Origin of the sequence: Corynebacterium sp. HMSC066C02 (assembly GCF_001814945.1) — a bacterium.
Taxonomy (GTDB): Bacteria; Actinomycetota; Actinomycetes; order Mycobacteriales; family Mycobacteriaceae; genus Corynebacterium; species Corynebacterium aurimucosum.
The window spans coordinates 1-57,671 of record NZ_KV818433.1 but is presented as its reverse complement, the minus strand read 5'-3'; the positions used below and the strand labels follow the sequence as shown (position 1 = coordinate 57,671).

Sequence of the window (57,671 nt, the reverse complement as noted above, 5' to 3'; positions counted from 1 at the left end):
TCATGAACACCGGCTGCTTGGCCATGTTCACCAGCTGCAGGAGCATGACCATGTCACCGATGGAGAAGTGGCCCTCCAAGGTGCGCCAGAAAATCAGGCCATAGATGCCTAAGAAGATCAGCGCCATGGCCGCGCCGCGCGCGGTGTCCATGGAATGCCACCAGCGCGACTGCGGCTTCGTCGTATCCACCACCGTGCGGTAGTGCGAACCGAAGGAAGCTAGCTCGCGGGCCTCGGCGACGAAGGACTTGGTCACCTTCACCTGTCCGATGACCTCCGCGAAGCGCCCATTGGCCACGTCGATGTTCTCGTTCTTAATGGCCTCAAACTTTTGCCAGCGCTCCGAGGTCAGCGCGGTGAGCCACATATAGATGGGGAAGAGCGCAGCCAGCAGGATGGCCAGCGGCCAGTAGTACACCGCGGTGATGACTAGCACCGCCGCGGCCTGGATGAGCATGACGAAGAAGTTATTGGAGAAGGACTGCAGGAATTGCGTGATATTCGCAATCGAGCGGTCCAAGCGCGCAATGATGGTGCCGGTAACCTGGTTGTCGTAATAACCTTGCGGCACGGAGAGCAGCTTGGCAAAGTAGCGCGTCGAAAGAATCTGGCGCAGGCGTGCGACCATCACATCGCCGATATAGCCGCCGATATTCTTCACCACGTTGCCCAGCGCGTCCGCCACAAAGAGTGCTACGACCCACCACAGAATGGTGCGCAGTGGTCCGCCTGCGACGACGGTATCGGTGGCTTCGCGGAGGATGAAAGGTGTCAGCAGCGACAGAATCGCGGTGACTGACGCGGTGATAAGGACGCCAAGATAAAACGGCCACAGAGCGGAGGCGCTGCGGACGATGCGGAGAATAGAGTTCATCGCCGGCCGATGTTACGCCCTTAATAGGAATATCCAACCCGTCGACTAAGGTAGGGGAGAAACCGAAATCGTGATGGAAAAGGATCCGCGGTGAAGAAATACCTCCCCCTAGCGTGCGCCCCGCTGTGCCTGGCTGCCTTGTCAGGCTGCAGTATCCTCCAGCCGCCGGACGTGGGCCCGCAGGACAACATCGTGGTCTCCAGTTCGGAGCCGCCGACCTTTGAGGCCAAGGACGTGGACGCTCACGAGGTCACCTCCGACTTGGCAGCCCCCGTTAAGGACGAGGGCCTCAACGTGGAATTTGAGCTGCAGGGCCTGTACTCCGGCGGTGGCGGAACGGTGCTGACTGTGAAGATTCACAACCTCAACGAGGTGCCGATGCCTGTCGACGCCCTCCCGGAACCCACCCTCGAGCGTGCCGACGGCAACGGTGGCTGGGCCACCGTGGATTCGATCGATGTTGACCCCGCTGTCCACCCGGATGTGGCCGCGCCGGGCCTGGATCACCCGCTGGGCGCCGGTGCGTCCACCAACCTTCAATATGTCTATAACGTTGCCCCAGGCAACCTCTGGAACGCGCGCTTTAGCATTGGCAACGTGCGCTATGTAGGAGACCTCAATCTATGACGGAACTCGTCGTTCTAGCTTCGCCGGAGGGCACACCCGCCGGCACCGCTGACAAGGCCGCCGTACATACCGCGGATACCCCGCTCCATTTCGCCTTTTCTGCGTGGGTGGTGCGCGATGGCCAGCTGCTGCTGACCCGCCGCGCCCTGTCCAAGCTGACCTGGCCTGGCGTGTGGACCAATTCCTTCTGCGGGCACCCGGGCCCGGATGAGGAGACTGCCGCCGCCGTCGTCCGCCGCGGCCGCTTCGAGCTTGGCCTGAGCGGCACGCCGCGTTTGGTGCTCCCGGACTTTGCTTACCGTGCCGTGGATTCTTCCGGCGTGGTGGAGAATGAAATCTGCCCGGTCTATCTCTTCGAAACTGAAGATGATCCGGCGCCCAACCCCGACGAAGTCGATTCCTTCGCGTGGGCGCCAGTGCGCGACGTGCTCGCCGCCGTCGACGCCACGCCTTTCGCCTTTAGCCCGTGGATGGTGGAGGAGCTGACCCACGAACCGCTGCGCGCGGCCCTTTTGGCTTGACGCCCCCGGATCAGAGCAGACTGCCATCCTGGGCGAAGGCCGCCGAAATATAATCCAAGCTGGCGTAGGCCACCCGATGCTCGTCGTTGTCTAAGTTGTATTCCCAGATAGCGTGCTCGGGGCGGTAGGCCTCGAAGCCGGGCTTTCCGGTGCGCACGAATTCCCGCAACCACTCTGCCAGTGGTGATTCGCCAAAGAGCGGGCGCAGTTCCTCGCAGTGCAGGGCCGGGCCCGAGGAACGAGTGAATTCCATCATCCAGGTCTCACCCGGCGCCTTCTCCGCTACTTCTGCCGCCCAGCGACGGATGATGGAATCGCCCACCATCCGGCCCATCGGGCGCTCCTTGTCCATGTGCTGCGCTACCTGATACCAGGGTGTGAAACCGTTGCGGGGAAAGCCGAAGCGCGGCGCCGCATAGCGCAGGATGAGGCCGCGGAAAGGGGAGCGGTCGATCTTCTGCGTGGCCGGGATGTTGTAGAACTCGTCGCGGGTGCTGCCGAGGATGAGGGGGACGTCGGCAAGCTGCCCACACTCCAGTGGCGTGGGGCCCAGTGCCATATCGAGGCTGTACTTCTTGCGGAACTTGGCGTAGCCGGCGGCAAGCTCCTCCTGGCTCATGGCCGCAAGCGAGGAGCGTGTGATGGGCTTCTTCATCACCTGGCGCAGCGTGGCCTGGCGTTCCTCGAAGGTCTCCCGAGGGAAGCCCGGGGAGAGCGCTATTGCCCGGCGAAATGCCCCGCGGTAGTGGTCCCGCCGGCACAGCCACAGCACGGCGTTGGCGCCGGCGGACTGACCCAGGACGGTGACATTGGTGGGATCCCCGCCGAAGGATTCGATATTGCGCTGGATCCATTCCAAGCCCAGCTGCAGGTCCTCGATGGCGCGGTAGCGGTCGGGCTCATCATCACGGAAACGGGCAAGCCCCGGCAGGCCCACGCGGTAGCCCAGCTGCACGTGGACGATGCCTGCCTGTGCGGTCGGCGTGCCCTCTGCACGGGGATCCTCGTGGGAGCCGTGCTCGTAGCGGCCGCCGTGGATATAGACCAACGTGGGCGCCAGTGACGTGGTGCGGCTGCCGGGTGCGGGGGCGGTGATGGTGAGCGCGACCTTCTCCGGGTGCGGGGTGCGTGCATCCTGGTCACGGGGCGGGGCAGGTTCGGGGTTCTCGAAATCCCCCGGGATATGGGAGTACTCGATGGAGTGAAAGTGGGCCACGTCCTCATCGAGGTAGCCGGTGATGGTGCCCGCGGGGCAGGTGACGTCGAAAGGTGCACTGCTCATGGTGAACAGGCTACCCTGAGGGCATGGAATGGCTCGTGCAGGCGCCAGTGTGGGCGCAAATGGCGGTGCTTGCCGTCACCGCAGTGCCGGCCGCGACGGTCATGGGTTGGGTGCTGATGTGGGCAATCGACCGGGTGAATGCGTGGCTAGTGCCCGCGACTAGGATGAAGAAACATGACTCCCGATGATCACCGCGAAGGCCTGTGGGACCCCGAGCGCTCACAGCCTTCTCACCGCAAGCGCGCACTACCCAAATCCCGAGTGAGCGTGACCCTCTGGTTGATGATCACGCTCATCGTCGTGGTGGCCATCGTCGGCGTCGTCCTTTAGAGGGACGACGCTTTAGCGTTGGGTGCCCGGACGTTGGGCGGCCTGGGCGAGGCGCTGGTAGAGCTCCTGCTTCGGTAGATCCTCCAAGAGCACCGGCTTGCCGGCGGTATCGCACAGCGGGATGCACCAGTTCGGGTACTGATCTTTCGTCGTGCCCGGCTGGTTCTGTGCGCGCACGTCACCAACCATGTCCACCACGTTGGTGACCGTCAGCGCCGAGGGAGTTCCCGCAACATAACGATGCAGGGCGACGAGCACGTCCTCTTCGCTCTCGCGGTTCTCCAACATGCCATAGGCCTGCAGATTATCCTTGACCTTTTCTTGCCAGGCGCGGTCCTCGGCTACTTCTTCCGCCACGGGGCGGGTCAAAAGGCCTAGGCGGGCACGCAGCTCGATGTGGTCGCCGCGCAGGTAGGCGAGCGTCGGCGGCAGATCGTGCGTGCCCACCGAGGACATCGCCATGTGGCGGTACTGATCCTGCGGGCGCGGGGTGGGACCGTCCTCGGCGTGCTCAAACCAGATGATCGTGGTGCCCAGCACGCCCATATCGCGCAAGGCGTTTTGGACCCACGGTTCCAGGGTGCCCAGGTCCTCGCCCACGAGGACCGCACCGGCGCGCTCAGCCTCGAGTGCGAGGATGCCGAGCATGGCCTCCCAGTCATAGGTCACGTAGGTACCGTTGAGCGGGGTGGACTGGCGCGGGATCCAATACAGGCGGAACAGGCCCAGCACGTGGTCGACGCGCAGGCCACCAGCATTGCCCAGCATTGTGCGCAGCAAATCACGCCATGGCTCGTAGCCGGCTTCCGCCAGGCGGACCGGGTGCCACGGTGGCTGGGACCAGTCCTGGCCCTGCTGGTTATAGTCATCCGGCGGGGCGCCCACCGAGCATTGCGGGGCGAGGTATTCCGCCAGATTCACGGCATCGGCACCAGCGGGGTGGATACCTACGGCCATATCGGTGATGAGGCCGATGCTCATGCCGGCCTCGAGCGCGCGGCGCTGGGCGGCATCCAGCTGCTCATCGCAGAGGAATTGCAGCCAGGAGTAGAACTCGGCTAAGTCGTTGACGTCGAGGCTCAGCGCGTGGCGGCGTCCACTGTGGCGCGAGAGCTCAGTCTCTGCACACCACAGCGCGAAGTTGCGCAGGCCGCGGCCCTCGCGGCGCTGGTACTCGCTGAAGGCGGTGCGGCGCTCCGGGGTCATCCCCTTGCTGAAAAGCTCCTGCAGGACCTGCAGCTTGGCCTCGAAGATGGAATCACGGTCGATCTCTTCTGCCGACCGGTTGCGTTCGCGGAACTCGGCGGCGAGCTCGGCCACATCATCCTGAAGTTCTGGGCTGAGCAGCTTCAGCTCTGGGACATCTTCGATGCGAATATAGATCGGGTTGATGAAGCGCCGGGTGGTGGGCAGGTAGGGCGAATCCTCCACTGGCGGAATCGGCTCGCCCGCGTGCAGCGGGTTAATAAGGAGGAAGTCATAATCCGGTGCCAAGGTCTCCGCCAATTCGGCGAGGTCACCGAAGTCACCCATGCCCCAGGACTTCTCGGAGCGCACCGAATACAGCTGCGCCATCGCGCCCGCCGCGGGGCGGTCAAGGTAGCGATCCGCAGTGCTGAGGTGATTGGGCACCACGATGAGCGGGCACTCGTGCTCGCCGATGCCGGGCGAGGACAAGCGCAGCTTGTGGAAACCTAAGGGCAGGTCCCCGGGGACGTGGAAGCTGGCTTCGCCCCACACGGTTCCGGCGACGTCGGCAGCCGGGGCGTCGTTCGGATCCTGGTAGGTCGGCCGAGTCTCGCCGTTCTCCAGCTCGATGGTCACGGTGACGGGGTCGCCGTCGTGGACGTGGACGGCAAAGGACTTTTCGGCGCCTTCGCGGGCCACCACGCAGGGCGGCAGCGGGCGGGAGGCGCGTTCGAGGTAGTCCTCGAACAAGGCCTGGGTTAGCTCTTCATCGTCCGGACGGTCGGAGATAGAGACGCCGAGTGCGCGCAGCGTATAGGTAATTGTCTCCTCGCTGACGTACACGGGCTGTCCGTTCTGGGCGGTGTACTCGCAGGCCACGCCGTGGCGTTGGGCAAGTTCTTGAAGCAGATCACGGGTAGTCACGTCCCCCAATTGTGCCACGCCCTTCCTGCGCGCGGGAGAAATCCGGTTGGTAGAGTGGGCTGGAATTTAATTTTTGTGGGAAAGGACACAACTGTGACTTTGAATGAAGCGCATACGAAGGCGGAGTTCGAGATCAAGGACGGCGAAACCTGCCTTACCGCGATGATGGCTACGGCGCACGCCCGCCCACATGGCGTGCTGTTTACCCGCCCCGCGAACTATGAGTGGGTCAACGTGACCGCCAAAGAGTTCGTGGAAGAGGTCTACGCGGTGGCCAAGGGGCTCATTGCTTTCGGCGTGGAGCAGGGCGACCGCGTAGCTCTTATTTCGACCACCCGTTACGAGTGGTCCTTGCTGGACTACGCCATCTGGGCGGCCGGTGCTATCTCCGTTCCGGTGTACCCCTCTTCGTCGATGTCCCAAGTCCAGTGGATTATCGAGGATTCCGGTGCCATCCTCGCCATCACGGAAACCCGCGAGCACTCCGAGCTGGTCAAGCACCTGAAGCTGCAAGAGGATGGCACCCCACAGTTGCACGGCTCTCCTTCCCAGCTGCGCCGCATCCTAGAGATCAACTCTTCCGCCATCGATACTCTGAAGTTTGAGGGCCGCGATGTCAGTGACGATACCGTCGACCAGCGCATCGAGGCCACGGGCACCGATGACGTCGCCTCGTTGGTCTACACCTCCGGCACTACCGGGCGCCCCAAGGGCTGCATGCTGACCCACCGCAACTGGCTCGCGGAGGCCCGCGGCCTGCTGACCAACCCCATTGGCGCCATCGCCGTGCCGGGTTCCCACGTTCTGACCTTCCTGCCCTTGGCACACGTCTTTAGCCGCGCGGTGTCGCTGGCGGTCACTATCGGCGGTGCCTCCCAGAACCACTGGTCCGACTTCAGCACCATCACCATCGAATTCGCGCGCTCCCGCCCGAACCTGATCCTGGGCGTGCCGCGCGTCTTTGAGAAGGTACGCAACGGCGCTTCCGCCAAGGCTCACGGTTCTTCTGCAGTCAAGGGCGCCATTTTCGATCGCGCGGAGAAGGTCGCTATCGAGTACTCGAAGGCGCTGGATACTCCGGAGGGGCCTAACCGTGTCCTTAAGGCCAAGCACAAGGCTTTTGACAAGCTGGTCTACTCCGCTATTAGGCAGGCCATGGGCGGCGAAGTCAAGTACTGTATCTCCGGTGGTTCGGCCATCTCGCAGGATTTGCTGCACTGGTACCGCGGCATTGGCGTGACCATCTATGAGGGCTATGGCTTGACGGAGACCGCCGCGGCCGCCGCTGTCGACTTTGTCGATCAATCCATCGGTACCGTTGGTCCGCCACTGGGCGGAACGACGATGCGCATTAACGACGACGGCGAGATCATGATCAAGGGCGATATCGTCTTTAAGGGCTACTGGCAGAACGAGGAAGCCACCGAGAACGCCCTGCAGGACGGTTGGTACAACACCGGCGACCTGGGTGAGATTGATGAGGATGGCAAGCTCGTCATCACCGGCCGCAAGAAGGATCTCATCGTCACCGCTGGCGGCAAGAACGTCTCTCCTGGCCCGATGGAAGATATCCTGCGCTCCCACCCGCTGATTTCCCAAGCCATGGTGGTCGGTGACGGCAAGCCGTTCGTCGGCGTGTTGCTCACCCTGGATGAGGATGCGCTCAAGCGCTGGAAGGCTGATCACAACATCTCCGCGGCCAAGGGTATGCGTGAGGTTGCTGCCGATCCAGCACTGCGCGCGGATATTCAGGACGCCATTAACCAGGTCAACGCTACCGTTTCCCACGCGGAGGGTATTAAGAAGTTCGTCATCCTCGACCAGGACCTCACCGAGGAAAGTAACGAGCTCACCCCCACGATGAAGGTCAAGCGCTATGTCGTGGCGCAGCGCTACGCAGCGGATATCGAGCGCCTCTACGCCGGCAAGAAATAAGGCTGGATGGAGTCTGTGAATTCCTTCGGAGTGTCGCGCAGCCGAATGGGTGGATCTCTAATAGAGTCAGCGGGGTCAGAAAAACTCTAAACCTCAACTAGAGGTTCTCACGGAAAGGGCAGCCTATGCACAAGATCGCAGCCGAGCTGCGCCACCGTGAGCTGACCCAAGAAATCTATAACATCGGCGACGAAGTCGTTGACTACATCGAGCACCTCATCGAGGCCATCGAGGACTGGGACGATGAACTCGCCCTCGACTGTCTGGCCGAGCTGGGGGATATCGTCGAAGACGCCCGCGTGGATTCTGGGCGTTGTGTCGGCGAGCTCATCGGCTTGCGCCACGCGCTGGTCTCCGGCCTGAAGTCCGGCACCATCTCCGCTGCCTCCTCCGGTGACAATGATGTGGAGGAGCCGAAGCAGCTTACCGCCCGCGCGTTGGCTGAGGGCTTGCCCATCTCCGGCCCGCCCGTTGTGGTCTCGGAGCTCGCAGAAACCCTGCGTGGCCGCACCGCCGCAGTGGCCGCTTACCTGCGCGAGCTGGTCGAGTACGTGCTGGCGCAAACCGACGCCGTGGCTCGCAACCTCGATGTGGTCTCCCTGCCGAACCTGTATAAGCGCGCGGGCGAATCCTCCCTCATCGCCGTGCAGGCTTGGCGCCACACCGTCGTTGAGGCGCACCCCGCTTATGTGCGCACCATGCGCGGGCATAACCCGCCGCCTTTCTTGGAGGAGCGCGCGCGTATTGACGCCGTCGTTGCCCGCGTGCGCGCCAAGCGCCAGAAGAAGGCCGCCACGACCGCATAGTCGCCGCATCACAGACTTCCTTGTTGCCAACACACAAGGATTACCTAAGAAGAGCGCCGCCGAGATTCCCTCTCTCGGCGGCGCTCTTCGCTGCTAGTGTGGCACGAATAACTTTGCGTGCCACCGTCTAGCTTCGTGTGCCAGGGGCTTAGCGCGTCAGCGCTAGACCCCCGGGTTCTTGGTGGCCGGCGCGGCCTGGTCCAACTGCTCCGTAATCTGCGGCCACAGCTGGCCCATGATGTCATCCCAGGTGAGAATCCACACGGTCTTGTCTTTGGTGGGTTTGCCCACCATGACGAGCTGCTCGTTGCGGGCGCGCATCTGGTCCAGCGTCTTCTGTACGGTGGAGGATGAGCCCACCGCCAGTGCGGGGCGGGAGAAATCCAGCACCGGAGTTTCCGGGTCCGCGAGCAGGGTATCGCGCACGTGAACGATGCGCGGGATGCGCGAAGTACGCGGGTAGACCAGCACGCGCATGATGGACTTGCGCACCACGAGGTCATGAAGCTCGGCCACGGTGGCATCGGAGGATAGCGGCAGGATTTCCGAGCCGTGCTCGCGGGCCAACTGGGCCGCAGTGGCGGCTTCCAGTTCGATGACGCCGGTGATCTGGTTGGCGGAGTCATCGTCAAGCGTGCCCGTCAGGCGCGAGTGCTCGACCAAGTGGCGAAGGGTCTCCGCGTCATAGCCAGCCGCACCAGCGCGGTCGACGGGTTCCTCGCCGGTCATCGTCACCAGCTTGTTGGCCATCTTGTTGATCCAGAGCAGCAGCGGACGGAAGAGCCAGATGAAGCCGCGGGCAGGCACCGCGATGAGCTGCAAAGCAGTCTCGGGGTGGGCGATAGCCCACGATTTCGGAGCCATCTCACCGATGACCAGGTGCAGGAAGGTCACGACGAACAGCGCCAGCAGGAAGGAGATGACGTCAGCAACGCCCAGCGGCAGGCCAAGGGCCTCCAGTGGGGTCATCAGCAGGTGATGGACCCAAGGTTTGGTCACCGCACCGAGGACGAAGGTCGCGGCGGTAATGCCCAGCTGGGCGCCGGCCAGCATGACGGTCAGCTCATTCAGCGAGCGTAGGCCCGCACGCGAAGCCGCCGAGGATTCCGCAGTCTCCTCCAAGCGGTTGCGGCGCGCCCCCATGAGGGAAAACTCGATGACCACGAAGAACGCGGAAGCAGCAATGATGAGAATGGTGATGAGGAGGTTGAACCACCAGGTATCAGTCATTAGTCATCCTCTCCTTCCGGAAATTCCTCCACCAGCTCGAGTGCCAGGACAGAGGGTACGTGGCGGTCGATTTCTTCGACGCGCACGTTGAGCGTGCGGATGGGGGCTTCGTCACCGTCGACCCAATCTTCCGGTTCGGCCTCCAACTCGATGGAGAGTTCTTCGCCCTCGTCCGGCAACGTGCCGGAATGCGCGATGAGCAGACCGGCGACGGTTTCGAAATCGCCCTCCGGCAGGTCGTGGCCAATGGCGCGCTCGACCTCGTCGATGGGGGTGTCACCGTCGACGATCCAGTGCGTCTCGTCCTGCTCGGTGATTTCCTCGGTCTCTTCGAGGTCGTGTTCGTCGGTGACATCGCCGAGGATTTCCTCGGCCAAGTCCTCCATGGTCACGATCCCGACGAAGCCGCCGTATTCGTCGATGACGCAGGCGAGTTTCTCGTCGGCATCGCGAAGCTCCGTGACGACGTCGGGAAGCGGCATGAGCTCCGGCACCACCACGGGTTCCTTCATGATTTCACGAGCCGGGGTAGCCAATGGCAGCTCACTGCCCAGCACGTCGTAGAGGTGCACCACGCCGATGGGATTGTGCTCATCGTCGATGATGGGGTAGCGGGTGTGGTTCTCCGACATCATCTCGCGCACCTCACCAATGGTGGTCTCCGGCTCGATGACATCCACGCGCGAGCGCGGGATCATGGCGTGTTCCACGTCGTGCTCGGGAAAGTCGAGGAGACGGTCGAGGACCAGGTAGGTGTCCTCATCCAAGTCGCCAGCCTCGTGGGAGGCATCCACGATGGACTCTAGGTCATCGGTGGTGGCCGAAGAATCGACATCCTCCACCGGCTCAATACCGAAGACCTTGAGCAGGGCATTGGAGGAATACTCAAAGAAGTGGATGAGCCAGCCGAAGATCTTGAGGTACCACATCGTGGATGCGGACAACCACAGCGCTGACTTCATGGGGGCGGCGATGGTGTAGTTTTTCGGGAAGAGCTCGGCGAAGAGCATCGTGAGAACCGTCGACACCGCCAGCGCTGTCACCGTGCCGATGGCGACAGACACGCCCGTGGGCACGCCCACGCCGCCGAGCAGCTGGCCCAGGCCTTGGCCCACGAGGGGCTCTGCCACATAACCAATGAGCAGGCCCGTAATCGTGATACCCAGCTGCGCGCCGGAGAGCATGAAGGAAGTCTTTTGGGTGATCTTTAAGGCGCGCTCCGCGGACTTATCCCCCGTCGCGGCGCGCTGGCGCAGCTGCGTGCGGTCCACCGACATGAAGGCGAATTCCTGCGCCACGAAGTAGGCGTTGGCCACGATAATGAGAGCGATGACGGCGAAACCCGCCATAATCATCAGGATGGCAGATAACACGGCTTACCCCACCGCCTTACGTAGGCGGCGGGGACATCGACTCGGAGGTTCCACTTAAAAGAGGCCTTTCTTCATTAATCGGGGTGGCAAATCTGCACTATAGACTACCGCTTTAACGGCGCTGTCGGATACTTTGTTCCCCATGGATCCCTTTGGTCTCTACATTCACGTCCCCTTCTGTGCCTCCCGCTGCGGTTACTGCGACTTCAACACCTATACCCCGGGTGAGCTGGGAGGGGATTTGACCAGCGATTATCTAAGTGCTTTGGAGAAAGAGCTGGAGATGGCGGCGGCGCAGGTGGGCCGCGAAGCCGAGACTGTTTTTATCGGTGGCGGCACGCCGAGTCTGCTGGGTGCTGAGGGCCTGGGCCGTGTCTTGTCGAAGGTCCGCGATACCTTTGGCCTCGCCCCGGGCGCGGAGGTCACCACGGAATCCAACCCGGAATCCACTTCGCCGGAGTACTTCGCCGGGCTTCTCGACGCCGGCTTCACCCGCCTCTCCCTGGGCATGCAATCCGCCTCGCCGGGGGTGCTCGCCGTGTTGGAGCGAGCCCACACGCCGGGCCGCGCCTTCGATGCCGCGCGCGAAGCCATCGCTGCGGGCTTCAAGCACGTCAACCTCGACATGATCTATGGCACGCCGACAGAAGAAGATGCTGACGTTGCCCTGACCTTGGAGCGCGCCTTAGAGACCGGGGTGGACCACATCAGCGCATATTCGCTCATCGTGGAAGATGGCACGCGCATGGCCCGCAAGGTGTCCAAGGGCCTCCTGCCCGCACCGGATGAGGACGTGCTGGCCCGGCGCTATGAGATGATCTCCTCCACGCTCGAGGCCGAAGGTTTTGAGTGGTATGAGGTGTCCAACTGGGCCAAGCCGGGCGGGGAGTGTCAGCACAACCGCATTTACTGGGTGGACGGCAACTGGTGGGGTGCGGGCCCGGGCGCGCATTCGCACTTGGGCAACGAGCGCTTCTATAACGTGAAGAACCCGCGGACCTACATCAAGGCGGTAGGCGAGGGCGAGTTGCCCATCAAGGAGCGCGAGCAGCTCTCGGAGGCTGACCGTCATACCGAGCGCATCATGCTGGGACTGCGCCTGCGCGAGGGCATTCCTGCGTCCTGGCTCGCGCCGGCGGCTGAGCCCGTGGCCGCGCGTTTTATCGAGCGCGGCCTGCTCGAGCGCGCCGGTGACCGCCTTCGCGTGACCAAGGCAGGCCGCCTGCTCGCGGATGGCATTATTACGGACCTCCTCGTCGCTGAAGACACCGCCCAAAACACCGCCCGCTAGCGGCTTGCCCCGCCGGCGGGCCGACCTCCGAGTCCGCATCAGCTGGCTCATTAGCGGCCGTACCCTGATCGTGGCCTGTCCTCAGCCTTCCGCACATGGTTCCAGTGGAAAGGCTCCGGTCGGAAGGTTCGTTTGGGGGTAAGCAAACCTTCCTTAGGCTGCTAGAAGGTTCGTTTGGGGGCAGGTAAACCGTATGACCTGAGCCATCTGAGTAGAACCATCTGTGTGATGCAACCGCGAAGCCGCGAAGAAGTGGCCAAGCCTTGGCCTTTCGATACCGAGGAGACATAGTGACTTAAAGTTAGCCCCGCTGGGAATTTGTTAGTTTTGCTCCTGTCGTCGGGAAGTTTGATAGCGGTGTTAGTCGGTGTTAGTTTCTCTCTCCACGTCGAGAAACCTGTTAGTCGCTTTCGATACGGTTAGTCTTTTAAGTGGTCCTTTTAGTTTGGTCCCGTTAATTTGGTCCGTTTACGGCGAAAAGGGACCATCTATCGCAGGAAATGGGCCCGCAGATGGTCTCTTTGTCCTCAAAAGAGACCAGACTAAAGGGACCATCAGTTTTCGAGCCACCTGGAAGCGCATGATGGACGCTTCTAAGAACGCACTTTGGAACCTGCGGGAAGTGGTGGCGGGCTACCAGCGCACCGAGGCAGATTGGCACCAGCTTCCACACTTGCCCGCCAGAACGGATAGCCTTAAAGACATGTCTAGCTCCACCGATGCCCGCCGCCAAGAGGTCCTGCGCGCCATCGTCGCGGATTACATCGCTTCGCAATCGCCCGTCGGCTCCAAGGCCCTGCTCGAGCGCTACCAGCTGGGCGTGTCCTCGGCGACGATTCGCAATGACATGGCCGTGCTCGAAGCCGAAGGCCTCATCGCCCAAGAGCACGCCAGCTCTGGGCGCGTGCCCACGCAGAAGGGCTACCGCCAGTTCGTCGACACGCTGCACGATGTCAAGCCGCTTTCCAAGGCCGAGCGCCGCGCCATGCTCACCTTCCTCGAGGGCGGCGTGGATTTGGAAGACGTGCTGCGCCGCTCTGTCCAGCTGTTGGCCCAGGTAACTAAGCAAGCGGCCGTGGTGCAGATGCCTAACCTCAAGGTCTCCCGCGTGAAGCACTGCGAGGTCGTGGCACTCTCACCGGTGCGTCTGCTCTTGGTGTTGATTACGGATAATGGGCGCGTCGATCAGCGCAATGTGGAGCTCGATGATGTCATCGACCCCGAGCAGACCCACCGCCTGCGCGATATCCTCAACACCGCCCTGGAGGGCAAGACGCTCACGGAAGCCTCGGTGGAGCTGGCCGCGCTTGTCGACGACTCCCCGGCCGATATCCGCCCCCATCTTCTCAAGGCCGCGACGACGCTGATTGAGACCCTCGTGGAGCAGCCCTCCGATCGCCTGATCATGGCGGGCACCTCCAACCTCACCCGCGTGGCCCTGACCGAGGGTTTGCCCTCTATCATCGAGGCTCTTGAAGAACAGGTCGTGGTGCTGAAATTGCTGGCCCGCGTGCCGGACCTGGGCAATGTTTCAGTATCTATTGGCGAGGAAAACGAAGCCGATGAGCTGCGCCAAACCTCTGTCGTAGCTACGCGCTATGGATTCGGCACAGGCTCGGAGGCCGCAGCACTTGGCGGGTTAGGTGTGGTGGGTCCGACGTATATGGATTACTCGGGAACAATCTCCAAGGTCTCCGCCGTTGCACGCTATGTGAGTGAAATTTTGGCGGGCGAGTAAGCTGGCCCGTCGGATTAGATTTAGTATCAACGAGATATAGAAGGATGACAGTACGTGGCTCGTGACTACTACGGCATTCTTGGTGTAGAAAAGTCGGCGTCCGACGCCGAGATTAAGAAGGCCTACCGCAAGCTGGCACGCAAGTACCACCCGGATGTGAACCCGGGCGATGAGGAGGCCGCGGAGAAGTTCCGCGAGGCTTCCCTTGCACAGGAGGTTCTGCTGGATCCGCAGAAGCGCCAGGTTGTGGACATGGGTGGTGACCCCATGGAGGAGCGCGCGGCCCAGGGCGGCGGCTTTGGTGGTTTCGGTGGCGGCGGCCTCGGGGATATCTTCGCCGAGTTCTTCGGTGGGGGAGCGGCCTCCCGCGGCCCGCGTTCCCGTGTGCAGCCCGGCGATGACGCGCTGCTGCGCACCACGATTACCCTCGAAGAGGCTTATAGCGGAGTGAAGCAGCAGGTCAAGGTCGATACCGCCGTGGTCTGTGACCGTTGTGAGGGCTCTGGTTCTGAGTCCAAGTCCAAGCCGGTGACCTGTGATCACTGTGGCGGTATGGGCCAGGTTCAGGAGGTCCAGCGCAGCATGCTGGGCAACATGATGACTACCCGCGATTGCCCGAAGTGCTATGGCTTCGGCGAAGTAGTCACCGATCCCTGCGGCCACTGCGGTGGCGATGGCCGCGTGCGCAAGCGCCGCGATATTACGGTGAACATCCCCGCCGGCATTGGTGATGGCATGCGCATCCGCATGGCTTCCCAGGGCGAGGTCGGCCACGGCGGCGGCCCCGCTGGTGACCTCTACGTCGAGGTACACACCGAGCCGCACCCCGTTTTCGAGCGCAATGCTGATGACCTGCACCTGACCGTGCGCGTGCCCATGGTGGATGCAGCTCTGGGCTCTTCCTGCACCGTCGAGCAGCTCGACGGCGAGGAGCTCACCATCGATATCGCGCCGGGCACCCAGCCGGGCGAGTCCATCACCCTCCAGGGCAAGGGCATGCCGCGCCTGCGCACCGACGGATTCGGCAACCTCCACGCTCACGTGGATGTGGTGATCCCGACGGACCTGGATAAGAAGACCCGCGAGGCACTGGAGAAGGTCCGCGCCGCCGGTCACGGCGGCACCGAGGTCCACCATGCCGGGGATGGCCAGGGTGAATCCCTTTTTAGCCGCTTCCGCGATAAGTTCCGCCGCTAATGTCTTTACCCGTCTTCCTCCACCCGGATCTCTCCCTCACTGAGATCGGCCAGCCCGTGGGCCTCGACGGCGCGGAGGGCCGCCACGCGGTCACCGTCAAGCGCATGGGCCCAGGGGAGCACCTGGCCCTGATCGATGGGTCCGGGCGCCGCGCCACCGCCACCATCACCGATACGCAGGGCAAGGACACACTGGTCGCGCTTGTCGACGACCTTGCGATCCTCCCCGAACCCTCCCCGAGGGTGGTCGTGGTCCAGGCTATCCCCAAGTCGGAGCGCGCCGAACTCGCCGTCGACCTGGCCACCCAGGCCGGGGCGGATGAGATCATCGCCTGGCAGGCGGATCGCTGCGTGTCCAAGTGGGATGCCAAGAAGGCCCCGAAGGCGCTAGCGAAGTGGGAATCTGCAGCCGTGGCGGCGGCGAAGCAATCGCGCCGAGTGCGCGTACCCGCGGTGCGCGGCCCGCTGACTACCCGCCAGCTATGCCAGGAGATTTCGGGTGCACGCGCCTTGGTTCTTCACGAGGAAGCTCAAGTGCGGCTCAAGGACCTGGAGGACCTCGACTCCGCCGGAACCATCTACCTACTGGTGGGCCCGGAGGGCGGCATCGGCGCGGAGGAACTGGCCCGCCTGCAGGACGCCGGTGCGACGGCGATCAAGTTGGGGCCGGAGGTGTTGCGGACGGCGTCGGCAAGCATGGTGGCCTTGGCCAGCATCGGCACCCTGACCGCGCGCTGGTAGCCTTTTGGGCGTGCCTATTATCACCACCAAGTTTGATCTCGATTCCGCCTACCTCGCCACCGTGCTGGGGCCGGCGGACGATAACCTGCGCGTTTTGGGCAACCTTGTGGGCGTGGACCTCTTTGCCCGCGGCACCACCATTACTGCCGCCGGCCCGGATTATGAGGTGGCCCGTGCACGCAAGGTTCTGGAAGAGCTCGAGGCGATTGCACGCCGCGGCCATCCGGTGAGCACGGATACCGTTAAGCACACCCTGGACCTTGTCACGGTGGATGCTCCAGCTTCCGTGTCCGAGACACTCGCGGCCGATATCGTCTCGCGTCGCGGCAAGGCTGTGCGCCCGAAGACGGTGGGGCAATCGCGCTATGTGCAGGCGATTGATGAGAACACGATTGTCTTCGGCATTGGTCCGGCCGGTACCGGTAAGACCTACCTGGCGGTGGCCAAGGCGGTGCAGGCCCTGCGCGCCAAGCAGGTCAGCCGCATTATCTTGACTCGCCCGGCCGTGGAAGCGGGGGAGAAGCTGGGCTTTCTGCCTGGCACGCTCAACGACAAGATTGACCCCTACCTGCGCCCGCTCTACGACGCTTTGCGGGACATGATTGATCCGGAGATGATTCCGAAGCTCATGGAGGCCGGCATCATTGAGGTCGCACCCCTGGCCTATATGCGTGGCCGCACGCTCAACGATGCCTTCGTCATTCTCGACGAGGCCCAGAACACCACGCCGGCGCAGATGAAGATGTTCCTGACGCGTTTGGGCTTTGGCTCCACCATTGTGGTGACCGGCGATATTTCCCAGGTGGACTTGCCCGGTGGCCAGGTCTCCGGTCTGCGCCTGGTGCGCCGCATTCTCAAGGGCGTTCCGGATATTCACTTTGCGGAGCTGGGCTCTGGTGATGTGGTGCGCCACCAGCTGGTCGGGCGCATTGTCGAGGCCTACGATAACTTTGCTGAGCAGGAGGAGAAGAAATGAGCATCGAGTTTATTAACGAGTCCGGTTATGACGGCGTCAACGAGGAGATGCTGATCGACGTCTGCTCCTACGCCCTCGGCCGCCTCGACGTTAACCCGGATGCCGAGTGCACGATTACCGCGGTGGACCTGGATACCATCGCGGAGCTGCACGTGCGCTGGATGGACCTGGAAGGTCCGACCGACGTGATGAGCTTCCCCATGGATGAGCTCACCCCGGGTGCTAGCGCAGGCCGCCCCGATGCGGTGGAGGCCGGCCCCGCCATGCTGGGCGATATTGTTCTTTGCCCGGAGTTTGCCCAGCGCCAGGCTACGGCTGCCGGCCACTCCCTGGGCCACGAGCTGGCTCTGCTCACCGTGCATGGTTGCCTGCACCTGCTGGGCTATGACCACACCACTGCGGCGGAAGAGAAGGAAATGTTCGGCCTGCAGAACGAGCTGCTGGCGGACTGGTATGAGGACTTGGCGGCCCGTGGTGTGAGCTACCAGCCCAAGCCTTCTGGCCCGAAGGCCTTCCCAGATGCCGCCGAGCGCGCCGAGCTGGACAAGGAAGTACCCGGCGGCGGCCTGTAATCCGGATGCGGCTGGGCCCACTGCCTGCGTCTGTTGCGGCCAAACACAGGCAGTGCGTTTGCTTAAATGAGGCCAATCGTTGAGGTGTGTGGTGGGACGTAGCACAATAGAGGATTATGAACATCCTCTCCATCCAGTCCCACGTCACCTTCGGCCACGTGGGCAATTCCGCAGCAGTCTTTCCTCTTCAGCGCGCTGGCCATGAGGTATGGCCTATCCACACGGTGAACTTCTCCAACCACACCGGTTACGGCGATTGGGGCGGGCCGATGATCCCGGCGGAAGAGGTCACGGCGATTGTGGATGGCATCGAAAAGCGCGGCGCCTTCTCGCGCATTGATGCGATCTTGTCTGGCTACCAGGGCGGTCCGGACATCGCCGGTGCCATCGTGGATGCTGTGAACCGCATCAAGGCGGTTAACCCTAAGGCCCTCTATGCCTGCGACCCGGTGATGGGCAACGCCAAGTCCGGCTGCTTCGTCTCCGACGAAATCCCGCCGCTGCTGCGCGATAAGGTCGTTCCAGTCGCGGACATCATCACCCCGAACCAGTTCGAGCTGGGGTACCTGACAGACTCTGAGGTAGGCACCTTGGAGCAAACGCTCGCCGCGATCAAGCGCGCGCAGGAGATCGGACCGAAGACCGTGCTGGTGACCTCGGTGCAGCGCCCGGAGACCAGCGAGGACGAGATCGAGATGCTTGCTGTTGATGGCGAGCGCGCCTTCCTAGTCGCCACCCCCAAGCTGCCGTTCAAGCGCAACGGCTCGGGCGATGTCACGGCCTCGCTTTTCACCGGCCACTACGTGGAAACCCACGATGCGAAGGAAGCGCTCAAGCGCACGGCTTCTTCGGTCTTCGACTTGCTGCAGAACACCTACGAGGCGGATTCGCAGGAGCTGCTCCTCATCGAATCGCAGGACACCTTCGCTCACCCGCAGCTGCAATTCCAGGTCGAGGAGCTCTAGCCGCCAATCCGTGACCGCTGCCCGCGCGCCTTTGCAGCTTGAGGCTTGGCGGTCTCGCGCACCAGTCTGAGTCTCGGCCTTACGTGGCCCTGCCGTCAGCCTTCGCTGTGGTCCCGCAAAAGGTGCCCGGCAAACGGCATCTCCCAAAAGGCGTCTCTGGTAGTAAAAACGCCATCTGGACGCCGCAAAAGGCGTTTTTAGGCGTGAAAACGCCTTTTAACAGATGCCTCCTGGAAGATGCCATGTGGCGCAAGCTTTTTCGCAGTCGCCATGCGGCGGATACGCTCGCGCCATCAACTCTCACCCTCGCGCACCGCTGCTTTCGTGGCCCACCTTCAACGATGTGGTTTCCAGCCATAAGGTTCTACTCACATGGTTCGGGTCAGAAGGTTCTCTTGGGGGGCAAACAAACCTTCTGCAGGTCGCTAGATGGTTCGTTTGGGGGGCAAGGAAACCTTATGACTAGAACCGTCTGACTGGAACCATCTGCGCAGCGCGAAGGAACCACCGGTGCGTGCGTTATGATATGAGGCAATATGAGCACTGATTTCGATGCCGCCTTCGCCGACCTACCAGCCGAGGGCGAAGCCAGCCCCGCCGACTACTCGCAGTACACCGACACGCCCGAGGGCTTCCGCTCCGGCTTCGTGTCTTTCGTCGGCCGCCCCAACACCGGCAAGTCCACCCTGACCAACGCGCTGGTGGGGCAAAAGATCGCCATCACGGCGGACCAGCCCGAGACCACCCGCCACCCCATCCGCGGCCTGGTGCACCGCGAGGATGCGCAGATCGTGCTCGTCGACACGCCCGGTCTGCACCGGCCACGAACTCTGCTCGGCGAGCGCCTCAACGAAGTCGTTAAAGACACGTATGCAGACGTTGACGTCATCGGCCTGACCATCCCCGCGGACGAAAAGATTGGCCCCGGTGATCGTTGGATCTTGGAGAACGTCCGCAAGGTCGCGCCGAAGACCCCCATCATCGGCATCGTCACCAAGCTGGATAAAGCGTCCAAGGACCAAGTCGGCGCCCAGCTGCTCGCCCTGCACGAGCTGCTCGCTGAAGAGAACCCCGATGCCGTGGTCATCCCCGTTTCCGCCACCGAGCGCGTGCAGCTGGATGAGCTGACCCAGGTCATCGTGGACCACCTGCCCGAAGGCCCCAAGTTTTACCCCGATGACCACGTCACCGACGAAGACCAGTCCAAGCGCATCGCCGAGCTGATCCGCGAGTCTGCGCTCTCCGGCCTGAAATACGAGCTGCCGCACTCGGTTGCCGTCGAGGTCGATGAGATTCTGCCTAGCCAGGAGCGCCCGGACGTCCTCAACGTCCACGCCATCCTCTACCTGGAGCGCCCCGGCCAGAAGCGCATCATCGAAGGCAAGGACGGCCGCCGCTTCCGCCGCATCGTGGGTACCGCCCGCAAGGAAATCATTCAGCTCCTTGGCCAAAACGTCTACCTTGACCTGCGTATTAAGGTGCTCAAGAATTGGCAGTCGGACCCGAAGGCGCTGGGCCGCCTGGGCTTCTAAAAGCCGGAGAACTTCCACATGCGCGAAAACTTCCGCGACCGCGCCCTTGTCATCCGCTCCTATGATTTCGGCGAGGCGGACCGCATCATCGTGCTCTTGACCCGCCACCACGGCCTCGTGCGCGGGGTGGCCAAGGGAGTGCGCCGCGCCAAGTCGCGCTTCGGCTCGCGCCTGCAGCTCTTCGTTAACCTCGACGTTCAGCTTTATCCCGGGCGTAACCTCTACACCATTTCCCAGGCCGATACCGTGGATTACTTCGGCGCGCGCATCATCGAGGACTACGAGCGCTATACCGCTGCGTGTGCTGCCCTCGAATCCGCCGAGCGCCTCGCCGCCGCTGATGCCCCCGGCGATCCCTACCTCTATGAGGCCTGCGTCGATGTCCTCGACAAGCTTCAGCACGGCGATCCGCTCATGCTTCTCGATGCCTTCCTTCTCAAAGCCATGTCCCACGCCGGCTGGGCTCCCAGCCTTTTCGATTGCGCCCAGTGCCAAAGACCCGGCCCGCACCACGCCTTCCACCCAGCCGTGGGCGGGGCCGCCTGCCACCAATGCCGCCCACCAGGCGCCGCCGAGGTAGACCCAGAAACCCTGCACCACATGTGGCTCATCGCCCATGACCACCCCAGCCAACCAACGAACGCCCAAGCCCAAGAGGCCCATCGCCTCACCCGCGCGCACCTGCAATGGCATCTTGAGCGAAGCGTTGGCGCGTTGGGGATCATGGAACAGTAGACTGTAACCCGTGATTACGCCTGACCCGAACCGAGTTCTTCATCCGCCCGCTATCCCGCAGGAGTTCCTGCCGCGCCACATCGCGCTGGTCATGGACGGCAACGGCCGCTGGGCAGAGGAGCGCGGCATGAAGCGCACCGAAGGACACCGTCGCGGGGAAGCAGTGCTTCTCGACGTCGTCGATGCCTGCCTCTCCCTCGGTGTTCCTTATCTTTCCGCCTATGCCTTCTCCACCGAGAATTGGCGCCGCAGCGCGGAGGAAGTCCGCTTCCTCATGGGCTTTAACCGCGACGTGCTGCGCCGCCAGCGTCATTGGCTCAACGAGAGGGGAGTGCGCGTGGTCTGGGCCGGCCGCCGCCCGCGCCTGTGGCGCTCTGTGATCAAGGAGCTTGAGGCCGCAGAGGAGCTGACTAAGGACAACACCAAGATGACCCTGGTGATGTGCGTGAATTACGGTGGTCGCGCCGAGCTTGTCGACGGTATCCGGAAACTCGCGGAGCAAGTCTCCCGCGGCGAGCTTGACCCGCGCTCCATCAATGAGAAGACGGTCAGCTCGGTGTTGTATGACCCCGATATGCCGGACGTGGATTTGTTCTTGCGCCCCTCCGGCGAGAAGCGCACCTCCAACTTCCTGCTGTGGCAGTCGGCTTACGCAGAGATGATTTACCAAGACAAGCTCTTCCCGGATTTCACTCCGGAAGACTTGTTCGCCGCGGTGGAGGAGTACGCGCGGCGCGACCGCCGCTTCGGCGGCGTCAAGTAGCGCGCGAGCTGTGTAGTGCTGTCAGGGGGATGAAGATATCCTCGATGTGGCAGGAAAAGTGGCGTGTCTAAGACGCCGCGCGGCACTCGGCGCAGATGCCGAAGATTTCGGCATCGTGCCCGGTGAGCTCGAAGTCGTGCTCCTTGGCTACCGAGGAGGCCCACTCTTCAATCGGGCCGCCATCGATTTCTTCGGTGCGGCCGCATTTGGTGCACACCAAGTGGTGGTGGTGCGCATCGCTCTCGCAATGGCGGTAGAGGGTCTCGCCGGAGGGCATGTGGAGCGCGTCAACAGCTTCAATCTCCGAGAGTGATTGGAGCGTGCGATAGACGGTGGTGAGGCCGACTTTCTGGTTACCGTCGAGAAGCGCCTGGTGAATGTCCTTGGCAGAGACGAACTTATCGAGACTGCGCAGGACCTCAACGACGGCGGTGCGCTGGCGGGTATTGCGAGCGCCGAGTTTAGGAATACTGTCGTGGATGGCCATGTGGCTTAGTTTATCAACACACTTCCATTAAGAGGTGGCCAGTGAGGCGTCGCGAAGCAAAGGCAGCACCTTAGGGGCCACCAGAGAGTAACGGACTTCGCGGCCGGTGCGCTCGCTGTCGACGATGTTTGCGCGCTTCAAAACCCGCAGGTGCTGACTAATAAGTGGCTGCGATTTGCCGGTCGCGGAGACCAGTTCGTGGACGTAGTGATCGCGCTCGGCCAGGCGCTGGATGATGTCGATGCGCAACGGTGAATCCAAAGCGCTAATGACGGAGGCAGCCGCCGCCAGATCGAGGGGAGGGGTGTCAGTCTGGGTGTTGGTCACGCCATTCACCTTCAGTCATTTCTATCGGTGGAGAGTTAAAAAGAGAGCTATCGGTACTATAGCCGAAGAATGCGGAAATGTGTATAAAATGCACCACACTTTCGGGGTGAAGGCACGCGGTGATTGGGGGCACGCTAGACTAGGCCGCACTGTATAAAAGACTGTCCCCTACCAGAGGAGTCCCATTAGCTATGGCATCCGTCATTGATACCGTCGTCAGCCTGTGTAAGCGCCGCGGCTTGGTCTACCAGGCAGGTGAGATTTATGGCGGTTCCCGCTCTGCGTGGGACTACGGCCCGCTTGGCGTCGAGCTCAAGGAAAACATCAAGCGCCAGTGGTGGCGCCACATGGTGCAGTCCCGCGATGACGTCGTGGGTGTCGATACTTCTGTGATCCAGCCGCGCCAGGTGTGGGTGTCCTCCGGCCACGTTGAGGTCTTCACCGACCCGCTGGTGGAGTCCAAGCACACCGGTAAGCGCTACCGCGCCGACCACCTGATTGAGGCTTATGAGGAAAAGCACGGCCATGAGCCGGCCAACGGCCTTGCGGATATTAATGATCCGGAGACCGGCCAGCCGGGTGACTGGACCGAGCCGAAGGCTTTCTCCGGCCTGCTCAAGACTTTCCTGGGTCCGGTCGATGATGAGCAGGGTCTGCACTACCTGCGCCCGGAGACCGCGCAGGGCATCTTCGTGAACTTCAAGAACGTGATGACCTCGGCACGTATGAAGCCGCCGTTCGGCATCGCCAACATTGGTAAGTCCTTCCGTAACGAGATCACCCCGGGTAACTTCATTTTCCGCACCCGCGAGTTCGAGCAGATGGAGATGGAGTTCTTCGTCAAACCGGGCGAGGACGAAGAGTGGCACCAGTACTGGATCGATGACCGCTTCAACTGGTACATCGACCTCGGTATCAAGAAGGAGAACCTGCGCCTCTACGAGCACCCGCAGGAGAAGCTGTCCCACTACTCCAAGCGCACCGTCGACGTGGAGTATGCCTATAACTTGAAGGGCTCCAAGTGGGGCGAGCTGGAGGGCGTGGCCAACCGTACGGACTACGACCTCTCCGTGCACACCAAGGGCTCGGGCGAGGACCTGTCCTACTTTGACCAGGAGGCGGGCGAGCGCTGGACTCCGTACGTCATCGAGCCGGCTGCCGGCCTGGGCCGCGCCATGATGGCCTTCCTTATCGACGCCTACGACGAAGAGGAAGCCCCGAACGCCAAGGGCGGTACCGATAAGCGCGTGGTGCTGCGCCTGGACCGCCGCCTGGCTCCGGTCAAGGTGGCCGTGCTGCCGCTGTCGAAGAAGGAAGAGCTGTCCACCCCGGCCCGCGAGCTGGCCAACAAGCTGCGCGCTAACTGGAACGTAGAGTTCGACGTCTCTGGTGCCATCGGCCGCCGCTACCGCCGCCAGGATGAGATTGGTACTCCGTTCTGCGTGACCTATGACTTCGACACCCTCGAGGACAACGCGGTCACCGTGCGTGAGCGTGACTCCATGGAACAGGAGCGCGTCAAGCTCGACGAGCTTGAGGCTTACCTGGCCGCTCGCCTGGTTGGCTGCTAATGCACTACACCAGCTGGGACCGCAGCGACCGCCAGAACCCGGTCCTCCTCGTGGGGAAGGGACCGGCGTCGTTGGGCATGTTCCAGGAACGCTCGGCAGATGTGGAAGGCGAGCACTGGCGCTTGGGCCTCGATGACTTGGGCGCGTCGGTGACCTTGGAAGATGACCGCGTTTACCGCCTGGCGGGCAACCCCAAGCGCGATAAGCGTTTGGAGGCCTCGCTGGATGGGCGCACCTTTGCCTTCATCAACGAGGCCGGCGGCGACTGGATTGTTGAAGACCACGACGGCCTTAAAATCGCGCAATTTTCCTCCAAGAACTCTGGCGTACGCAAGGCCATCCTCGAGTTCGAAGGCGAGGACAGCGATGATTCCGATGACCTCAGCCACTCGGAGATTGCTGCCCTGAGCTGGTTTACGCGTGTCATTTTGGAGGCGCGGACGCAGAAGACCGCGATCCCGATCATCGCGACGCTGCTGCTGATGACCATCGTCGCCATCATCGCGGTGCTTCTCTGATGCAGCGCTGGGTGTGGCGCGATGAGGCGCTGGTGGATGATGCTGGCGAGGTCATCGCCCGCGTGACTCCGACGGGCCTGCTGCTGCCCGGCACGGGCACTACCATCGCCTTCGAACACACCCCGGGCGCGCGCCGCTTCACCGTGCGCGGGGCCGACTTTTCCGCGGAGCAGGCCAGCTTTACGGTGAATAAGCTGCGCGCGCTCTGTCAGGGCCGCGAGTACTTGCTTGAGCGCACGAATCCATTCCGCCGGCAGCGCCGTATTCTCGCTATCCCAGACTCCGCCACGTCGGGCACCGCCACCGAGGTCGCTCGCACCACTCCGCGGGGCCGCGGCCTCGAAGTCGCGGTGGGCGAGCTCCCCCTCACCGACGTCGTCTTCATCAGCTACTGTTGCCTGCTTCTCGACGGCTCCACCCGCCCCCTTCGCGCCTAACCCACCTTCCGCGATATAGTCAGAACTGGCGTGGAAACTTGGGTGATTTCATTAAAAGGGGAGCTCTTCTAGCTTCCTTGCTCGGCTTGGTATGCCGGTAGAGGGCTCGCGTCAGATGGTTGCAGTCATAAGGTTTGTTTGCCCCCAAACGAACCATCTAGCTCGGTGTAAAAGGTTTACTTGCCCCCAGGTAAACCGTTTGACTGCAACCTTTTGAGAGAAGCCTTTTGACGAGAACCATGTGCATGACCGGTCTACGCCTACCGTGTATGTGCACCACCCCGTATCCGAGGAACTGATTGGCCGGCTACCGAGACGCGGTCCAATCGCCGGATGCGTGTACAGGAAAACCGGCCGAAGGCATCTCGCGGACGGCATCCGACAGAAGGCATCTGACAAATGGCGTCTGTCAAAAGGCGTCTTTGGGGCTGAAAACGCCATGTAGAGGGTGCAAAAGGCGTTTTTAGCTGTAAAAATTCCTTCTAGAAGATGCCTTTTGCAAGGCGCCTTTTGCGAGATGCCTTATGGGGCCGCCCCGGTTATGAGATGCCGGGTGTGGGCCGCGGGCTTCGAGGCCTAGGCGCGGAAAGGGGAAGTAGGGGCGGCTAGAAGGAGCCGCCGCGGAAGCCGCCTCCACCGCCGCCGCCCGAGAAGCCACCGCCGCCGAAACCACCGCCACCGGAGAAGCCGCCGCCGAAACCGCCACCGAAGCCACCACCGCGGTGGCCGCTGGAGCCTCCGCCGAGAATCTGGCCGATAACCATGCCGGTCAAGATGTTGCCCGCGGCATCGGTGGCCTGGCGGCGCTGCTCCTGGCGGCGGTAAGCCTCCAGGTCTTCCTTCGCGCGATTGAGCGACGTCTGCGCAGCAGAAGCGGCATCGCGGGAATAGTTGAGCGCCGCGCGCAAGTCCTTGGAGGCGGAGTTTTGGGCTTGGGCGAAGAGGCGGGTGGCATCGGCAAGCGCGACGCGGGCATCGGGGCCCACCACGCGGCCACGCGAGGACAGCAGGTCTTCAGCTGCCTGGATGGAGGACTCGGCCGCCGCAATCTGCTGGCGGTAAAGCGCAATCTGGCGCTCGCGGGTGGCGTTGGTCTCGCGCACGGTATCGAGCTGCTCATCCAGTTTGCTATCCAGAGCCGTCAGTGCTGTGTACTGGCCCAGCGGGTCTGCCTTTCCGTGCTGGCGAGCCGCGCTGAGCGCCTCACGAGCCTCCGCGAGCAGTGACTCCAGCGCGGACCAATCCGCCGGGGAGTCCTGGGCCTTGCCGCGCTGCTCAAGGTGCTGTGCTTCGGCGATTTCTTCCTCGACCTCATCGATGAGCGCCGGCAGGTTATCGCGAGCCGCAGTAATCGAATTCTCCGCATTCTCCACGCCATTCAGCAGGCGGTCGGAGACCTCCAGCGCATGCTCGGCATCGCGAATATAGCCCACCAAGGGGCCCTGCTGCCCGGCCGGCTGGGACTGCAGGTCCCTGCCGCGCGACAGCAGCTTCTCGGCCTCGGTGAGTGAGACCTCCGCCATCTCCGGGTTATCCGCAATGGAGGACAGTACCTCCTCGGAATAAGAGCCGCTGAGAGTGGACAGCGTCGTGCGCGCCTGCGGCAGGCGCCCGCGCAAGTCCACCGTGCGCTGGGTCAATTCATCGAGCTTGGAGCCGGCGTTGATGAGCAAATCGCGCATCTTGGCAAAGTCGGCAGCCTGCTCATCCAGCGCATCATCGGCCTGCCCGCAGGAGGAGATAATCTCCACCAGCATCTGGCGGCGCTCCGCTGTCGATTCCGGCAGGTTGTCCTGAAACTTCTGCTGCAACTGGAAAGCCTTCTGCAACGTCAGCGTGGAGTGGTTCATCGCGCGCGTGAACGGGCGGGTGCGCTCAGGGCCGAACTCAGCCACCGCAATATCCAGCTCCTCCTTGCCGCGGCGGATCGATTCATCCGTGGAGACCAATTCCTCTTGGGCCAGCTTCTCCAAAGTCGCCATATCCAAGCGGTCGAGCTGTGCGGTATTACCCGGCTCAATCTGGCGCGCGGATTCGAGCGTGGCCGCCGAGTCCTTCTTGGTCTTGCGCCGGCTCGCCACCACAATTCCGCCACCCGCCAAAGCCAGCGCGCCGGCGCCGCCAGCCAGCCACAAACCACCAGAACCATCGGAATCAGAAGCAGCAGAAGCCCCAGAAGAGGAAGAAGAACCGGAAGCGGCAGCGTCGACAAGCGCGAGTGCGGAAGCGCCGAACTGGCGGCCGTCGGCAAGCTTGGCGTAGGCCGCCTCATACATCACATCCAGGCGCCCGCGCGGCCAGTCATTGCCCGTCTGCACGCCCACGGTGGAATCATCCACGCCCACCACATAGGCCGCAGAATTCGGGCCCTTAGACTTCACAATGCTGTCCGCATAGCTTTCCGCACCCTCCGGCAGCGAGGACGCAAAGACCACGAAGATCACCACGTGGTTCTCCTGCTGCAGCGCGCTAATCTTGTCCTCCAACTCGGCCTTTTCCGAATCCGAGAGCACCCCCGCCTCATCCGTCACCTTATCCGTGAGCGAGGCCGCCTCCGGCGCGGCAACAACGAAGTCCGCGGCCAGGGCAGGGCTAGCAGTGGCCAACCCCAGCACGAGGGCAGCAAGGGCGGCGCGACCAAAACGAGCAGCAGTAGTCATGCGCACCACGATACCTTCCCACTCAGCGCTAAAGTGGTCAGGCAGTGAAGTACGTTATTGTCCTCGGCGCCGCACAGTACGATGGGCGCCCCTCCCGCATCCTTCGCGGCCGCGTGCGCTTCGCCGCCGAGTACGCCGCCGCGCACGACCTGCCCATCATCACCGTGGGCGGGAAGCTGCCCGGCGATAGGTTCACCGAAGCTGGGGTGGCACGGGCCTTGCTTGACGACGCACCCCTCAACGTCACCGCCCTCGAAGAAGGCCTGGACACCCGCAGTGAGCTGGCCGCTGCCCGCGACAAGCTGGGTGTGAGAGAGGCCGTCATCATCACCGATCCGCTCCACCGCCTGCGTACCTTCCTCATCGCCCGCCAAGAGGGAATTGATGCCACGGTGCTGGGCACGCCCTATTATCCTTCCCCGCGTTTCTCCATCCCGTGGTGGCGCTACCTAGCCCACGAGACCGGCGGCCTGGCCTACCTGGGCCTGCGCACCCTGCTGGGGGAGAAGCGCACCGAAGGCGTGCGCGCGGCCTTCTACCGCATCGAGCGCTTCATCCGCCCCAACCAGGCTCTGCGCCACCGCGTCATTGGCGCGAGGCAGACCCAGGATGGCCAGGACTCCGCCTAGACTTAAAACCCGTGAGCTATTCCTATCGCGCAGAAGACCTCGCCCGCCTCGCCTCCGAGTCCCCCAAAGGCTCGGCCCTGCTCAAATCCGAGGAGCACCGCGGTGCCTTCTCCCGGGACCGCGCCCGCGTCCTGCACTCTGCGGCCCTGCGCCGCCTGGCGGATAAGACCCAGGTGGTGGGCCCGCGCGATGGCGATACCCCGCGCACTCGGCTAACGCACTCCCTGGAGGTCAGCCAGATCGCCCGCAGCATCGGCGCCGGCTTAGGCCTGGACCCGGACCTGTGCGATATGGCGGGGCTAACCCATGACATCGGCCACCCGCCCTACGGCCACAACGGCGAGAACGCGCTTAACGAGGTTGCCCTCGGCGGCTTCGAGGGCAACGCCCAGACCCTGCGCATCCTGACCAAGCTGGAGCCCAAGGTGGTTCTGGATACCCCGGCGGGCCCGCGCAGCTATGGCCTTAACCTCACCCGCGCCTCCCTGGATGCCGCCTGCAAATACCCCTGGACCAAGACCAACCCGGATGGCACGACCAACCGCAAGTACGGCGCCTACGACGAAGACATAGACGTCCTAGAGTGGCTGCGCCAAGGCCACGCCGACCAGCGCAAGTCCATGGAGGCCCAGGTCATGGACTGGTCGGATGACATCGCTTATTCCGTCCATGACGTCGAAGACGGCATCATCTCCCGCCGCATCTCTTTGGGCGTGCTGTGGGATCTGGTGGAGCTGGCCAACCTCGCGGACAAGGGCGCGAAGGCCTTCGGCGGTACCGCCGACGAACTCCTTGAGGCCGCCGACCGCCTGCGCCAGCTGGATGTCATCAATGCCATCGGCAACTTCGATTACTCCTTGCGCTCCTATGCCAACTTGAAGAAGATGACCTCCGAGCTCGTCGGCCGCTATGTGGGCGCTACCGTCTCCGCTACGCTGGCGGCTAACGACGGCCCGCTTGGCCGCATGCACGGCGACCTCGCCGTCCCTCCGGGTGCGGTGGCGGAGGTAACCCTGCTCAAGACCATCGCCGTGCTCTACGTCATGGACGAGCCCGCCCACTTAGCCCGCCAGGACCGCCAGCGCGAGCGCATCTACCGCGTCTACGACTACCTGGTGGCCGGCGCGCCGGGCTCGCTGGACGCCACCTTCGCCTTGTGGTGGAAGCAAGCAGACACCGACCTGGAGCGCGACCGCGCTATCATCGACCAGATCGCCTCCATGACGGAATCCCGCCTGGAGCGCCTGGCGCAGCGCAGCGCTGACCTTTTCGGCTTCCTCAGCTAGCCGGCAACCAGTCAGCAGCAGACCAGCACCAAGCCCAGCAGCGCCGTGCCCTACACAACGGCACAGCATCCCAAGAGACGCCTGTCACCCGATAGTTGAACACCATTCACTTGGGCGTTACATAGCTGACAACTCTTCTTAAAAACGGCCACCTAACCTCAGGCAGGTCCGCCTGCCGCCAGGCCCCCTTTGAAGCCTGCCCGCAGCGGAAGTCTCTTCATTTGCGTTAACTGTCAAGGAATTTTTATGTCTCAGAAAAAGCTGCATAAAGCCGCGCTCATTGCCTCTATCAGCCTCGTTAGCTCCAGCCTCGTCTCTCCAGCACTCGCCTCCGCCCAGGACCTGCCCCAGGCAGACATCCTGGATCTCTCCTTTGAGAACGGGGTCATCAGCAACTCCGCCTCCGATGCCGAGCCGCTGAAGATCGGCGAGCCCACCGTGGAGCAAGACAGCGTGCTTGAGCGCCCCGTGGCCCACTTCGATGGCCGCAGGGATGCCGTCGGCTTCGACATCGGGGATAAGTTTGACCAGATCAAGGACGGCTTCACCGTCGAGTGCGTTTTCCGCTATGACGGGGACTTCGACGGCAACGAAAAGAGCCTCTGCGCCAACAAGGAAGCCGGCGGCTGGGCCATGGTCATCTACGGCGACCAGCTGACCTTCACCGTCAACGGCAGCGATGGCTACAAGAAGGCCCAGCAGCAGGTGGAGCCGGGCCAGTGGTACCACGCGGTCGGCGTCTATGACGGAAACAAGAGCGAGCTCTACGTCAACGGCGCCAAGGTGGCTGAGAACACCGAGATCAACGGCGAGGTGACCAAGCCCAAGTCCAATTCCACCGCCGTGATGATCGGCGCGGATTCCGGCCGGGATAACGCCGCCCAGTTCTACTCCGATGCCGTGGTCAGCGAGGCCCGCATCTTCTCCGATCCGCTGGGCGAAGAAGAGGTTTCCGCCCTCTACGAGGACTCCAACCTGAGCACCGATAAGAAGGCGGAGATCACCGGCTCCACCCCGAGCGCGGGTCAGCACCTGACGGGCCCGGTGACTTTCGACGTCCAGTTCAACAACGATGCCCTCATCTCCCGCGAGCTCACCTACACCCTGGACGGCGAGGACATCGAGCTGGGGCAAGAAATCGGAGCTGGCCTCAAGGAAGGAAACCACTCCATCCAGGCCGAGGGCCGCGATGTCTTTGGCAACCCCATCTCCCAAACCATCGATTTCACCTCCGGCAACCTCCCGGGGGCCGCTGGCACCGACTCCACGCCGAGCGGCGAGGGCATCACGATCTCCGCTCGCGCCGATAACCCGAGCGGTGGGGACGTGGAGACCACTTTCACTGAAGCCGATGTGGCTGTAGCGGAGAAGGGCTTCCAAGGCACCTTCACGGATATCCCGGAGAGCCTGGACTTTAAGTATGAAGACGGCGAGGACTTCGACAAGGCCCTCAACCCGGACAACGAGGATGCTCAGGAGACCAGCTCCACGGAGCACATGCCTTTCCAGCGCTTTGACCTGAAGCTCAAGGACGCTGAGAAGAAGGCCCACGACATCGCCTGGTCCGGCACCGTGGACCCCAAGCGCTCGGTGCGCCTCATGGCTTGGAACACCACAACCAATAGCTGGGAGAAGTTGGCAGAAACCCGCGGCGCAGCCGACGCTCAAGTAAGCCTTAGCGCGCAAGCCAACCAAGATTTCGTCGACGGTGACACCATCCACACCATGCTGGTGGGCTACGACGTCTTTGCCGATGACCTCAACGAGCCCGTCAACGAGCAGTTCGCCGACACCAGCGACTATGACTTTTCCATCGCCCACCACACCGATACCCAGTACCTCTCCGAAGGCGCGGTAGAAAAGGCCACCGCCGAGGAGCGCAAGAAGTGGGAAGAAAGCTACACCGCGGCCACCCAATGGATTGCCGATAACGCCGACGAGCGCAAGATCGCCTACTCCGCGCACACCGGCGACATCATCGAAAACTGGATTGGCAAGGACAACGACCGCCCCAATGCCAAGAAGGAATTCGAGGTAGCCTCCAACGCCCAGAAGATTCTGGAGGACGCCGGCGTGGTCAACGGCGTGCTGCCCGGCAACCACGACAACCAAAGCGGCGCGGATGTCGGCGCCGGCAACCTCTACAACGAGTACTTCGGTCCGGAGCGCTACGAGGCCCAGCAGGGCAAGGGTAAGTGGGCTGAGCAGGATGCTTCCTACCACCCCTATGCTGAGGGCGATAACGACAACCACTATGACCTGTTCTCCACCAATGGCATGGATTTCATCGCCCTGCACCTGGGCTATGACGTCACTGAGGAGGAAGCAGCCTGGGCCGATAAGGTGCTCAAGCAGTACTCCGACCGCAACGCCATTCTGCTGACCCACGCCTACCTCAAGCCTTCCGCGAGCCCGGATGGCCGCGGCTCGGACTTCTCTCACGATGGCGTGATGGTCTATGAGAACGTCATCCAGAAGAACCCCAACGTGGCGCTTGTGCTGGCCGGTCACGAGCACGGCGTATCCATTGTCACGCGCAAGGACGTTGGCCACACCAACAACCACGTGGTGGAGCTTCTCGCGGACTACCAGTTCTACGAGGTCGGTTCCGATGAGCTGGGCCTGACGGAGATCGGCGACTATGACGGCGACACCGGCCTGCGCTTTGGTTCCAGCTACCTGCGCCTCCTGCAATTCGATCTGACGAATTCAGAGATGATCGTGGATACCTATTCGCCGCTTCTCGACGACCACAATGCCACCGAGTACGACGACCGCCAGCGCTACAACGGCCACGAGGACGAGTTCCGTATTCCGATCCAATTCCAGACCCGCAAGACCAGCTTTGCGACGAACTCCATGCTCGCCTTGACCGATACCGGCAAGGAAATTGGCAAAGACACCGCCAAGTCCGGTTGGCCCGCCAGCGTGACCTACAAGGACGTCAAGGCTGGCGAAGCCTATGGCTGGTACGCCACCTCCGCCGATGTTTCCTCGGAGGAAACATCGAAAGACGGCGTCAAGCCCGGCATCGTGCGCCAGTTCGGCGTCTTCACCGCGCAGGAGCAGGAAAAGGAGAAGGATAATAAAGCCCCTGAGCTCACCGTCCCCAGCGACAAGCTCACCATCACCAAGGGCACCGAAGCCAACCTGCTTGAGGGCGTGACCGCCAAGGACGATAAGGACGGTGACCTCACCGACAAGGTGAAGGTCGTGGGCAACATCGACACCGCCAAGCCGGGCGTGTACTCCGTCACCTACGCCGTCACGGACTCCGCCGGCAACCAGGCCTTGGCCTCCCGCGTCGTGGAAGTCACCGCCGGCAACCAGGGCGACAACACCGGCTCCAGCAGCGACAGCAGCAGCTCTAACCACGACGGCTCCAGTGGCTCGAGCGACCACTCGAGCAACAGCTCGAGCCGCGGAAGCGTCCTCCCCGCCATCCTCGGCGCCCTCTTCGGCGCCGCAGGCGCCACCGCGGTCATCGCCGGTCTGTTGAACTACCTCGCCCCAGAGGTCCGCGACACCATCAAGCGCGCCCTCGGCCTCTAAGCCCCCAGCAGGCCACCACGCGCCTGGCCGCCACCGCGGTCAGGACACCCCCTCACGAGCAGCTAACTAGCGCACGAGCGCGACACCCTGGTCCTTCAGCACCATGCTGATAGGGGCCAGGTCTTCTTCCACCAGGTCGAAGTCCGCAGCGATGATCGCCACGATGTGCTGCTCGCGGAGGAAATCCGCTAGTGCATCAAGGTTGCGCGGCGCGCCGGAGGTGCAACCGCGCAGGCGCCCGAGCGCACCATAGAAGTCCTCGCGCGTGCGGATGGGTTCAGTAATGAGAATGCGTTGCATGCCTTAGTCCTCCGCGTCCGGGATACTGCAGAAGCTTTCGTAGTGGTCATCGGTGTAGTACCAGACATCCGGGTCGGTTTCACTGCCGCCGCCGGTGACGATGCGCTTGGCCCCGCGGTGCCCAATCCCCGGTGTTTCCACGGTGTATTCGCGATAGTAGTTCTTCGCCTGCTGCGGCAGCACGCCCTCATAGTTTCCGAAACGCACGTTGTCATTATCCGGATAGTCATAGGGCCCGCCGGCCAGGATGTCCTCGGCGGTCTCGTGGGCCTCCTGCGGCAGGGAATCCATGGCGCAGGTGGGCAGGCCTGACTCGCCCTGCTTTGCGGCGTCCCCCTTAGCCCCACCAGCTGCAGAGGATGCACCCGCCGCAGCGGAAGACGGCGCTGCCTTCTGGTCCGCACCATCGCTGGAGCTACCAAGGTCAATACCGAAGTAGCCCGCGACGAGGACCAGAACCGCGCCGCCGATGAGGGCCGGTAGCGATTTTTTGGAGGGGGAGGATTGGGACATGGCCCCCATCATTGCAGCTATAAGGCCTGAAACAGAAATCCGGAGCAGGCCTTTTCGCAATCCCCACCGCAGGGTGTTTGCGGATGTGGGACTAGGTGGCCTGGCTCCACCCAGCCGTGGGTACCTGTGTGTCCTATAGGCGGGGTAGTCTGTACGCATGGCACGAGGCAGAATTCCGGACAGCGACATCCAAGCTATCCGTGAACGCGCGCCTATTGATGAAATCGTGGGCGAGTACGTTCAGCTCAAACCCGCTGGTTATGACTCTTTGAAGGGCTTGAGCCCTTTCAAGGATGAGAAAACCCCGTCTTTTCACGTGCGCCCGCAGCGCGGCTATTATCACTGCTTCTCCACCGGCAAGGGCGGGGATGTCTTCAGCTTCCTCATGGAGATGGAACAGGTATCCTTCCCAGAGGCCGTTGAGGCCGTGGCCCAGAAGATTGGCTACCACATCAATTACCAAGGTGGCTCCACCGGTGCCCGCGATGAAAAGCCCGGCACCCGCCGCCGCCTTATTGCCGCCAACAAGGCCGCGCACGAGTTCTACCGCCAGCAGCTGGAAACCCCGCAGGCCGCCGCCGGACGCGAGTTCCTCTTGGACCGCGGTTTTTCCAAGGAAATCATCTACGAGTTTGAATGCGGCTATGCCCCGGAGGGCTGGGATACCGCCACCAAGCACCTGCTGCGCATGGGCTTTTCTTTTGAGGAGCTCGAAGCCGCCGGCATTTCCAAGATGGGCAAGCGCGGCCCCATCGATCGCTTCCACCGGCGCTTGCTGTGGCCCATCAAGGACCTATCCGGCAACGTCATCGGTTTTGGCGCACGCAAGCTTTTCGACGACGACAAGCTGGGTAAGTACATGAACACGCCTGAAACCATGCTCTATCACAAGTCCAAGGTGCTCTTCGGCCTGGATTTGGCCAAGCGCAACATCGCCGAGCAGCACCAGGCCGTGGTGGTGGAGGGCTATACGGACGTTATGGCCATGTACGCTGCGGGCGTGAAAACTGCCGTGGCTTCCTGTGGCACCGCCTTCGGCGCGGACCACTTGCAGGTGCTGCGCCGCCTCATGCTCGATGATTCCTACTTCCACGGCGAGCTCATCTATACCTTCGACGGTGACGAGGCTGGCCAGAAGGCCGCCATGCGCGCCTTCGAGGGCGAGCAGAAGTTCACCGGCCAGTCCTTTGTCTCTGTGGCCCCGGATGGCATGGATCCCTGCGATCTGCGCCTTGAGCGTGGTGACGCTGCCGTGCGTGACTTGGTGGCGGACCGCATCCCCATGTTTGAGTTCGTCATCCGCTCCGTCATCTCAGATTTCAGCATCGACTCGGCCGAAGGCCGCCTCCAAGCCCTACGCCGTGCCGTGCCCGTGGTGGCCCAGATCCGCGATGAGCCCCTGCAACGCGAATACGCCCGCCGCCTAGCCGGCTGGGTGGGCTGGCCCGACCCGGAGGAAGTACTCCACCAAGTACGCCAAGAGGCCCGCAAGCCGAAGAAGGAACAGCGCCCGCGCTTTGCCTCCCTGGAGGAAACCTCCTCTGCGCCCGCGCAGTCCAATGCCCCCGTCATGCACATCCCTGGCCCCCGCGAGCCACACCTGTGGCCGCAACGCGAGGCCCTCAAGCTGGCCTTGCAGTACCCGCAGATTGCCGGCAGCTACTTCGACGGCATTACGGAGGATGCCTACTCCAACGAGGCCTACCGCACTATCCGTCGCGCTATCTCCACTCTCGGCGGTGTCACCGCCGGTGCTGAGCAACCCGGTGTGGAATGGCTAGCCGCCGTGGCGGGTGAGATGCCGGATCTCATAGCCCGCAACTTCGTTTCTGAGCTCGCCGTGGAACCCATCAAGCTAGGGGAGACCGGCAACCCCGACAACGACCTTGAGGCCTACGCCGATTCCGTGCTCTCCCGCCTCCAAGAGGCCCGCGTGGGCGACCAAGTAGCCCAACTCAAAGCCCAACTAGGCCGCATGCGCCCCTCCGACGATGAAGAGTCTTACAACTCACTCTTCGCCGACCTCGTCGCCCTCGAGCAGGCCCGCCGCGAGCTCAATGATCGCGCTTTCCGCGGCGTGCGCTAATCAGCGTTTTAATCTTCGTCCGGTTCGTAAATCCGATCCGGCTGCCCCCCATCCGTGGCACCTTTGGTGCCACGCTTGCCTCGGCGCCCCTTGTTGTAGTCCTTAAGCTCTCGCATTCGCGGTTCTGGGTCCAAACGGTTGGCCACAGCCTTGCGCGCGGAGCGCACCGCGGCCTTAGTAGCGGGGGAGTTGACGGCCTTCTCGTAGGCGCCCTTAATTTGGTGATAGCGCTTACGCCCAGCCTTGGTTCCAAAGACGTATCCGGCGGCAGCACCCACAACAAATTGGATCATTGGAAACTAGTCATCCCCTTAACTTCAAGCCGGCGCAGTGGCCGGCATTTGCGTACAACGTACGGGCAACGTGCAATTCTCATGAATAGCCTACCTGCCTCAGCGGTCTTGGGCAGGTGGCGGTGGGGCAGTGGAGCTTGCAGTGACGGGGAATAGGGATCGATAGGGAATAGATATGACGCGAACTCTTCCCATAAGGCATTCGCTTCAGTTAACTTAATACCTGTGAAGACTTCTAAGCATACGTATGCGGCATCGGCAGCCGTAGCGATGTCAGCGCTGCTCACCGCCAGCGTGGCGACAGCTGAGCCCCGTACTGCCGGGCTTGAAGAGCCGCGCGAAGTCACCGTGAGCGAGGACTAGCGCTCACCTTCTCGATGCCGAGCCATGTGCGCGAAGCATAAGCGCTGTAGACTCCCATAGAGATTCTCTCCCGGTAAAAACGAAGGAAGTCGATGTCTAAGCCAAAGATTATGACCGTGTACGGAACCCGCCCTGAGGCCATCAAGGTAGCACCGGTCATCAAGGCGCTGGAGAAGGACGAGCGTTTTGAATCCGTAGCCGTCTCCACCGGCCAGCACAAGGAAATGCTGGAGCAGGTCAACAGCATGTTTGGTATTGAACCAAAGCTGGACCTTCACCTCATGAAGCCCGGCCAAGGACTCAATGAGATTGTCTCTCGTGCACTCATAGGGCTTGACGAGATCATTGATGCGGAGCAGCCTGATGTCATTATTTCCCAGGGCGATACCTCGACTGCAATGACTGCAGCACTTGCTGGTTTCCACCGCGGCGTGAAGATCGTCCACCTCGAAGCGGGTCTGCGCACCGGCGACATTCACTCTCCGTTCCCAGAGGAGGCCAACCGTAAGCTGATTGGTCAAGTAGCCGAGCTACACCTTGCTCCGACGGCAGGCTCGATGGAAAACCTGCGCCGCGAGAACGTGCGCTCCAAGGACATTGCGGTTACAGGCAATACTGTCATTGATGCTCTCCTAGAGGCAGCCAGCTGGGATACCGCGTTTGAGGATCCTGCCCTACAAGCAGTGGCTGAATCCGACAAGCGTCTGGTTGTGGTCACCACCCACCGCCGCGAGAACCTTGAAGCGATGAAGGAAATCGGCGGCGCGGTCAAGGACCTTGCGGAGAATTACTCGGACATCAACTTTGTCCTGCCGCTGCACCTGAACCCGAAGGTTCGTGAAGCTGTGCTTCCGGAAGTCGAGTCTTTGCCCAATGTTCTCATCACGGATCCGCTTCCGTACGATCAGTTCACCAAGCTGCTTGACCGTGCAACCATCATTCTGACTGATTCCGGCGGAGTCCAGGAGGAAGCGCCGGCTCTGGGTAAGCCGGTCCTAGTCATGCGCCAGAACACTGAGCGCCCTGAAGCTGTTGTTGCCGGCACTGTGAAACTTGTGGGAACCAACCGTAGTCTCATCGTGGCGGAAGCCAAGCTTCTGCTCGATGATGACGCCGCGTACAACTCAATGGCCAATGCTGTTAACCCCTATGGCGACGGTAAGGCCGCAGAGCGTGCCATTGCCGCTATCGCTGAGCTCCTCGGCGTAGGGGAGCGCCTGCCGGACTTTGACCCAGGGATTGAGCTATAGCGAAATGAGATGAATGGGCAGGCGAGTATTTCTAGTTGCCCTGCCCATTCATGTGGTTCCACGTAAGGTAAAGCCATGGAACCACGCGACATTAAATGCACTAATTCTCAACGCACCACAGCTTCTCAAGTCCTGGCTGACGCGATGTCCGTCGGCCAACTCAGCGTCGCCGAATTTGAGGAACGTTCTTCTGCATGTGCCGACGCGACGACGCGCGGCGAGTTACTCGACCTCGTTTCAGATCTCCTTGAGGATCCCGGAAGGGTACTCTTTGGTAGCCATGAGGTCGCCTCAAAGAGCTCACACGCGCTGAACAGTGTGAATGGTGAGCTAGCTACGACTGTTGACCGCGCACTAGCTCAAGTCGAACCATCCGTGAATGGTGCTCAGAGCCTTTCCTTGGGCATCTTCGGTGGCACTACGGTTCGAAGTACTCCCATTGCCTCTCGCCACACCACAATGGGTATTTTTGGTGGGACAGACGTTGACCTGCGCGGTGCTGCACTTCGAGAACACGTAACTACCATCCAAGCGGTTGGAATCTTTGGTGGTGTCGACGTATGGATTCCCGAGGGCTTCCGTGTTCAAGTTAGCGGCATCGGTCTCTTCGGTGGTCACGACATCAAGGTTGACCGTGGTGCTATTGACCCCGCCGATCTACCTGCCGGCGCTCCGGAGGTTGTCGTCAACTGTTTTAGCCTCTTCGGTGGTGTAGATGTACACGTGATGAAGAGATAAATTGGTCTAGTAGACGAGATATTAAGAGGAGAGCATCAAGGGCAAGACTTAAGGCTTAAATCGGTCGTCTGTGCTCGTACGAGGGAATGGCTAATTATGTCTGGAGTGAACTAGCGGCTGAGTACCTCAACAGATTCGTCTTCAATTTCTCCGTTCTTGACTGTGATTTCGCAGGAGTAATAGTGGCGCACGGGTGTGCCCCATCCGTTGGGGAAATCGACGGCGCCAAACCCGAGGTACACCCGAGTACTGTCGGTGATGGAGGCGCTTGTCCCAAGCTCAATTTCTTCCGGAAAAGACACTCCGCCGGGATATTTAGCATGGAGAGTGACATATTTTTCGCAGTGCTCGATCGCGGCTTCATAGTCCTTTTTCTCATTGAACTTGAGCCAGCCGTAAAAGCTTATGCAGGCAAGGAGTACAGTGGCCGTGACAATGGCGGCCCAAAACTGCCATCGATGGAGCAGAGGCGTTCTAGGCCTTTCGAATCGCTCAAAAGGCTGCGCCGGTAATTACACGTTAAGGGGGTATTCCTTTTTCACTATTAATGCCTTTCGCGGAGAGAACTGAAGTGGCATGATGAGAGAGTTTAGGCCAATGAGCTGCGATAAAGTATCCAGCTCATCGATTAGAGTAGTCGACGATCACGGTCGGTTGGGGGCGCTTTAGTTTTGCGGCTTTTCCTTAGGGTGGCAAGTCCATCTCTGTGGCAATGAACGGTGGGATTCAAGGTTTCGAGCTGATTGAGTGGCTGTTTCACCTCTTGGTGGCGGGGCGCTAAAACGCCGCTGCATTTCCACTGCATGCGCAAAACAGTCGCCGCATAAGCGAAAAACGTAAGTGCCCCTTCTACCAGCAATTTTCTAGTAGAAGGGGTCTTCATATGCTCCTCCAACTGGGCTCGAACCAGTGACCCTTCGATTAACAGTCGAATGCTCTGCCAACTGAGCTATGGAGGAATATGTGTATGCTGCTGGGCAAATCGCTTTGCTCTGTGCAACGAGAATTAACTATATAGTGCTTGTGAGTTTGGAGGCAAATCGCCTGCTTAGAGGTGTTCTTTCTTCTCAATCTTTATGGGCTTGGGTGGCCAGGCGTGGGGTGCGTGGTTGCACTCTTCGTAGAGGGGGAAATGAACCTAATGTCGGCAAAGGGGCGATCGAATGCCTAATATAAGGGAGACAAGTAATTAACCCAGAAAGGTTCTAAATGGCAACCGCAGAAAAATCGGCCACCAAGTTTAACTCGGTATGTGTTGTTGGTCTGGGGTATATCGGGCTTCCTACCGCCGCTTTCATCGCGTCAAAGGGCGTCAAGGTAACCGGTGTTGATGTCAATCCGGAGTTCGTAGATTCGATTAATAGGGGAGAAGTTCCCTTCTTTGAGCCTGGTTTTGAGGATTTGTTAAAGCGTGTCGTAGATGAGGGGTTCTTGAAGGCGCAGGCAGAGCAGATTCAGGCTGACGCGTACATTGTTTGTGTGCCGACGCCATTCCGTGACAACTATAAGGTTGATACCAAATACATCAACGCAGCTGCAGAAGCTATGGCACCCCACCTACGGCCAGGTGCACTCGTGGTCCTTGAGTCGACCTCCCCTCCTGGCACCACTGAGGCAATGGCGAAGCACATTATTGAGCTTAGGCCTGACCTTTCTTTGGATGAAGATTCCGAGAATGCCATCTTTGTTGCACACTGTCCTGAGCGAGTTTTGCCTGGACAAATTATGGAGGAGATGGAAAACAACGATCGAGTTATTGGTGGTTTAACTCCTAAAGGCACTCAGATGGCATGTGACCTTTATAGGACGTTTTGCACTGCTGAGCTGCTGCAGACCAATGCAACTACTGCAGAGATGGCAAAGCTGACGGAAAACTCTTTCCGCGATGTCAACATTGCCTTTGCCAACGAGCTCTCACTGATCAGTGACCGTCTAGGTATCGACGTCTGGGAGCTAATTGATCTTGCCAACCATCATCCGCGTGTCAACATCCTTCAGCCTGGCCCAGGAGTCGGAGGACACTGTATTGCAGTGGATCCTTGGTTTATCGTTTCTTCGGTACCTGAAGAAGCACGGATCATCAAAATGGCGCGTGAAGTTAATGACGGAAAGCCTCAATGGGTAATTAAGAAGGTCAAGGAAGCCCTTGCCGATAAGCAAGATGCTGTCGTTGCTGCGTTGGGCATCGCCTTCAAGAACGATATCGATGATTTGCGCGAATCCCCGTCTTTGAATATCGTCAAGCAGCTTGGGCAGGAAAACCCCGAGTTGGATATTCGTGTGGTCGAACCAAATGTCTCAGAACTCCCTGAGTCGCTTTCGGCGATTTCCAATCTCAAGAAGCAAGATCTTCAAGGAGCTGTTGCAGACGCCGACATTGTCCTGTTGCTTGTTAATCACAAGGAATTTATCGAGATGGATCCAGCCATTATCGAGGGAAAGACTGTGATAGATACCAAGGGAATCTGGAAATAGGCGCACACACCCGTTTCTTGTGGCATCTTTCAGCTAATTGGGATAGGGCTGGCTAGACGTATTATTGTCGTTCTAGAGTCTTGACCAATTCGTTGTTGATGGAGATTTTGATGAATGTCCAGCTGACTCGTGTAGAAGATGGATGAAAAGCTTGCAAATCCTCGTTATTTCCCAATACTGGTACCCAGAAAATGGTGTGCCTCAACGTCGATGGGGATGGCTGGCGGAAATCCTGAAAGAGCAGGGGCATTCGGTGACTGTTGTCGCGCCGCCTGCGCACTATGACCGAAGGATGTCGTTCCCCCGATGGGTAAAAGCTCGTGGGTTTTTCCCTCGAAAAGAATCTGAGACCGGCCCATCGGGTGAGCGTATCGTGCGTAGTGGTTTCTTTCCTGGGGGTACATCACTAACGGTACGTGCATTTAATCAAGCTGCCGTGGCTTTGGGATCATTACAGGTTCTCCTTGCCGCTGGAGGCTCGTTAAAAGGGTACAGGCCGGATTTAATCTTCGGGACTGTTCCTGCTTTGCCGACGTCGGCAGTGACTTGGTTAGCTAGCAAGAGATTTCAGGCTCCCTACGTTATCGATCTGCGTGATGCTTGGCCTGATTTGCTAGAAGAGTCTGATAGCTGGAACGAAGGAACAGGGAAAAAGTCGTTCAGGCAGAGAGTGCTGTCCGTTGGGTTTTTTCAAATCGTTTCGTGGTTAACGCAGCGAGTTCTATACCGGAGTATGCGAGAAGCAGACGCCATCATTTCGACCTCAAGCGAGCTTGCTAAGGACCTAAGGCAGCGAGCGGTGCTTATGCGTAACGGGACCACGCCTCCGGTTTTTACGGTTCGAAACGTTTTTCCCGCAGCTACAAAGCTCAAATCAAACAGCAATCTGGATACGTCCGGCACATTGAGAGTGTTATACGCTGGGACAATAGGCCGAGCGCAAGATCTTCAGAATGCAGTTGATGCCCTTAAACTCTGTATCCAGCAAGGTGTGGATGTGCGGTTGAGATTTGTTGGAAGTGGAGCGGCAAAGCCCGAACTGCAACGAATCTCCAAAGACTTAGGAAGCGCAGTGAGCTTTGAACCTAGGCACCCTGCAGACAGCCTTGAAGAGTATTATCAGTGGGCTGATACCGCGCTTGTTCACCTTGCGGATTGGGAACCCCTTAAGCGGACGGTCCCATCCAAGGTATATGAATTAATGGAAGCTGGGATTCACATCTCGGCTGTGGTCCAAGGAGAAGCAGCCTCCATTATTACGGAGTTGAATGCAGGTACGGTGGTGAGGCCGAATGATCCGAAGGCATTGGCAGATCTTTGGACACAACTAGTGTGGAACCCTAAGGGCTTGGAGGTCTCTGACAGTGGAGCAAGTTGGGTAAAAAAGCAACGTAGTCACGAAACCCCTCGCACGCTCAGTAAGATTATTTCTACTGTGGCAAGGCGAAGTGAATGAATATGCGTAAACAGTTAATACACTATACTCGCACTTCGCGGCTTTTGTGTTCGGCAATGTTTAAGATGGCCTCAGACGACCCAGCACTCTTTCTCGAGAAGGTCTTTCAACGCCTTAAGCTATCGCCTCTCCGTGCAGGTCTCAAGTATGTTCCGTCTATCCCGCAGCGGAAGACTGCCGTCCAAAGAATGTTCGACGAAGGCGAGTTGAGTGCGCTTCAGGAGATCCTCGCATCAGGAACGCAATCGACCAGCTATAAAGAGCTAAGCAGTGCGGACAAACATAGAGTAGCCAGAGCGAGCGAACGCCTACAACTGCTAGAGAAGGAGGTTACTGGAGTCAATACCTCTTCAGAGATCCGAACTCTGCAGAAAAGCGGTGCCCCCTGCGTACTGTTCTATCTAACGAATAGTTTGCCGCACACCATGTCTGGATACACCTACAGATCTCACAACACCCTGCTTGCGTTGAAACAATCAGGAATTCGTGTTGCAGCTATGACCCGTTTGGCCTATCCGTTGGTCGTCGGCAAATGGCCCAAAAAGGATTGCGAAGTTGTGCAAGGAATTCCTTATTTCCGGAGCCTTCCTCGAAGCTACCCAGGTTCACTAATTGAGCGACTTGAAGTTGAAATTGAGCTATTAGTTGAGCAGGCGAGAGAATTTGGTGCGGACATTCTTCACACCACAACTGATTACAACAATGCATTAGTAGTGGCGGAAGCTGCTAGACAGCTAGGCATACCGTGGGTATACGAAGCTCGAGGAGAGCTTGAGAGCACTTGGCTGTCAAAACAGCCGGCTGAGCGACAAGAGGCCCTAGTAAAGTCTGATTTTTATCAACTTGCTCGCGGTCAAGAAACAGCATGCATGAAGGCCGCCAACGCGGTAGTGGCCTTGAGCGAGGTATCTAAGCTACAGCTCCTTGACCGAGGAGTTCTTGAGAAGCGAATTACCGTGGTGCCGAACGCTGTGCATGAGGAAACCGTTGGTTTAGAGTTTGACCAGTCGTCGTTGCGAAGGGAACTGGGGCTGGAAGACGGTGTAACAGTTGGTACCGTAACTTCGGTCGTCGGGTATGAAGGTCTCGATGTTCTTTTGCGAGCGGCAGCTTCGATTCCGCATGTCCGAGTACTTATTGTGGGTGAGGGTAGTGCCCGCATCGAGTTAGAGATTCTGGCGAAGGAACTACGCATGTCTGACAGAGTTTTGTTCGTTGGCCGGCAGCCCAACGAATCAATTTGGAAATGGTATGCCGTTCTTGATGCTTTCGTAGTCCCACGCAGAAATACGCCTGTATGCCGAAACGTAACTCCAATTAAAGCGTTGCAGGCACAAGCTCTTGGGGTCCCGGTGATCGCAAGTGATTTGCCCGCTTTGCGGGAAATAACGGGAGAACACGCACAGTATTTTCAACCCGAGAATCCAGAAGAATTGGCAGACTGTTTAAGCAAGCTTGGTGGATACGACGCGGAAAAAATTGAGGCGGGCAAGGAGTGGGCAAAAAAGCATACTTGGAAATATAACGCGCGTAGGTACTCAAAGATATATCGCGAATTAAACACGTTTTAGGGTGTTTAGTTTTAGATCGGTCGACTGAGCTAAAGATGTAAAAGCTGGTCGGAAACCCAGTGATAAAAATCGGGGACATAATGATAAGGAGCGACACCCCATTGATGTTTAGAATCCGCAATGCAGAGCTCGGCAGGTGCTTCAAGGACCTGTAGTCCCGATTCTTCCAGGAGGGTAAAGTAGGGCTCGTATAACTCGTTCCACTCCACCGAAGACGTTCCTCCGTAATCGGGAACTGGTTCCCCTTGGTCAGTAAACTCCGCAAAGTTGGACTTTATGATGACTGTTCTAGGGCCGCCTATTACTTCTAAGACGGGATCGATGGAGTCACGAAATAGCTCTAGGTGAGTTTCTTCTCCAAGCGAGTGCTTTCTGACGGATCCGACTAGCTTGCGCCACCCGGAATGACGGAGCTCGGACAAATCCGTGACAAACCCCCCATCCTCTAACTCGAGAACGCCGCCACGTTCGTCGATGAGATCAACGAGATAAATTTGATCATTCAGTGATGCCAGCTGCGGAAGTACACGCGAAGTAATGTCGTGCTCTAGCATTCGCTGCTGGAAAGGGCTTGTGAGCTGGGATCTTTGGGAAGGTAGCTGTGAAGGTGAAGAAGCCGCTGAAATAAACGATGAGCGGGCGAAGTAAGCCCGCATCCGCAGATCTTTATTGGGAAAGTTAAAGATATCTCGGGAAACGCAGCTGCCGTAGATCGTAACCTCTCGCATCTGAGCGATTATACATGTGCAGGCGTGTGGAAGAAGTTGAAGTTAGGCTTGGTGCTGCAATGTCAGTAGAATAATAATTCTGGCGGCACATCAAACGGATAAATTGGGACCGACATTAAACATAACTAGAGGGAGCATTGATGTTTCGACGATCTGGAAAACATGCTCTTAGCAACCCCCAAACGGACGAAGTTGACAACGTGCCGAGCAAGCAAGGTCAGCATGATGAAGTAAAAACTGTCTTCGTTGACCGCTCGGCGCTGGAGGTCCTAAACGGGCGACAAGGCCTCGGTGACTATGTTAAAGGCTTATGGAAAACGCGACACTTCCTTACGGCCCAAGCCCGAACGAGTGCATTCACAGGCGGGCAGGGGACGTTTTTGGGGAAGATGTGGCTGGTACTGGACCCTATATTTCAGGTTGCCATTTACGCTTTGGTATTCGGGCTAATACTCAATACCCACCGCGGTATCGACAACTTCCTTGGTTTTTTGACATTGGGTGTCGTGTTTTTTCGGTTCCTCACCGCAGGCTTGACCAACGGTTCGGGCCTAATTCAGAGGAATCGAAACATTATTAGCTCTTTTGATTTCCCTCGCGCTGCTATTCCTCTCGGAACAGGATTACGCTCACTTTATTCGAATTCGATCCCGGCTGTCGTTGCGGTGGTCTTAGCGATAGTTTTTCAGAAGGCGGAAGGCATAACTTGGGCAGTCCTAGGTGTCATTCCACTGTATTTTCTCATCCATATTTGGGCCACGGGAGCCACTTTTGTGACCTCGAGAATTACTGCATTCGTGCCTGACGCCAAGAACTTGATACGCGTCGGTGTTCAAGGCCTTTTCTTTTTGTCTGGTTTATTTTATTCGATAGAACGCTTTGAGGGACATTTAGCCCTATCAACCATAATGAAGATAAATCCGCTTTATCAATTCCTCAATGCCGTACGCACGTGCGTCCTCGATGGACTATTTCCACCGATAGGGCAGTGGGCCTACCTAGTCGGTTGGAGTGTTGGGCTATTCATTTGTGGGTTTATCTATTTCTGGAGGGCAGATGGTGCGTACGCACGAGTTAAATAGGCCCTCGGTGGTCGTGCGAAATGTTTCGAAGGACTACCGCGTAGGTGCTGACGGCAGCGAGTTCGTGTTGCCGTGGAGTAAACGTGGAAGCTTGGTCCATGCCGTCAAACCTCTTTCCTTTGTAGCGAGAGAGGGGGAAGCGATCGGTATTCTGGGCCAGAATGGATCGGGAAAGTCCACGCTCTTGTCAATGATTGCTGGAAATGAGATCCCAACGAATGGAGATATTTATGTTTCAGCAAAGCCATCTCTTCTGAGCGTATCCGCAGCGTTGCAGGATCATCTTTCTGGGGCCGAGAATGTGAAACTCGGGTTGCTAGCCAAAGGGCTCGCACCTGACGAAGCTCAGGATATGGTTGCACCCATTTCTGAGTGGACCGCCCTAGGGGATGCGATCAATAGGCCGCTGAAAACCTATTCGTCGGGTATGGCAGCCCGACTAAAATTTGCAATTTCAACTGCAATTCGCCCTGAAATTCTGCTTGTTGATGAAGCCTTGGCTACTGGAGATGCGACTTTTAACGCAAGGGCGCAGCGACGGATGGACGAATTCTTGGAAGGATCAAGTACGGTGTTCATCGTCTCGCATTCTTCAGCGACAATAAAGAAGCACTGTTCTCGGGCACTGTGGATGCACGAAGGGGAACTTATTACCGATGTCCCAGCGCGTTCAGCCGTCAAGTGGTATGACAAGTGGTCTCAAGCTAAAGCAAACGGAGACCTCGATTATGCAGACGACATTTTGGACATGCTTCGGAGATTTCACCATCCCACCGAAGTAGTGTTCGATGATGAAGTCGACGAACTATGGACTCGCGAGGGACTCGAACGTCAGCATTGAGTTAGAATCTTTCGGCACCGAGTTGCTCCAGTTCGGCATCGACATTGTTACTGCAGATGGCGAGAATGAAGTCCCGAATCAGAGGCTTAGGTGCGGGGGCGTGCCCTTCGCCCCAGTGATTTTCGTAAGCCCACAGATCGGGTTCTGAACCCTGTTGTTCCCTGAATGGGCGAAAATGTTCATTGACATGGTGAGTATCGGATTGTTCTTGAAGGAAAACCACGCGATTTGTAGCGGGGGTTGTCTCGTAGAGCTGCAATACTGAAACAGTTGTGGAGGAGTTGTTAGAGGTAGGTAAGCGTTTATCCCAAGCAATTTGGGCATAGAAATCTACGAAGCGCTTGTAGTATCGTCGAATCTCCGTCTGAGCGTTCCATACGATTGCCGTAGAGCCTGGAATCATTCTCGACAAGACCAAGCTGGCAAACCCTCCAGCTGAACCGCCTACAAGAATCACCTGCTGCGAGCTGTTCTGAGCAGCGACATGATTGATAAGGGCCACTAAATCTTTTTGTAGATTCCTGAAATGAATCGACCCCGTGTGCCATCCAATGGTCAGCTCACTGTCTAAAGCTAGCGAGGGATCGCTGATAGACATGAAAGCGACGTCTAAGCCAGAAGTCAATCCACTCCCAGGGAGGTAAGGGAGTGTTACTTCGGCTGCCTTTCTCCCATGGAAAACTATGACAAGCGGTTTTCCATGATTCGGCCGGTAGAAGTAGTTTAACTCAGCGGGACCGTACCTGAAATTGTTTCTTCCGGGGGTTGCCTCAGGAAGCTGAGTCGCGTCAAACTCGGTAAGGCTTGTCGAAGACTCCTGAGAATCTAGATAATCACGGATCTGGGCTAAGTGATTTACGATTCTTAGAGAACTCGGGATGTTTGAAGCCAGTACATAGTCCAATAGACGAATATCGGATGTGTTTGGTCCGGAGGACTCGTTAGTACGTGCTTGGTGCCTAAGGGACTCAAAGTATTCATCGAGATCGGTGTCCCAAATCCACGAGGAAGCAGTAAGGGCTGTTTTAAGTCTTTCAAGCACATTGGTGTGTACTTTCTCGACGTTTGTGGCCCACTGTTCGAGTGTTAGCGTCTTGATAAAGCTGACATTGTCGATACGGCCGCGACCAGGGAGTTCTTTGCGCTCGCCGCTTGCCTTCCTGCGCTGCACAAATCCGAAGATTTTGTGAGGGTCTTCCGGAAGGCCAGTCAGGTTTCCTATTGGAAACTTTGATTTGAGGTCGAGACGGCGGTTGGCGAGCATTTTTCCATCGCCGGACTTAAGGATCAGAGCATAAGTATCCTCTGAGTCAGCATCGTTTTCCTGTATAGAGACTACGAGGTGATTGGGGGAATTCTCCTGTGTCCCTTTAACAGGCGGGATGCTTAAAGGTTTAATGCCAGCATCGCTTGCGTAGTTCGGCTGCGAGTAGGCGAGCTCGATCTTTTCTACCAGACCTTCGATTGAATCAAAATGGATGGATTCATATTTGTGCAGGTAGTAGTTCGTTTTATCGTGGAGCGAAAGGTTGTGGCCCCACCGGCAATAAACATAGCCGGGGGCCCCGCCTTCGACGACCTTCAACGTGGCGCCTGCCTTAGCTAAGCGTGTTCGGTTCTTCTCGTCGAATACTTCTGGAATGCTCCAAGGACTGAGCTTTCTGAGGGCCTGAAAAACACCTCCGTCACCTACATAGAACTTGTTACCATGCATGTGGTGAGAAAACTGGACTACGTCCGCTGTCTTCTTTCCTGCGTAAGCGACAACTTCGTTTCTGAGCCCAACTCCGACAACTTTACCGGGTTCGTAGGCTAGGTCCGCAGCCTCGATGAGCTGATAGAACTGCCAAGACAATAAATAGTCATCGTCATCGATTGACGCTCTAATGAACCGATCGTAGTTAGCGAGTGAAATGTTCTTCAAGGCTTTTTCGAACAGTGTGTCGCGGCGTGGCGCGACCTTGTTTGGGTTCTTCCAGAGATCCGGATGTGAATCGCTGGTGTATCCGTAGCCTTCCTTCGGGTGTGTGTATTCGACATGCACGAATCGTTGAGCTTGCTCCTCAGGAAGCTTGGCGAGCGTTTCAAGGAAGAGTTTTCTATCTTCTACTTTGTCTTCAGACAGGTAGACAATGATCTTGATATTAGAGCCAGTAGGAAGGTTGAAGCTTGCCATTCGCTTTAGATTGGCAAGCCACACGTCTCGAAACCTCTTCAATACTTCAGGGTTCTGCTCGTAGTCGCAGAACATTACTTCGTAGAGAATCAGGTAGCGTTCTTTAAAGCCATCCGAGGTAGCGGTCATTGGGCTGAGTATACCTAAGGAAAAAGAGCCTCGTGACGAATATGTAGTGGTTTAGCGAGGGGCATCATTGTAGCGGGGACGATTGTAAATCACCACGGCTGAGTGAATCTTTCTCGAGTGATACTGTGATCGACAGGATTGGTAGTGAATTGCTACGCCGTCTTAGGGTTAGCTTCCTTTTTGACTGTCGTAGTGCTGAAAGGGAGTATATGTACCCAGACGAGTTTAGGTCTTCCAAGAAACTGCATTCTCTGCGAGTAGCTCGCCAGCTGGCAGAACCGAGCAAGGAATTTGCGGAGTTGGAAGCCATGACGCCGGAGCAACGCTATGAGTTTTTGCGTAGCTCGTCCGCGGAGAAACTCGACTTAGACCGCCGTATTAAAGCAGCAATGAGTGACCTTAAGCGGCTAAAGGCAGAGAATTCAAAGCTTAAGAGTGAAAAGAAGCTCGCAGAAGACCGCCTGGCAAAGCTGCGCCAATCGAAGTCGATGCGCCTCGGTCGCGCATTGTCGAGCCCGGTGAGGGTGTCCCGGCGAATAGCTAATAATCCAAAGGCAGAATCTATTCGCACAGCGCGACAGTTCAATAAGCAGTGGGGGAAGCTCAAGAGTTCTCTGCGTAGTAGTGTCGTATCGCAGACAAATTGGGCTGAGTCCAAGTTGCGGATGACTTCAGGGCGAAGCCGAGTAAGTACCGGCATAGCGCGAGACTCTCTCCGCTTCGGCAGAGAAATGACACCTCGGGAAGTATTCGAAAAGAACGCAACTCCGGATAACTTTGAAAAACTTCTCAACTTCACGTGGTTTGTCGAGGGCCGCATTGTGGAGTCAGCAACCCTAGTTCGTGAGAATTCTTGCTTAGTTGAAGAGCTGAGTGACCGAGGTAACCAACTGGCTCAGCGAATTCTGGGCTTTGAAAGATTGGACCTAGACTCGCTGCTGCCTGTACGCAGTCAGGATCCCGCTTATGTTGCTGAGCATAGGCGGGTAATGTACTGCGTTCATCAAACCCCCCTTTTTAATTCCAATGGCTATTCAACTCGCACACGAGGTGTGGCCAAGGGATTGCAACTCAACGATAAAGACGTGGTTGTTGTTGGGCGCTCTGGGTATCCCTGGGACTCTAAGGCTGATGTTGCTAAGCCGTCGGTTCGCCGCCATTCGAAGAAGCTCGACGGGGTTGATTATGTGCACCTTCCTGGTGGGAATCTAAACCGAGATCCCCTGGACCGATACTTCATGGAAGCAGCCGATGCATTTGTACGTGAAGCATGCATGCAGCGGCCTGCACTGATTCAATCGGCGTCGAATTTTAGAACTGCGATACCGGCTTTGATAGCAGCGCGAAGGGTCGGTGTTCCTTTCGTCTACGAGGTGAGAGGGCTTTGGGAGTTTACGGAGGCTTCAGCTAAGCCTGGGTTTGAAAGCTCTGAGCGTTTTGAAGCCATGCGCAAAGCGGAAACGTTCGTTGCTAGTGAGGCAGATGCGGTTCTCGCGATCACACGCCAGGTCAAAGATGAGCTTGTTAGTCGTGGCGTGGATGAAAGCAAAATCATTCTTGCGCCTAATGCCGTCGATCCCGACATTTTCTTACCGCTTCCTCAGGACAAAAAGTTTGCCGGGCAACACCGAATTTCGACTGAAGTCCCAGTCATCGGTTTTGCGGGGAGCATGGTTGCGTATGAAGGGCTTGACCTACTACTCGATGCCTCGGCATCACTTCATTCTCGCGGGGTTGAGCACCAAATAGTTTTTGCGGGATCTGGTGCGGCGGAACAGGGATTGAAGCAGCAAACTAAGGAACTCGGAATTGACGACAAAGTGAGGTTCCTTGGCCGGTTGCCTCAAGATCAAATGCCGCGCTTACAGTCGACGTTCGACATCGTTTGCTGCCCCCGCCGATCAACTATTGTTACCGATCTCGTTAGCCCATTGAAGCCCCTTGAGTCTTTCTCCACTCAGAAGGCAACAGTTCTTTCCGATGTTGCGCCGAATAGGGATTTAGCAGGCAAAAATTCAGAAAGAGCTTTGCTTTTTAAGGCTGATGATTCTGCGGAGCTCGAGCATGCATTGAAGCGTGTTATTGAAGACTCTGAGCTTCGCGCAAACTTGGGGCGCAGTGCGCGACTGTGGTCAGTCACCGAGAGGACGTGGAAGACCGTTGGCTCTGCAATGACCCGCGCGCATACCTTGGCAACGGAGCAGTATTCGAAGCGAGTTGTCGGTACACGGCAACTCGGTGAGCTTCGAGTAGGCGTTATTGGTGATGAATTCACTAGGACGACATTGGCAGGGTCTTTCACTACGGAGTTGATAAGCCGCCAAAACTGGAGAGAGCAACTCGAAACACTAAGTCTCGATCTGATCATTATCGAGTCCGCATGGGAAGGAAATGGCGGTGAGTGGGCGAGAGGCATTGGCCACTACTCAGATAAGGAAAGCGCTGATCTTCGCGGTCTGTTGAAGTCCGCTCGAGCAAAAGGAATCCCAACGCTTTTCTGGAATAAGGAAGATCCCGTCCACTTCGCCCGCTTCGCGCCGAATGCTGCATTGTGTGATCACGTATTCACTACGGACGCCAATATGATTCCCAAATACCATTCGGTTAAAGATCAACGAAATATCACGAGTTCCTCACTGCCGTTTTATGCGCAGCCAAAAATTCATAATCCATTGCCTAAAGGTCGGGAATTCTCATCATCAATTGCCTATGCCGGTAGTTACTATGGGGAGCGGTACGCTCAACGTTCCAAGAGCCTCGATTTGCTACTATCCGCGGCGAGCGACTATCCGTTGGCCATCTACGATCGTCAGGCCAACAATCCGGACTCTCCGTACACGTTCCCTGAAAAGTACCGTTCTTCCGTGCAGGGAGCGTTACCGTACGACGAGGTTATTAAGTCCTACCAATCGCACCTGGCGCATCTGAATGTGAATTCGGTTCTGGACTCACCGACTATGTTCTCACGGCGAGTCGTTGAGATTCCTGCTTGTGGTGGAATCGTCCTCAGCGCATTCAGCCGCGGGATCACGGAAACATTGGGCTCGAATATTGCCAACTCCAACCGTCGAGAAGACTATGAGGCGTGGCTGCACGCCTGGTCGACGAGTCCGACTGAGCGGTTATCCGAGATCTGGCGGCAAATGCGAACCATATACAGAGCGCACACTACCGAAACTGCGCTGGCAATCATGATGCGTACCGCTGGTATCGCTGTTGCTGGCTTACAGCCGGCACGCTATATTGCCGTAGTCCCGCGGGCGACTCCCGACTCGCTAGCTCGTGTCCTAGAACAGTCGGTTCCTCCGGTCGCGGTGGTACTAGAGGATTCTGAGGATCCTTCTGAAGATACGCGCGCGTATTCGGATTCTGTAGAGGTGCCAATCTATCCCACACTTGCCGACGCCCCAGTAGAAGCGGACTACCAAATCTTCTTCGAAGGACAAGTTCACCGAACCTTTGCTGAGGACGTTTTACTGCCCCTGCGGTTTACAGAAACCGATGCTGTATTTGTTCGCTATGATTCGGAGTTTTCGGGCGGGAATTCCATCGCTGAGTACTTGGGCAATCGGTCCTTGGGCGGTTTTTCTCGCGCGCTGGTGAGGACAAAGCCCGTTGGCGGAGGTGAGGTAGTGCTTACTCTGCCAGCAGATGAAAGCGACGAACCGGCACCAGCTCACACCACCGCACAGGTTTCTTTCCCAGTAGTACACAAACTAGACCTGCTTGAAGGTAAGAAGGTCTTGGTCGCCGGTCACGACCTGAAGTTTGCACAAGGACTTCTAGCTGCGCTCCGTACAGCCGGAGCAGAAGTGCTACTCGACGAATGGGAGAGTCATACCAAACATGACGAGCAACGTTCTGTGGAACAGCTCGAAAAAGCTGACATTGTGTTCTGCGAGTGGGGCTTAGGAAATGCAGTATGGTATTCCCACAAGATTCGTAGCGACCAGCGACTTGTAGTTCGGGTTCACTCCCAAGAACTTTTCCGGCCATACCTAGCGCAAATTGCCCACGAATGCGTGGACAGTTTTATTTTCGTAAGCGAGCTCATTCGCTCTGCAGCCGTCGTTTCACACGGTGTCCCGTGCGAGCGGACTACGGTCATTCCTAACCCCGTTGATATTGCAGCGTTGGACCTTCCTAAGCCGCCAGCGGCTGAAAAAACGATTGGATTTGTTGGGATTGTCCCACGTTCTAAGCGTCTAGATTTGGCATTAGACGTTTTGGAAGGTGTCCTCAGGGAGGACCCAGAATATGTCCTGCGCATCAAAGGCAAGACTCCCGAAGACTATCCTTGGATGGAAAACCGTCCTCAGGAAATGGACTACTACAATAATCAGTACGCTCGCATTGAGCAGCTAAATCGACAGTACCCAGGCTGCGTGGTCTTTGATGGTTTCGGTTCCGACATGGCGGAATGGTATGCCAAGGTGGGGGTCGTTCTTTCAACGAGTGACTTTGAGTCATTCCATCTGACGATTGCAGATGGTGCTGCCTCAGGCGCGCTGCCGGTCTGTTTCAACTGGCCAGGAGCGGATCGTATCTATCCAGCTGAGTGGTTGGTTCCAAACATTGAGTGTGCCGTGGACCGCGTGCTTTCACAGAAGCGTGATCCGCGCAAATACAAGCCGGTAGCGGAGGATTTCGAAAGCCGAGAAGTGTACACACAGCTACTTGCAGAAATAAGAGCCGAAGAAGAAGTCTGATTGCTGTCAATTGAATTCACGGCTGAAGCAACTCTCTGCTCGGCAGTGTGGACAGTTTTCCCAGCACTTTGCCAGCTCGATTGCAGTGTTTCCGGTAAGCTATCATCGATTCACACGACTCATTCGTATAAACGTGTCGGATCGCCACAATACCGGAAGCACGGAGAAGATAAGTGACAGTTCGAGAGTTAGATGTTTTGAAGCGTCCACTGGCTGGCGTGAGTATTCGTGAGAGTGTTTCTCCAGGGCAGAAGGTATCACTGTTTGTTGAGACTGTTTCCGATGATGATCGTCCAAATATTGCGCTCATCGCGTTCAAATTCTTGGATAGCGACGGAGGCGCCGTAGAGCTGCCTGATTGGTCTCACTATTCGGAAGCAGTCGGGCACTATGCCTATCTCTCGCCGTCTGTTGGTGGCGAGCCGGTTCAGGACCACTGGAACTTTGTAGTGCCTCCTAATGCGGTTACTTTTGAGGCCGAAGGTCGCCAGTGGAAGAAGGGTACTAACACTGCTCTTTTAGGTGAGTTCATTTTTCAAGATGTATCAACTGGTGTGAGTGCATTTCGATTTCCGTCCGGTGCACCGGCAAGCATTTCATCTCGGGAGTTCATACAGAATATTGCGCTCGAACCCTCTGAGCGCGCTTTGACTTTATCGGCAACCTATGTACCCAGTGTAGATCTAAAAACCGTTGCTCCACTGAGTATTCGGTTTATGGATCGTCATGGTCACGAGCTTTTGGGAGCATCGGATCTACCTCAAAATCCAAAATTTGGTTCTTTTATAGGCCTTCCAGCAGGTCCAAACGAAGAAACAGAGTTTAACTGCACGATTGAGGTTCCTGAAGAGGCGGTTTCCCTCGAGATAAAAGGGATGGACTGGGGGAAGTCTCAAGCGGATATTTTAGGCCCGTTCAAGCGCGGCGATGCATCGGAAGAGTCCTTTAGTATTGAATCTTTTATTCAGCAGCTCGGCGTTGAAACTCCGTTATTAATCATTGATACGACGGCTCCGCCATTGGGGCATGAAACCTTGGCCTTGCGTCCGAATAACCTGGCCGCGGCCTATAGCCGTGCGGGGATTGGAGTAGTTTTTATCCCATTTGGCTCTTTGAAAGGGTTCCCTGCAGAAGTCAGCGATCGGCTGGCACAGGTGCCAAGATTTGACTTCGACCGCTTGATCGAGGTTGTGGTCGAAGAGCGTGAACCCAAAAACAGCACTTTTATCTGTTCGTCGTTCCCTAGTATTCAGAGCGTTACAGCAGTTCAGCGTTTGAAATCAGCTGGCTGGAACACGGTTTATGAGTGCCGTGATGATATGGAGGAATTCAATCGAGTTGGCTATTCGAAATGGTATGACCCGCAGCTCGAACGTCAAATGCTCCGGATGGTAGACACTGTTGTCAGCGTTAGTACTGCTCTTGATGCCAAGTTAGTCTCGCTCTATCCCCCCTTGAAGCGTCACTTTGTCATACCGAATGCTGTCAATAAGCACGTAATCGAGACGACAAAGGGATTGCGAACACCGCAAGTAACAGCCCAGCGGAACTCTTCCAATAAGGTCGGCTACGTCGGGCACTTGACCGAGAGTTGGTTCGACTGGCCATTGGTAATTGAGGCGGCGAAACGCCTACCCGACGTGATATTTGAGATCGTCGGTCATGGAATGCCGAAGAATATTAAGCTGCCGGGGAACGTGGAGTACTTAGGGCCGAAGAGTCACGACGAACTCCGACCGCTGGTTCAGACATGGAAGGTCGGGCTCATTCCGTTTGCGGACATACCTCTTACGAGATCGGTGGATCCTAATAAGATTTACGAGTACTTCGCATGGGGACTGCGTTGCGTTAGCGCCCCGATGGGAATGGTTCAAGAGTACCCTTCAACGTGGGTTTACCGTGGCGTCGATGAGTTCGTTGAGTCTATCGAGAGCGCATTAGCCTCGGACCTTACCGACGCTGAAGTTGAGGAGTTAAATAGATTCCTTGACAGTGCGTCGTGGGACGACCGAGCCCGGGAGATGCTTGAGATTATGAACCCGCAAGCGACCAATCATTAGGAGAAACCAATGCGGAAGTTGATTATTTATCCTAACTGCTCCAAGGGTGGAGTTTCATCGGTCATTCGTGGAAGAGCAGCGGACGAGCCGAATACCCATTTCGACGTAGTTTTCTTCAACGATAGGGGCGGCCTGCGTACGTTCTCTGATATCGCGAACGTAAATGTTCGAATTATTCGTGAGGATCGAGCGATTGCTTATTTGACCTACATAGTCAGTCGCATGGAATACGACTCGGTTCATGTCTTGAGTACGCCTAAGATTGCTAACGCATTGGTTAAAGACTCTGACGTTGCCGTGGTTTATGAATTCCACTCGTCAAATATGACTGTTGTTGGGGAAGAGCTCAAGGAACTCGATGTTGATAAGATGAGCCAGATTGCTGTGCCTTCGGAGGTGATGAGATTAAAGATCGGCGAGCGCTTACCGCGTCGAATTCTTGCTCGGCTGATCGTGACGCCTAACTTGGTAGATCATCGAGTCTTTTCCTCGGAAGGGCCGTCTGATTTCTTTGATCGAGATCCAAAACTCGCCGATTCGACTCTGCGCCCGATCGTTTGGGTCGGCCGTTTCGACAAAGATAAAGGATACCAGTACGCTGTGCGAGCACTCGCACAGCTTCCTGAAAACTATTTTGGTATTTTCGTTGTCAGCTTGGAACACGACCCAATTCGTACTTCGAGATTTCTGTCAGAGTGCGACGCAATGGGGGTGCGAGACAGGATTCAGTTTTATATGAACTTGTCTCAGCCGGAGATATCCACCCTGTACCGCTCAGCGCGTGACCGCGGTGGAGTCTATGTATCCACTTCACTTATGGAGTCTTTTGGCTACGCAATCGCCGAGTCAATGGAGTGCGGATTGCCTTGTGTAGCCTTTCAGCTTCCGGTGCTTGATATGCACAATGATCGAGGCCAGCTTTATTCCGTTCCAGTAGGCGATATCCAGGCAATGAGCCAGCTGATTTCGACATTGTAGTGGAGTTAAGTTTGTTCATTGCGTGTGATTGGTTATTCTCCGTTTTGAGGTCACCAATGAAACGGCAGTAGCGAGATGGCGAAAACCGATCGTCGTTATCGGTGCTGGCGCATCCACCGCTTGATAACGCTGATCCCTCTTAGGGATTTGGTTTGATGGATAGGCATTTCGGTCGAATCTTGTGGCGGTATGGGAAAATCTCCATTGAGACCGGCTATGTAGGAAATACGTAACGGAATATTGGTCTGAAGCTGCGGATCTAGTGATCGAGCCGCATCGTCCGATTGCATTTGCATCTAGGGAAATCCGCGGTTCCGGCGGGGTGCAGCCGATGCATCAAAGTAGGGAATCAGGCCTCTACACACTCGATAAAGAAGTCGTAGCGTGACGTGAACAACGCATCTACAAACTGTTCGGAGCATCCCGATCGCTAAACCTTGATGCGCGCCTGTAAATCGGTTCGCATTCTTGACCATTGTCAATCGAAACCTAAATAAGTCAGCAGGCGCCTCTCAAGGACAATGGGGCCGTCCGGGCAATACACTGCCATCCTAAGTAAAACCGCGGTCGGCATAACCTGCCTCGCCTAAACGCTGATTACAGCAGCTTACCTACCGCAACGACTACTCCAAAGGCATCTACCACACCGACAGGCTTGCCGCCGAACTGGTATTGTTGCGGGCGTGCATTTAGTAACACCGTAGTGAATATCGAGTAACACTGCAGTTTTCGGGGGGAACTCTTTGGTGACCGCGTGACTTCAGGGCACGTGGCATTGCCAAAAGGGTCCGATTGCGACTGATTACAGGGCGGTGATGGACCTTGTGAAGCGTCCTGGGTTTAGTTCCGCTTCTTTT

General features: G+C 58.4%; 47 protein-coding genes and 1 tRNA gene (1 of these 48 running past the window's edge). 34 read left to right on the top strand and 14 right to left on the bottom strand.

From position 1 onward, the window contains the following. Window positions 1–874 carry the 5' end (the start) of an ABC transporter ATP-binding protein gene (locus HMPREF2996_RS00540; RefSeq protein WP_070729630.1) on the bottom strand. The gene continues 959 nt to the left of window position 1, outside the view, so 874 of the gene's 1,833 nt are visible here — the first part of the coding sequence; it begins with the start codon at window positions 872–874; its stop codon lies off the left edge, out of view. 90 nt (window positions 875–964) lie between these two features. On the opposite strand from HMPREF2996_RS00540, the gene HMPREF2996_RS00535 reads away from it, so the two are divergent. Next, window positions 965–1,501, top strand: a complete 537-nt coding sequence (locus HMPREF2996_RS00535; protein ID WP_070644571.1) for a hypothetical protein — start codon at window positions 965–967, stop codon at window positions 1,499–1,501. Continuing rightward, entirely contained in the window at window positions 1,498–2,022 is a 525-nt protein-coding gene (gene idi, locus HMPREF2996_RS00530; protein ID WP_070729627.1) for an isopentenyl-diphosphate Delta-isomerase, read from the top strand. The genes HMPREF2996_RS00535 and idi overlap by 4 nt, the downstream gene beginning before the upstream one ends. A 10-nt stretch (window positions 2,023–2,032) precedes the next feature. On the opposite strand, the gene HMPREF2996_RS00525 is transcribed toward idi, so the two are convergent. Further along, window positions 2,033–3,304 (bottom strand): carboxylesterase family protein, encoded by a 1,272-nt coding sequence (locus tag HMPREF2996_RS00525; protein ID WP_070729625.1) that lies wholly within the window; start codon window positions 3,302–3,304, stop codon window positions 2,033–2,035. Between the two features lie 174 nt (window positions 3,305–3,478). Here HMPREF2996_RS00525 and HMPREF2996_RS12740 point away from each other — a divergent pair, with 174 nt between their 5' ends. Then, a complete protein-coding gene (locus tag HMPREF2996_RS12740) occupies window positions 3,479–3,634 on the top strand; it encodes a hypothetical protein (RefSeq protein ID WP_168163674.1) in 156 nt (51 codons plus the stop codon). A 12-nt stretch (window positions 3,635–3,646) separates the two neighbouring features. On the opposite strand, the gene malQ is transcribed toward HMPREF2996_RS12740, so the two are convergent. Continuing rightward, window positions 3,647–5,746 (bottom strand): 4-alpha-glucanotransferase, encoded by a 2,100-nt coding sequence (gene malQ / locus HMPREF2996_RS00520; protein ID WP_246822955.1) that lies wholly within the window; start codon window positions 5,744–5,746, stop codon window positions 3,647–3,649. A 93-nt stretch (window positions 5,747–5,839) separates the two neighbouring features. Here malQ and HMPREF2996_RS00515 point away from each other — a divergent pair, with 93 nt between their 5' ends. Both HMPREF2996_RS00515 and HMPREF2996_RS00510 read left to right on the top strand, forming a co-directional pair. Then, window positions 5,840–7,681, top strand: coding sequence for an AMP-dependent synthetase/ligase (locus HMPREF2996_RS00515; protein ID WP_070446690.1), 1,842 nt, complete (start codon window positions 5,840–5,842; stop codon window positions 7,679–7,681). A gap of 125 nt (window positions 7,682–7,806) precedes the next feature. Continuing rightward, window positions 7,807–8,487 (top strand): hypothetical protein, encoded by a 681-nt coding sequence (locus HMPREF2996_RS00510; protein WP_070446689.1) that lies wholly within the window; start codon window positions 7,807–7,809, stop codon window positions 8,485–8,487. Between the two features lie 162 nt (window positions 8,488–8,649). Here the strand turns inward: HMPREF2996_RS00510 and HMPREF2996_RS00505 are convergent, their stop codons facing one another. Both HMPREF2996_RS00505 and HMPREF2996_RS00500 read right to left on the bottom strand, forming a co-directional pair. Further along, entirely contained in the window at window positions 8,650–9,717 is a 1,068-nt protein-coding gene (locus HMPREF2996_RS00505; protein ID WP_070729620.1) for a CNNM domain-containing protein, read from the bottom strand. Then, complete coding sequence (locus HMPREF2996_RS00500) at window positions 9,717–11,090, bottom strand: hemolysin family protein (RefSeq protein WP_070729618.1); 1,374 nt, start codon at window positions 11,088–11,090, stop codon at window positions 9,717–9,719. The genes HMPREF2996_RS00505 and HMPREF2996_RS00500 overlap by 1 nt, the downstream gene beginning before the upstream one ends. Window positions 11,091–11,232: 142 nt before the next feature. Between HMPREF2996_RS00500 and hemW the strand changes: the two genes are divergently transcribed. From hemW to HMPREF2996_RS00450, 10 genes are all read left to right on the top strand, one after another. Continuing rightward, complete coding sequence (gene hemW / locus HMPREF2996_RS00495; RefSeq protein ID WP_070729616.1) at window positions 11,233–12,381, top strand: radical SAM family heme chaperone HemW; 1,149 nt, start codon at window positions 11,233–11,235, stop codon at window positions 12,379–12,381. Window positions 12,382–13,084: 703 nt separating this feature from the next. After that, a complete protein-coding gene (hrcA, locus tag HMPREF2996_RS00490; RefSeq protein ID WP_070525541.1) occupies window positions 13,085–14,119 on the top strand; it encodes a heat-inducible transcriptional repressor HrcA in 1,035 nt (344 codons plus the stop codon). Between the two features lie 54 nt (window positions 14,120–14,173). Further along, window positions 14,174–15,316, top strand: coding sequence for a molecular chaperone DnaJ (gene dnaJ / locus HMPREF2996_RS00485; RefSeq protein WP_070644578.1), 1,143 nt, complete (start codon window positions 14,174–14,176; stop codon window positions 15,314–15,316). Then, window positions 15,316–16,056 (top strand): 16S rRNA (uracil(1498)-N(3))-methyltransferase, encoded by a 741-nt coding sequence (locus tag HMPREF2996_RS00480; RefSeq protein WP_070729614.1) that lies wholly within the window; start codon window positions 15,316–15,318, stop codon window positions 16,054–16,056. The genes dnaJ and HMPREF2996_RS00480 overlap by 1 nt, the downstream gene beginning before the upstream one ends. Before the next feature lie 10 nt (window positions 16,057–16,066). Further along, window positions 16,067–17,032, top strand: coding sequence for a PhoH family protein (locus HMPREF2996_RS00475; RefSeq protein ID WP_070729612.1), 966 nt, complete (start codon window positions 16,067–16,069; stop codon window positions 17,030–17,032). After that, on the top strand, window positions 17,029–17,604 hold the full coding sequence (ybeY, locus tag HMPREF2996_RS00470) for an rRNA maturation RNase YbeY (RefSeq protein ID WP_070729610.1): 576 nt from the start codon (window positions 17,029–17,031) through the stop codon (window positions 17,602–17,604). The genes HMPREF2996_RS00475 and ybeY overlap by 4 nt, the downstream gene beginning before the upstream one ends. A gap of 116 nt (window positions 17,605–17,720) precedes the next feature. Next, entirely contained in the window at window positions 17,721–18,569 is an 849-nt protein-coding gene (gene pdxY / locus HMPREF2996_RS00465; protein WP_070729608.1) for a pyridoxal kinase PdxY, read from the top strand. 536 nt (window positions 18,570–19,105) lie between these two features. Beyond that, complete coding sequence (gene era, locus HMPREF2996_RS00460; protein ID WP_070729606.1) at window positions 19,106–20,101, top strand: GTPase Era; 996 nt, start codon at window positions 19,106–19,108, stop codon at window positions 20,099–20,101. Window positions 20,102–20,119: 18 nt separating this feature from the next. Continuing rightward, the gene (gene recO / locus HMPREF2996_RS00455; protein WP_070525526.1) at window positions 20,120–20,836 is read left to right on the top strand and encodes a DNA repair protein RecO; all 717 of its coding nucleotides are present in this window, start codon (window positions 20,120–20,122) and stop codon (window positions 20,834–20,836) included. A 10-nt stretch (window positions 20,837–20,846) separates the two neighbouring features. Next, on the top strand, window positions 20,847–21,599 hold the full coding sequence (locus HMPREF2996_RS00450) for an isoprenyl transferase (RefSeq protein ID WP_070729604.1): 753 nt from the start codon (window positions 20,847–20,849) through the stop codon (window positions 21,597–21,599). 67 nt (window positions 21,600–21,666) lie between these two features. Here HMPREF2996_RS00450 and HMPREF2996_RS00445 read toward each other — a convergent pair whose 3' ends face one another. Then, a complete protein-coding gene (locus HMPREF2996_RS00445; protein ID WP_070644584.1) occupies window positions 21,667–22,086 on the bottom strand; it encodes a Fur family transcriptional regulator in 420 nt (139 codons plus the stop codon). A gap of 27 nt (window positions 22,087–22,113) precedes the next feature. Next, the gene (locus HMPREF2996_RS00440) at window positions 22,114–22,413 is read right to left on the bottom strand and encodes an ArsR/SmtB family transcription factor (protein WP_070446677.1); all 300 of its coding nucleotides are present in this window, start codon (window positions 22,411–22,413) and stop codon (window positions 22,114–22,116) included. 191 nt (window positions 22,414–22,604) lie between these two features. Here HMPREF2996_RS00440 and HMPREF2996_RS00435 point away from each other — a divergent pair, with 191 nt between their 5' ends. The 3 genes from HMPREF2996_RS00435 to HMPREF2996_RS00425 are packed head-to-tail and all read left to right on the top strand — an operon-like array spanning window position 22,605 to window position 24,939. Continuing rightward, window positions 22,605–23,984, top strand: coding sequence for a glycine--tRNA ligase (locus tag HMPREF2996_RS00435; RefSeq protein ID WP_070729603.1), 1,380 nt, complete (start codon window positions 22,605–22,607; stop codon window positions 23,982–23,984). Then, window positions 23,984–24,502, top strand: coding sequence for a hypothetical protein (locus HMPREF2996_RS00430; protein WP_070729601.1), 519 nt, complete (start codon window positions 23,984–23,986; stop codon window positions 24,500–24,502). The genes HMPREF2996_RS00435 and HMPREF2996_RS00430 overlap by 1 nt, the downstream gene beginning before the upstream one ends. Continuing rightward, complete coding sequence (locus HMPREF2996_RS00425) at window positions 24,502–24,939, top strand: hypothetical protein (protein WP_070729599.1); 438 nt, start codon at window positions 24,502–24,504, stop codon at window positions 24,937–24,939. Before HMPREF2996_RS00430 ends, HMPREF2996_RS00425 begins: the two co-directional genes overlap by 1 nt. A 605-nt stretch (window positions 24,940–25,544) precedes the next feature. Here the strand turns inward: HMPREF2996_RS00425 and HMPREF2996_RS00420 are convergent. Continuing rightward, window positions 25,545–27,599 (bottom strand): TPM domain-containing protein, encoded by a 2,055-nt coding sequence (locus HMPREF2996_RS00420; protein WP_070729597.1) that lies wholly within the window; start codon window positions 27,597–27,599, stop codon window positions 25,545–25,547. 44 nt (window positions 27,600–27,643) lie between these two features. Between HMPREF2996_RS00420 and HMPREF2996_RS00415 the strand changes: the two genes are divergently transcribed. The 3 genes from HMPREF2996_RS00415 (at window position 27,644) to HMPREF2996_RS00405 (ending at window position 33,066) form a co-directional block, all read left to right on the top strand. Beyond that, window positions 27,644–28,228, top strand: coding sequence for a YdcF family protein (locus tag HMPREF2996_RS00415; protein WP_070729595.1), 585 nt, complete (start codon window positions 27,644–27,646; stop codon window positions 28,226–28,228). An 11-nt stretch (window positions 28,229–28,239) separates the two neighbouring features. Then, window positions 28,240–29,514: a deoxyguanosinetriphosphate triphosphohydrolase gene (locus tag HMPREF2996_RS00410; protein ID WP_070729593.1), complete on the top strand. Its 1,275-nt coding sequence runs from the start codon at window positions 28,240–28,242 to the stop codon at window positions 29,512–29,514. 246 nt (window positions 29,515–29,760) lie between these two features. Next, entirely contained in the window at window positions 29,761–33,066 is a 3,306-nt protein-coding gene (locus HMPREF2996_RS00405; protein WP_070729591.1) for an immunoglobulin-like domain-containing protein, read from the top strand. Window positions 33,067–33,132: 66 nt separating this feature from the next. Here the strand turns inward: HMPREF2996_RS00405 and HMPREF2996_RS00400 are convergent, their stop codons facing one another. Together HMPREF2996_RS00400 and HMPREF2996_RS00395 are read right to left on the bottom strand one after the other, a co-directional pair. Further along, window positions 33,133–33,366, bottom strand: coding sequence for a barstar family protein (locus HMPREF2996_RS00400; protein ID WP_070729589.1), 234 nt, complete (start codon window positions 33,364–33,366; stop codon window positions 33,133–33,135). Between the two features lie 3 nt (window positions 33,367–33,369). Next, window positions 33,370–33,879, bottom strand: a complete 510-nt coding sequence (locus tag HMPREF2996_RS00395) for a guanyl-specific ribonuclease (protein ID WP_070729587.1) — start codon at window positions 33,877–33,879, stop codon at window positions 33,370–33,372. Window positions 33,880–34,036: 157 nt separating this feature from the next. Here HMPREF2996_RS00395 and dnaG point away from each other — a divergent pair, with 157 nt between their 5' ends. Continuing rightward, window positions 34,037–35,965: a DNA primase gene (gene dnaG / locus HMPREF2996_RS00390; RefSeq protein WP_070729585.1), complete on the top strand. Its 1,929-nt coding sequence runs from the start codon at window positions 34,037–34,039 to the stop codon at window positions 35,963–35,965. Between the two features lie 8 nt (window positions 35,966–35,973). Here the strand turns inward: dnaG and HMPREF2996_RS00385 are convergent, their stop codons facing one another. Then, the gene (locus HMPREF2996_RS00385) at window positions 35,974–36,258 is read right to left on the bottom strand and encodes a hypothetical protein (protein WP_070729584.1); all 285 of its coding nucleotides are present in this window, start codon (window positions 36,256–36,258) and stop codon (window positions 35,974–35,976) included. A gap of 225 nt (window positions 36,259–36,483) precedes the next feature. Between HMPREF2996_RS00385 and HMPREF2996_RS12735 the strand changes: the two genes are divergently transcribed. From HMPREF2996_RS12735 to HMPREF2996_RS00370, 4 genes are all read left to right on the top strand, one after another. After that, a complete protein-coding gene (locus tag HMPREF2996_RS12735; protein WP_168166662.1) occupies window positions 36,484–36,621 on the top strand; it encodes a hypothetical protein in 138 nt (45 codons plus the stop codon). Window positions 36,622–36,713: 92 nt separating this feature from the next. Next, complete coding sequence (gene wecB / locus HMPREF2996_RS00380; RefSeq protein WP_070729582.1) at window positions 36,714–37,871, top strand: non-hydrolyzing UDP-N-acetylglucosamine 2-epimerase; 1,158 nt, start codon at window positions 36,714–36,716, stop codon at window positions 37,869–37,871. Between the two features lie 75 nt (window positions 37,872–37,946). After that, on the top strand, window positions 37,947–38,609 hold the full coding sequence (locus HMPREF2996_RS00375; RefSeq protein WP_070729580.1) for a DUF1707 SHOCT-like domain-containing protein: 663 nt from the start codon (window positions 37,947–37,949) through the stop codon (window positions 38,607–38,609). 86 nt (window positions 38,610–38,695) lie between these two features. Next, complete coding sequence (locus HMPREF2996_RS00370; protein ID WP_070729577.1) at window positions 38,696–39,121, top strand: hypothetical protein; 426 nt, start codon at window positions 38,696–38,698, stop codon at window positions 39,119–39,121. A 374-nt stretch (window positions 39,122–39,495) separates the two neighbouring features. Here HMPREF2996_RS00370 and HMPREF2996_RS00365 read toward each other — a convergent pair. Beyond that, window positions 39,496–39,568, bottom strand: a tRNA-Asn gene (locus tag HMPREF2996_RS00365). Window positions 39,569–39,818: 250 nt separating this feature from the next. Here HMPREF2996_RS00365 and wecC point away from each other — a divergent pair. The 3 genes from wecC to HMPREF2996_RS00350 all read left to right on the top strand — a co-directional run bounded on the left by wecC (window position 39,819) and on the right by HMPREF2996_RS00350 (window position 44,111). After that, complete coding sequence (gene wecC, locus HMPREF2996_RS00360) at window positions 39,819–41,084, top strand: UDP-N-acetyl-D-mannosamine dehydrogenase (protein WP_070729575.1); 1,266 nt, start codon at window positions 39,819–39,821, stop codon at window positions 41,082–41,084. 142 nt (window positions 41,085–41,226) lie between these two features. Continuing rightward, window positions 41,227–42,540, top strand: coding sequence for a glycosyltransferase family 4 protein (locus HMPREF2996_RS00355; protein ID WP_246822954.1), 1,314 nt, complete (start codon window positions 41,227–41,229; stop codon window positions 42,538–42,540). A gap of 188 nt (window positions 42,541–42,728) precedes the next feature. Beyond that, window positions 42,729–44,111: a glycosyltransferase family 4 protein gene (locus HMPREF2996_RS00350; RefSeq protein WP_168166661.1), complete on the top strand. Its 1,383-nt coding sequence runs from the start codon at window positions 42,729–42,731 to the stop codon at window positions 44,109–44,111. Between the two features lie 29 nt (window positions 44,112–44,140). Here HMPREF2996_RS00350 and HMPREF2996_RS00345 read toward each other — a convergent pair whose 3' ends face one another. After that, the gene (locus HMPREF2996_RS00345; RefSeq protein ID WP_141757462.1) at window positions 44,141–44,839 is read right to left on the bottom strand and encodes a DUF6270 domain-containing protein; all 699 of its coding nucleotides are present in this window, start codon (window positions 44,837–44,839) and stop codon (window positions 44,141–44,143) included. 200 nt (window positions 44,840–45,039) lie between these two features. Between HMPREF2996_RS00345 and HMPREF2996_RS00340 the strand changes: the two genes are divergently transcribed. Together HMPREF2996_RS00340 and HMPREF2996_RS00335 are read left to right on the top strand one after the other, a co-directional pair. After that, window positions 45,040–45,921 (top strand): ABC transporter permease, encoded by an 882-nt coding sequence (locus HMPREF2996_RS00340; protein WP_168166660.1) that lies wholly within the window; start codon window positions 45,040–45,042, stop codon window positions 45,919–45,921. Continuing rightward, a complete protein-coding gene (locus HMPREF2996_RS00335) occupies window positions 45,869–46,762 on the top strand; it encodes an ABC transporter ATP-binding protein (protein WP_246822953.1) in 894 nt (297 codons plus the stop codon). The genes HMPREF2996_RS00340 and HMPREF2996_RS00335 overlap by 53 nt, the downstream gene beginning before the upstream one ends. A gap of 1 nt (window position 46,763) precedes the next feature. Here HMPREF2996_RS00335 and HMPREF2996_RS00330 read toward each other — a convergent pair whose 3' ends face one another. After that, window positions 46,764–49,067 carry a hypothetical protein gene (locus HMPREF2996_RS00330; RefSeq protein WP_070729566.1) on the bottom strand — a complete coding sequence of 768 codons (2,304 nt, stop codon included), beginning with the start codon at window positions 49,065–49,067 and terminating at the stop codon, window positions 46,764–46,766. 209 nt (window positions 49,068–49,276) lie between these two features. Between HMPREF2996_RS00330 and HMPREF2996_RS00325 the strand changes: the two genes are divergently transcribed. The 3 genes from HMPREF2996_RS00325 (at window position 49,277) to HMPREF2996_RS00310 (ending at window position 56,814) form a co-directional block, all read left to right on the top strand. Next, window positions 49,277–53,776, top strand: coding sequence for a glycosyltransferase (locus HMPREF2996_RS00325; protein ID WP_070729564.1), 4,500 nt, complete (start codon window positions 49,277–49,279; stop codon window positions 53,774–53,776). A gap of 218 nt (window positions 53,777–53,994) precedes the next feature. Further along, complete coding sequence (locus tag HMPREF2996_RS12610; protein ID WP_141757461.1) at window positions 53,995–55,836, top strand: glycosyltransferase; 1,842 nt, start codon at window positions 53,995–53,997, stop codon at window positions 55,834–55,836. Between the two features lie 9 nt (window positions 55,837–55,845). Then, window positions 55,846–56,814: a glycosyltransferase family 4 protein gene (locus tag HMPREF2996_RS00310; RefSeq protein ID WP_070729559.1), complete on the top strand. Its 969-nt coding sequence runs from the start codon at window positions 55,846–55,848 to the stop codon at window positions 56,812–56,814. Window positions 56,815–57,671 lie beyond the last annotated feature (857 nt).

Excerpts from the sequence above, each read along its gene's own strand:
- HMPREF2996_RS00350 (WP_168166661.1), top strand. The coding sequence starts at position 42,729 with ATGTTCGACGAAGGCGAGTTGAGTGCGCTTCAGGAGATCCTCGCATCA.
- HMPREF2996_RS00370 (WP_070729577.1), top strand. The coding sequence starts at position 38,696 with ATGGCTAATTATGTCTGGAGTGAACTAGCGGCTGAGTACCTCAACAGA.
- HMPREF2996_RS00510 (WP_070446689.1), top strand. The coding sequence starts at position 7,807 with ATGCACAAGATCGCAGCCGAGCTGCGCCACCGTGAGCTGACCCAAGAA.
- HMPREF2996_RS00420 (WP_070729597.1), bottom strand. The coding sequence starts at position 27,599 with ATGACTACTGCTGCTCGTTTTGGTCGCGCCGCCCTTGCTGCCCTCGTG.
- HMPREF2996_RS00525 (WP_070729625.1), bottom strand. The coding sequence starts at position 3,304 with ATGAGCAGTGCACCTTTCGACGTCACCTGCCCCGCGGGCACCATCACC.
- HMPREF2996_RS00330 (WP_070729566.1), bottom strand. The coding sequence starts at position 49,067 with ATGACCGCTACCTCGGATGGCTTTAAAGAACGCTACCTGATTCTCTAC.
- HMPREF2996_RS00435 (WP_070729603.1), top strand. The coding sequence starts at position 22,605 with ATGGCATCCGTCATTGATACCGTCGTCAGCCTGTGTAAGCGCCGCGGC.
- HMPREF2996_RS00385 (WP_070729584.1), bottom strand. The coding sequence starts at position 36,258 with ATGATCCAATTTGTTGTGGGTGCTGCCGCCGGATACGTCTTTGGAACC.
- HMPREF2996_RS00375 (WP_070729580.1), top strand. The coding sequence starts at position 37,947 with ATGGAACCACGCGACATTAAATGCACTAATTCTCAACGCACCACAGCT.
- idi (WP_070729627.1), top strand. The coding sequence starts at position 1,498 with ATGACGGAACTCGTCGTTCTAGCTTCGCCGGAGGGCACACCCGCCGGC.
- era (WP_070729606.1), top strand. The coding sequence starts at position 19,106 with ATGAGCACTGATTTCGATGCCGCCTTCGCCGACCTACCAGCCGAGGGC.
- HMPREF2996_RS00480 (WP_070729614.1), top strand. The coding sequence starts at position 15,316 with ATGTCTTTACCCGTCTTCCTCCACCCGGATCTCTCCCTCACTGAGATC.
- HMPREF2996_RS00310 (WP_070729559.1), top strand. The coding sequence starts at position 55,846 with ATGCGGAAGTTGATTATTTATCCTAACTGCTCCAAGGGTGGAGTTTCA.
- wecB (WP_070729582.1), top strand. The coding sequence starts at position 36,714 with ATGTCTAAGCCAAAGATTATGACCGTGTACGGAACCCGCCCTGAGGCC.
- HMPREF2996_RS00400 (WP_070729589.1), bottom strand. The coding sequence starts at position 33,366 with ATGCAACGCATTCTCATTACTGAACCCATCCGCACGCGCGAGGACTTC.
- HMPREF2996_RS00445 (WP_070644584.1), bottom strand. The coding sequence starts at position 22,086 with ATGGCCATCCACGACAGTATTCCTAAACTCGGCGCTCGCAATACCCGC.
- wecC (WP_070729575.1), top strand. The coding sequence starts at position 39,819 with ATGGCAACCGCAGAAAAATCGGCCACCAAGTTTAACTCGGTATGTGTT.
- HMPREF2996_RS00325 (WP_070729564.1), top strand. The coding sequence starts at position 49,277 with ATGTACCCAGACGAGTTTAGGTCTTCCAAGAAACTGCATTCTCTGCGA.
- hemW (WP_070729616.1), top strand. The coding sequence starts at position 11,233 with ATGGATCCCTTTGGTCTCTACATTCACGTCCCCTTCTGTGCCTCCCGC.
- HMPREF2996_RS00430 (WP_070729601.1), top strand. The coding sequence starts at position 23,984 with ATGCACTACACCAGCTGGGACCGCAGCGACCGCCAGAACCCGGTCCTC.
- HMPREF2996_RS00395 (WP_070729587.1), bottom strand. The coding sequence starts at position 33,879 with ATGTCCCAATCCTCCCCCTCCAAAAAATCGCTACCGGCCCTCATCGGC.
- HMPREF2996_RS00505 (WP_070729620.1), bottom strand. The coding sequence starts at position 9,717 with ATGACTGATACCTGGTGGTTCAACCTCCTCATCACCATTCTCATCATT.
- hrcA (WP_070525541.1), top strand. The coding sequence starts at position 13,085 with ATGTCTAGCTCCACCGATGCCCGCCGCCAAGAGGTCCTGCGCGCCATC.
- HMPREF2996_RS00355 (WP_246822954.1), top strand. The coding sequence starts at position 41,227 with ATGAAAAGCTTGCAAATCCTCGTTATTTCCCAATACTGGTACCCAGAA.
- HMPREF2996_RS12740 (WP_168163674.1), top strand. The coding sequence starts at position 3,479 with ATGACTCCCGATGATCACCGCGAAGGCCTGTGGGACCCCGAGCGCTCA.
- HMPREF2996_RS00405 (WP_070729591.1), top strand. The coding sequence starts at position 29,761 with ATGTCTCAGAAAAAGCTGCATAAAGCCGCGCTCATTGCCTCTATCAGC.
- HMPREF2996_RS00425 (WP_070729599.1), top strand. The coding sequence starts at position 24,502 with ATGCAGCGCTGGGTGTGGCGCGATGAGGCGCTGGTGGATGATGCTGGC.
- dnaG (WP_070729585.1), top strand. The coding sequence starts at position 34,037 with ATGGCACGAGGCAGAATTCCGGACAGCGACATCCAAGCTATCCGTGAA.
- HMPREF2996_RS00345 (WP_141757462.1), bottom strand. The coding sequence starts at position 44,839 with ATGCGAGAGGTTACGATCTACGGCAGCTGCGTTTCCCGAGATATCTTT.
- ybeY (WP_070729610.1), top strand. The coding sequence starts at position 17,029 with ATGAGCATCGAGTTTATTAACGAGTCCGGTTATGACGGCGTCAACGAG.
- pdxY (WP_070729608.1), top strand. The coding sequence starts at position 17,721 with ATGAACATCCTCTCCATCCAGTCCCACGTCACCTTCGGCCACGTGGGC.
- recO (WP_070525526.1), top strand. The coding sequence starts at position 20,120 with ATGCGCGAAAACTTCCGCGACCGCGCCCTTGTCATCCGCTCCTATGAT.